This window comes from Brevibacillus fortis (genome assembly GCF_003013395.1).
Lineage (GTDB): Bacteria > Bacillota > Bacilli > Brevibacillales > Brevibacillaceae > Brevibacillus > Brevibacillus fortis.
The window spans coordinates 1-40,608 of sequence record NZ_PXZM01000042.1 but is presented as its reverse complement, the minus strand read 5'-3'; the positions used below and the strand labels follow the sequence as shown (position 1 = coordinate 40,608).

The following is a 40,608-nucleotide window of genomic DNA, read 5'->3' as shown; positions in this document are numbered from 1 at the left end:
AACAGGAGAAATAAGCGAAGATCTTAGGGACACCGACCGAGACGGAATGCAAAAAGCGAAACACGCTTTTAAGCGTCCACCTCTGAAACACATCCTGAAAGGACTACTTTGGACGCGGTTTCGCTTTTTGCATGGAGTCGTGCAGTCAATCCCCCAGCGGGTGGCCCTAGAAGCTGAGCGTTTTCTCCTGTTTCCTCCCCAGCACTACAGCCACTTGAGGCTCCTGTTATGTGGCTACGGTGAAGAGAAGAATATTTCCAGTCTAGGCTCCAGGCTCCGTCCTGCTGAGGGCTAAGACTGTCCGCTCCGAAGGAATTCGCGGGGGAACGCAAAAGTGGTAGCCGCTTCGTAGCACGGGCACGTTGCGTTTCTGTTGCCCGCGAATCCCTTCTCCGCTCGGTAGGACTCCACAAGTCGCTACGTCTGGAAATATTCTTCTCTGTCGTAACTGATTACGTTCTTCAATCTTTTAAGGCTTTTAAAAGTCGGGTAACACTGAAAGCTCGTAGAGGAAACAGGAGAAATAAGCGAAGATCTTTGGTACACCGACCGAGACGTAATGCAAAAAGCGAAACACGCCCTTAAGCGTCCACCTCTGAAAAACATCCTGAGTGGACCACTTTGGACGCGGTTTCGCTTTTTGCATGGAGTCGTGCAGTCAATCCCACAGCGGGTGGGACAAGAAGCTGAGCGTTTTCTCCTGTTTCCTCCCCGGCACTACAGCAACGTACAAAGAAGTTTTTTAAAATCTCTGAAACTAGCATGAAAAGAGAAGGACCACTCATAGATATAGAAGAGAAAGAAGAGAAAGAAGAGAAAGAAGAGGAAAGGGTGACTTCCTAAGATGAGATTGGTGCACAATATTCTTCTATTTCTTGCGGGAGTGGTCCTCTATTCACTGGGGGGTCTTGCTTTTCCCGACGGTGGGGCCTGGTATGATTCCCTTGCCAAGCCCGGTGGAACACCGCCAATCTACTTGTTTCGTATCATCTGGCTCATTTTATACGCACTCATAGCATGGTCGTTACTGATCTTGATTCAAACGAGGCAGATAGACCGCGAGCTTTTGCTCCTATATGGAATCAATTGGTTCTTTCATCAACTTTTTTTCGTGTTGTTTATCGGTTATCAACTGCTCGTGTTGGCTGCGTTGGATACCATCCTGGTGATGTATTCGACATGGGTGATCATTCGCGCTATTCGTCCCCACCACAAAATCGCATCCTCGCTGCTCATTCCCTATTTCATGTGGAGCGTATTTGCGATGTGTCTCGCGATTGGCTTCTGCGTACTCAACCTGTGAGCACAAAAGAAATTACAGGCCCTCGACAAGTCGGCTGGCTCGCGCTGTTGCTTCTCTCTTTATTTCCTCCCATCGGAGCGTATGGAATTGGCGCTGATACATCAAAATTTCTCCATTAACGATGGTTGTATCCACATCCGCTCCCGTCGCGCTGTAGGCAAGCAGGGCAGGGATGTCATGGGCAGGCTGCAGGTGCGGTTTATCTAGATCGATCAGGATGAGATCAGCTCTCTTCCCGACTTCAAGAGTGCCGACCTCGTGATCGATCGCAAGCAGCTTCGCACTTTCGATGGTAGCCATGCGCAATGCGGCTTCGGCAGGAAGTACCGTCGGATCGCCGTGCTTGAGCTTTTGCACCCAAGTCGCGGCTTTGATCTCGGCAAATAGATCGAGAGTCGTAGCGCTGCCGGCACCATCTGTTCCCATCCCGACAGTGACCCCGGTCTCAATCAGCTCTCTGACAGGGGCGATGCCGCAGCCGAGCTTCAAATTGCTGACAGGGTTATGTGCGACGCCGCCTCTCATCCCGCGAAGAAGCGCGACATCGGACTCATTCATATGAACGGCATGGGCGAGCAAGACATGCGTGTCGTGGAACATGCCCAGTTCATGCAAATACTCCGTGGGAGTCTGATTGTACTTGGCACGGATTTTCTCTACTTCCTCAATCGTTTCAGCCAGATGGATGTGGAGCGGGATATGACGCTTGCGGGCAAGCTCGATGACTCCTTGCAGAGGTTTCGGCGGGCACGTATAAGGAGCATGCGGACCGAGCATCGTCGTGATTCTGCCATCGCCAGCCCCCGTCCAGTTGTCGATGAGGTCTAAGGCTTCGGCCATTCGTCGTCCCCCGTCATCCTCAAGAAAGACCATGCCGCGAGTCAAGGAAGCGCGTATTCCGGAATCAAGTACCGCTTGGGCAACAGCATCCATATGCACGTACATGTCGGCAAAAGCGGTCGTGCCAGAAGCGATCATTTCCGCGATCCCCAGTGTCGTTCCCCAGTAGACATCGTCTCTTGTCATCCGGGCTTCAGCGGGCAGCATCTTTTTGTCCAACCAATCCATCAGCTTGAGGTCATCAGAAAAAGCACGCAGCAAGGACATGCTGGCATGGTTGTGCGCGTTGATGAGACCGGGCATCGTTACCATATTTTTAGCCAATATGACACGGTCTGCTTCTTCTTCAAGGGATGGTCCGATTTTTGAAATTCGACCATCCTCGATCCAAATATCTCCCTGAAATGGCTTCTCTCCCTCGACCATCGTCAAAATCATGCAGCCTTTAATCAGTAACGTTCTCATGAAAAATCCTCCTTTTTATTCCTGTTAGCGATGCAAGCGTAAAGCTTGACGCCACGAGAAAGTCAAGGAGGGAATTTTTAGAAAAACAGAGAACAAATTCAGAAGAGCTGTGCTGAGCTTCGTGGTTTTGAAATATTGTTTATTAGATAACAATTGACGAGAGAAATAATGCTACATAAAATGTAGATAAGATTTGGGGGAAGAGAGCGATGTCACATATGTTAAATGGAGGGCTTGTCAGCCTGCAAGCAATCTTGGATCAATTGAAGCCTTCGGAGCGAAAAGTCGCCGATTTTATTCTGGCTCACCCTGAAGATGTCGTGAAGCTTTCTGTCCAGAAATTGGCAGAATATAGTGGGGTTTCCGAGGCGACGATCATCCGTTTGGCTCGCTCTCTTAATATGAAGGGATATCAAGAGCTAAAGCTACGCATTGCGGGAGATTTGACGAAACAGACGGCGATGGGCAGTTATCAGGAGATTATGATGGAGGGTTCAGTTGAATCGATTATGCAAGCGGTTAGCTGGAACAATATTCAGTCCATCCAGGATACACTCTCCGTCTTGTCCAACGAAGAAGTAAAGAAAGCAGTCGACGTGCTGTCGGTGGCAAGGAAGATCGATGTCTACGGCGTCGGTGCATCGGCAGTCATTGCTGACGATATCCGGCAAAAATTTTCGCGGATTAACCTGTGGTGCGAGGCTTATTCGGATTTTCACGCTCAATTGACGTCCGCAGTCACATTAACGGAAAAAGACGTGGTCATCGGCATATCTTATTCAGGACAGACCGAAGACATTATTCAATCGTTGACGGAGGCCAAGCAGCAGGGAGCGACCATCATTACACTGACCAAATTTGGTCCCTCGCCAGTAGCAGAACTAGCCAACATCCGGCTGTTCACAAGCTCGGTAGAAAAAAGCATTCGCAGCGGAGCCATGGCATCGCGTATTGCCCAATTGAACGTCATCGATATCTTGTTTATTACCATGATCAGCAGGATGCAAGAGCAAGTCATTCCCCTGTTGGAAAAATCAAGGCTTGCTGTCAGTCGGACGAAACGCTCATCAACGTAGGAAAAGGGAGGGAAGACATGGACGATCTGGAGCTGCTCTTGCAAGGATGGGTGGACAACGGTTTGCTGCCGGGAGCTGCCTTGCGAATCGTGCGTGATCGCCGTATCTGGTATGCGTGTGATGCCGGAACGACGAGTATTGGTAAAGACCAGCGGGTGACGCCGGATACCATGTTTGACCTGGCGTCGCTCACCAAAGTGACAGCGACGCTGCCCGCTGTTCTCTTGCTCGTGCAGGAGGGGGTGGTAGCGCTAGATGATCAGATTGGCCGATTTTTCCCCGATTGTCCCGCTGATAAAAAGCGGATCACACTCGCGCAGCTGCTTGCGCATACCTCAGGAATGCCGGCAGATTTGGCAGAGAGAAGACGCGATAGTGAGATCTGTTTGCCAGAGCTGTTGTATGAGCAAGAATTGATTCACAAGCCAGGGGCTCAGGTAGTTTACAGTGATTTGGGAATGATTTGGTTGGGCCTCGTTATCGAGCAAGTAACAGGAGAGCGCTTGGACCAGTTTGTAACCCGGCGCATCTTCACCCCATTGGGCATGACACATACCATTTACCGTCCGAATCAGCAAATTTATCCGAATATTTCGTCTACTGAATATTGCAGCCTCACCAACGCCTACATTACAGGTGAGGTTCATGATGAGAAAGCATTTGCGATGGGAGGGGTTGCCGGACATGCTGGACTTTTTTCAACGGCTGACGATCTGTGCCGATACGCGATGAGTTGGTTGTACCAAGATCCTCGAATACTTGCAAGCGAATGGTACGAACTGGCAATCCGCAATCATACGGAGCAAGCAGATGGCAGTAGAGGGTATGGCTGGGAACTCAATCAAGCATCCACTACGCTGAGCTGTGGAAGCGGCTTGCATCGGAAGAGCTTCGGACATACGGGCTTTACTGGAACAAGCATGTGGATCGACCCGGAGCAACAGTTTGCTGTTATCTTTCTCACCAACGCCGTTCATCTAGGCCGCACTCATCAGCTTCGGCAATTACGTCCGATTTTGCATGATGCTGTTACGGCCCAGCTTTTGCAGACCTAAGGGAAGAAAAAGGGGAGGGTTTCGCATGAAGCAATTTCGTTTTCGCTATGTAGGTTCTATCGTGTTGGCTGCGGTTATGGTGGTTACAGGATGTAGCAGTGGAGGAACCGAAACAGAGTCTGGTGGAGGACAGCAGGTAACACTCTCCATGCATAGCTGGCGTGTAGAAGACACGGAGGGCTACAAAGCAATCATCAAAGCTTTTGAGGCAGACAATCCGAATATCAAGATCGACTTCAAACCATTCAAAGCAACGGAGTACAATACCATCCTCAACACGGCGCTCCAAAGTGATAGTGGTCCAGATATTTTGCAGCTTCGTCCCTACGCTCCGGGGATTACCCTGGCTGAAGCTGGACATCTAGAGCCTCTCGACAATGTGCCAGGCATATCTACCATGCCCAAAGACGTCCTCGCAGCGGCTACAGGCAAAGATGGTAAAGTTTACGGTGTCCCACTATCCCTGAACTCCACACAATTTTACTACAACAAGAAAATCTTCGAGCAAAATGGCCTTCAGGCACCGAAAAGCTGGGATGAGTTGATCGCGACAGCCAAAGCATTGAAAGAGAAAGGAATCGTCCCGATCTCTTTTGGAGCAAAGGAAGGCTGGCTCCTCTCTCTCAGTCATGGTGTGATTGCTCCAGCTAGCTACAGCGGAACGGACTATCTCGATAAGCTGCTGAAAGGAGAAAGTGACCTAAAAAGCGCCGAGTTCCTCGAAACTGTGCAGCGTATGCAAGAGCTTATCCCTTATTTCCCGGAAAATTATGTAGGTCTCGAATTGAACGATATGCGGACGTTGTTCGCCATGGAAAAAGCAGCGATGTTCATCAATGGCAGCTTTGAACTGGAAGGAATCAAAAAGCTCAACCCGGATTTGCCGCTTGATTTCTTCCCAATGCCAACAGATGACGGAAAACAAGTCCTGACAACTTGGGTCGATGGCTCCTATGCCGTCAATGCCAAGTCCAAGCACAAAGCAGAGGCACTGAAGTTCATGGAATTCATGGCGACGAAAAAGTTTGGGGAGCTATTCGCCAACCAGTTCAAACGAATCAGCGCAGTGCCGGGAGTATCGACCGATGATCCGTTAGTAAACAAGATGGCAGAGCTGTCCCAAACCAGCGCCACACCATATTTGATGGTCGTCAACTTCGCGGAAGGAAAACCGACCACGAAGCAAACATTAGAAAACGCACTCCAAGGAATGTATTTAGGCAAACTCACCCCGGAGCAGGTTGTAGAAGAAGTACAAAAGTCGGCGGCTACCTGGTTCCCTCCCTTTAAAAAGTAGAAAATAGCAGACGGATTCGGGAGTGGACCCTCGTTGGATTCACTCCTGGCTTCTGAACAGGCCGCGATGATTTTCGAAAAAAAGGGGTGGGTATCATCGAGACGGTAAACAGGAAAGGCATTCGAACAAAGGGGCAAGCTCGCTGGCTGATTCACTTGTTTCCGCTGCCCGCGCTTGTTATTTACACGTTGTTTGTCGTGTATCCGATCTTTTCGGCATTCTTATACAGCTTGTACGACTGGAACGGCATCAAGCGCGGGGTTTTTGTCGGACTGCAAAATTTCATTACGCTGTTTACGGTGGAGCCTTTCAACGAAATGTTCTGGAATGCTTTTCGGCATAATGCCCTCTACTTTGTGGTCGAGATGATTATGCAAAATGGGATCGCTTTCGGACTGGCTTTTCTCATCTATCGCAAAATACGCGGTTCCGGGTTCCTCAAGATTGCTTATTTCATGCCAAGGCTGTTGTCAGTGATTGTAATTGGGTTTTTATGGAAGTTGATTTTAAATCCGAATTACGGTGCACTCAATACCATTTTGGAAAAAATTGGCCTAGAGGAGTGGGCCAGACCATGGCTCGGTGACCCAGATACAGCACTTCTCGCGATTATTTTGATTAACTGCTGGTTTGGCATAGGTTTTGCCATGCTGATCTTTTTGGCGGGACTTCAGTCGATCCCGGAGGATTTGATCGAGGCTGCGAGATTGGATGGGGCAACAGGCTGGCGGATGCTGTGGAAGATTATTTTGCCGCTTTGTATGCCAGCGATTACGATTATGACGATTTTTACGTTCATTCAGGCGTTTGAAGCGTTCGAGCTCGTCTACGCCATGCAAGGCTCGATGGGTGAGCCCTTTTATTCGACGGATACGCTGGCTGTATACTTTTATCGCATGGCGTTTAGCAGTGGCGCTGGGGATGTCACACTTGGACTCGGTTCGGCGTTGGCTGTCGTGTTGTTTTTCATCGTCGGGTCTGTGTCGGCGCTGTCACTCTATTTGATGAGGAAGCGGGAAGTCCAACACTAATTGCGTGTTCCTAAGTGGAAAGGAGGATGCGATGTGAAGATGACTGTGGGTGGGAGAACTGTATCTTATGTACTGGCGTATTTATTCGCGTTAGTCGCACTATATCCAATCGTACTGATGATTGCTTCTTCATTGAAAACGAATATGGAGATTTTTGCGAGTCCGCTTTCCCTTCCGACAACGTTTAGCCTGGATACGTACAAAAAGCTGTGGGAAGTCGTGCCTTTTGCGGACTTTTTATGGAACAGTGTATTCGTTAGTACCATGTCAGTATTGCTGATTACGGTTTTTTCAGCGATGGCGGCCTTTTACTTGTCGCGGTTTTCCTTTAAATGGACAGGGGGGCTATATTTCTTTTTCATTATTGGCCTGATGATTCCGATCAAGCTGGGGATCGTTCCCTTGTTTTTGCTGATGAAGAATCTCGGCCTCTTGAATTCACTGTGGTCGCTGATTTTGATTTATACGGCGAGTGGCATTCCGATCTCTGTATTTATTTTGACGGGCTTCTTTCGGACACTGCCGATTGAGTTGGAGGAAGCGGCGCGGATCGATGGGTGCAGCCATTTTCAGGTGTTTTGGCGCGTGCTCTTGCCGCTGATTCGTCCGGCCTTGGCTACCGTGATCATTATTAATTTCATCCATGCGTGGAACGACTTTTTCTTCCCGTTGATTTTCATTCAGGAGGAAGCGCTCAAGACGATTCCGGTAGGCATGATGGTGCTGTTTGGGGAGTATGAAACGGATTGGAGCCTGCTGTTTGCTGGGCTCACGTTGTCTGCCTTACCGATGATCGTCGTGTTTTTGATGGCATCGAAGCAGTTTATGGAGGGGTTGACGGCAGGTGCAGTCAAGTAATGGGAAAAAGTGGTTTATCGGGATCGATGGAGGCGGAAGCAAAACTAAGGCAGCCATCTGCAATGAGGCGGGACAGGTACAGGCAATTGTGGCGGGGGAATCATCAAACCCGCTTTCTAGAAGCTGGGGAGATGTGGAAGCTACTCTACGCCAACTCATTGATGCTGTGAGGATAAAGGCAGGGGCCAAAGAAGAGGAAGTAGCTGGTCTGTTTATCGGACTTGGCGGTGCAGACCGTCCGCAGATCAAGGAGAGATTACAGCATGCCTTTGCCGATGAGTGGGGAGAACGGCTGTTGATTGATAATGATGTAATCGCAGCCCTTTACGCTGGGACGTGGGGGCAGCCAGGCATCGTTCTCCTAGCCGGTACGGGCTCGATTGCCTGTGCCTTTTCAAAAGAGGGGGCGCGACACCGTGTAGGCGGATGGGGGTATCTGATAGGAGATGAGGGCAGCGGGTTTGATTTGGGCAAAAAAGCGGCAATCGCCGTCATGCGCGAATACGATGGGCGCGGTGAATCGACAGTGCTGACGCGACTGTTTATGGACTATTATGGCGTGGAGCGGCCTGATGAGCTGATCAGCCTGATCTACGAGGGAAGCAATCCGCGAATGGAGCTGGCAAAAACGAGTCAGCTCGTGGAACAAGCTGCCGCACTAGGCGATCCGGTGGCGAATGCATTGATCATGCAAGCAGTGGAAGATTTGTTAGAATTAGCAGATGCTTGCTTAAAAAAGGTCCAGAAGCCCGTACCAGTCGTTTTGGCAGGAGGATTGTTAACGGCCAGTACAATACTTCGGGAACAACTAGTTGCGAGAGCTTCGTTTCAAACAGTCATTCCCACCGTCCCCCCTGTCGTCGGAGCGCTGGTTGCGGCTGTTACACAGCTGGGCTTAGTTGTAGACGGGAAAATAGCAGATCAACTGCGTGTCAGCGCAGCGTTACTGGAAAAATAGTACATTTTAATTTTTCCGAGGGATGGAAACAACAGAACGAATAGGGTAAAATTGGATGAGAATAGGATTTGAGAACGTTGCAGGCTATTTCCTTAATTTGGAGTAGCCGTTTTCTCGTCCCAGGAGGGAGGGGCACGATGAAAAACTTATTGGACAGTGGATGGAGAAGTGGTCATCTCTATCGTTCCTTTTTTGATCAAATGATTCAGGCCACTTTTCTGCTAGATCAATATGGTAAAGTTTTTAAAGGGAATCCTGCCTGCCAAGTGTTGAATGGCTACTCTGTAGAAGAATGGGAAGGGTACTCATTTTGGAAGCTGGCTGTTTCGGAAGAACAGGAAATGGTACGTCTTCAAACCCAATTTGCGATGAATGGCGATCCGAGACCATTTTTCACCGCTTTTCGTCATAAGGATGGGACAAGTATTCCCGTGCATATTACATATGGAACCTTTTGGGAGGAAGGCACGTCTATTGGGTATTATGCGATGGTGCAGAAGCTTCCGACCGTATTTGGGGACAGTCATGGTCCCAAACAGTGCAGAGTATTGGATATTTCCGGGGAAGGTGCGTTCATCTACCATGCTGGGGAGCTTCAATACGTCAACCAAGCAGGGATTCAACTAGTTGGGGCATCCGGCTTTGACGAGCTGTTATGGTATCCGTTTCAGTCGTTTTTCCATCCGCGTGATGTATCGAAGATCAAGGGGCTTCTTCGCATTTTAGAAGAGGGGGAAACGGCCGCGCCGATAGAGGTCGAGCTGATCCGCTTGGATGGCAGTCGGACGGAGGTAGAAGTGTGTGGAACATCTGTGACGATTCAGGACAAGTCCTCCATGTATATACTGATCCGCGATATTACGGAACGCAAACGGGCGCAAGAATTTTTGCAAAACTCGGAAAAACTCGCGCTGGTCGGGCAATTGGCGGCAGGGATCGCACATGAGATACGCAATCCGCTGACCTCGCTAAAAGGCTTTGTGCAATTAATGCAAAAGGATGGCATGAGAAAGCCGGAGTACTTTTCGATTATGAGCTCGGAATTGGCGCGCATCGAGATGATTGTCACGGAGCTGTTGGTCTTGGCGAAGCCGCATACTGCGGTGTTTGAAGCCCGCGATCTGTCCAACCTAATCACGCATGTGGTTACGCTCTTGGAGACGGAGGCGATTTTGAATAAAGTCATGATTCAGGTCGTTTTCGAATCGGAAGTCCCCTTGATCCATTGCGATGAAAATCAATTGAAGCAAGCCTTCATTAACTTTTTGAAAAATGGGATCGAAGCGACTTCAGGGAATGGAGAAATTGTGATCCGCCTGCGCTGTGAAGATGACCGAGTCGTCATTCGGTTTGAAGACAATGGGGTGGGGATTCCGGCTAATCAGCTGGCGAGATTGGGAGAGGCCTTTTTCACGACGAAGGAAACGGGGACGGGGCTGGGATTGATGGTGAGCCGCAAAATCATCGAGAACCATCGGGGGACCCTGCGGTTGATAAGCACCCCAGGTAACGGAACGGCAGTCGAGGTATGCTTGCCGATCAGTAGCTAGGAGGACGACTAGATGAACAACAATACGGTACTGACAGCAGGTTTCGCCCAAATCCCCAAGGGAACTACCTTGTACGAGGTTTCTACTATGGTAGGCTGTGTACTCATCATCGATGTAGACGCCGAAGTGATTTGCGACGCCAGCTTTACCTTTGTCATGGACAAGACGAGCGAGTTTTTGGTGAGCTTGCTTGTAGGCAAGACGGTTGCAGATGGAATGCAGGATATCACGAAGGCGATCCAAGAACGTTTTCTAGCACCTGGTCAAGGAGCTGTCTTGCAAGCTATCCGTGCAGCTATTGAGCGATATCATGAAAAAAAAGCGTAAAGCTACCCAATAGCCGGAGGGTTGAATATGCATGAGAAGCATGTCGTTAGAGAAGCGTATGCAAGACAGCTGTTGGAGCGTTATAGCCAATGGCTTGGCAACATAGAAGAAGTCGAGCTTGGCGAGGTCGAAGCGTTATCTCGAGAGGTAGACAGTATGCTGTCGGAACAGGACAGTGTTTTGCATGCAGAATTGCTGAAGCAGATTGTGGAGCTGCGCAATAAGGTAACCGAAATGATGTGGATCTCCGAGCATATGAAAATTTTACACGATCTCAGCCACATTTTTGCCAAAACGTTTGAGGAAAGCAAAATTTTGTGGAAAGCATTCGAACTGGTCTCGCGCGTCATGCGTGCAGATGCTTTCTTTATTGCCTTTTATGATGAAGGAGACAGTGAGATCAAAATCCCGATCAGCATCGATAGTGAAGTCAATTACGGTCCGCTCACGATACCCTATGGGCAGGCGATGGTGTCCAAAGTGATTGATACACGGGAAACTATCCACATCAAGACGATGAAGAACGAGCCAAGCGAGCCAGAAATGATTCGCTGGGGAAGCCCGGAAATTGATACGAATACATGCATTTTCGTTCCACTCATGCTGGGGAATCAGATCAAAGGCGTTATTTCTGCCCAGTCTTATCGAGAATTCGCCTATAAAAAAGAGCACGAGGAACTACTGAAAATCATTGGTTTTCAGGTAGCAAGTGCTATCGAGACCGCGCGTTTGTATGAGCGAATGTACCAGATGTCGTTTCAGGATGAGCTGACTGGGATTGCAAACTATCGTGCTTTCCACCGTGATTTGGAAAAGCTGCTGAGTGAAGAGGATACGTCTGTCTCTTTGATCATGCTGGATTCAGACAGCTTGAAAGCGGTGAACGACCATTATGGTCATCATGCAGGGGACGCACTGATCAAGCAAATTGCCGAAGCGATGAAAGAAGTGGCTGGACCAGAGGATACTGCGTATCGTTATGCGGGAGACGAGTTCATGCTGCTCTGCCCAGGATCGTCCATGGAGTTGGCTGAGGAAAAAGCGCATGCCATTCGAGAATATTTGCGCTTGCGCCCCTTAACACAGGACGATTGCTGCATTTTGATTGCGGTCAGTGTTGGCATTGCGCGCTACCCCCAAGACGCAAACACGGCAGATAGCTTGAAGCGGGCAGCAGATGAGGCACTGTACCGCTCCAAGCGCAAAGGAAAAAATTGTACGACCGTGTATGCAGCCGGCTAAGCTTTCTGCTGACGCATGGCGAATAGAAACGTCAGTATGGGAGAGACCCACAGGTAAATGACATAAGGCAAGTATTCCAGTGTGGATACATGCAGGGTAGCTGTAAAGAATGCACCACTTACGCCCCATGGAATGAGTGGGTTGACGAGTGTCCCGCAGTCTTCGAGAGTACGAGACAGTCGTCTGGCCGCCATTCCCCGAGCTGCAAATGCTTCACGAAACATTTGCCCAGGGAGCAGGATGGACAAGTATTGTTCTCCTGTCAGAAGATTCACGAGAATAGAAGAAGATCCGGCAAGTCCGACCATCTCAGCATCCCGTTTGATTCGATTGATGAATCCGGAAAAGAGAGCATGAAACACACCGCTGTATTGCAGGATACCACCTAAAGACAAGGCAATCAGAATCAAGGCGAGGGACCAGGTCATCGACAACAGTCCACCGCGGTCAACAATCGATGCAACGGCTTCATTGGCGATATTGCTGACGAAGCCTTTTTGCATGACCGTCATCCATTCGACGGGAGAGGTAACTCCTTCCGAAAGCGCAGCTGTGACAATCCCACTCAAAATCCCGAATACCAATGTAGGCAAAATCGGCTTTCGCAGCGCTGAACATAACAGGACGACGAATGCTGGTAGCAGCGATAAAAGGCCAAGCGAGAAGTTTTGTTCCAGAGCAAGCTGGATTTCTTGAATGGCGTCTAGATTAACACTGGCACTTTGTCCTTGAATTCCGAAGAAAATCGCGGTAATGATAAGGGCAGGAATGGCAGTGCGTGACATGAACTTGACGTGCTCCGACAAAGTAACGCCCGCAATTGCTGCTGCAAAGTTGGTCGTATCGGAGAGCGGCGACATTTTATCCCCAAAGCATGCCCCACAAATAATGGCTCCGGCTGTAATTAACGGATCAAGTCCGAGTGCAGTGGAGACCCCCATCATAGCGACCCCTACTGTACTAATCGTGGTAAAAGAGCTTCCTGTAACGGAAGAAACGATTACCGTCAGAAACAGAGCAGAGAGTGTGAAGTACTCCGGTGAGATGATCGAAATGCCGAGATGCAGAATCATCGGAACGGTACCACTCATCATCCATACCCCAATCAAAATGCCGATTAAGGAAAGAATCAGCATGGGGGCAATCGCGGTTTGAATTCCTTTGATCAAGCCCTCCTCCATTTGCTTCCACGAAACGCCGAACAGGAAGAGAAGCGTGGCAGCTCCAATGGTTGCGAGGAAGAGCGGCATATGCGGCTCAACTTTGCCCCAGAAAAGGGCGGGAAACAAGATTCCGAATACGGTGACAAGCACCCAAATGCTTTGAGAAAAAGATAATGGCTTATTCATAATGGCAACTCCTTGTTAAATCAGGCTGAAGCAGTGAGAAGGTACATTTATACTTTCGTACTTTTGTGCTTTCTTGCTTTTTTGCTTTTGTGCGTTCAAGTGTTAGTGGTACTTTATCCTGATTTACTTGTTTCGTCAACGAAATGGATTGAATTCGGAATCGTAAAATAATACAGATAAGTATGTATGTGTAAGGGACAATCCCGTAAGTCTAGTATAGACGAAAGGAATTGTCCCTCTATCTTTATAAGCAAAGTCAACTACTCTGGAAATCTACAACACCATCCACATGATCGCCCCCATGTTTCTTGCCAGTAACACAGGTGACAAAAATCTGGAAATGGATTAGGACCAGGTGGACATTGTACCAAACGACCATTTATTTTCTTGAACTTCTTGGATTTTTTCTTTTTCAAAAGATATCACCTCTTTTCAGAAGATGTAAGGTAGCGTATTCGGCTTATTTCTTATTTGATTGGACTTGTTGTCTCAGATGCTGAAAATGGATGGCCTTCAAAAGTAGGGGAGTAGTTCTGGAAAATCCTTATTTAAAATAATTATAAAAAGATATTGACTTTCAAATTATATCAAGTACAATGATAATTGTTCCTAGTTGATAATAATTATAATTTGATAATAAGGAAAGGGGGCGCCGCTCATGTATGATGTCATCATTATCGGTGGAGGACCGGCTGGTACATCCGCTGCCATTTATACAGCTCGTGGAAATCTAAAGACGCTCGTCATCGATAAGGCACCCGGAACAGGGGCACTTGCCCTGACACATAAAATCGCCAACTACCCAGGAGTGGAAGGCGAGATGACTGGCAAGGAACTATTGGATAAAATGCGCAGACAAGCGGAGGGCTTCGGTGCAGAATTCATTCAGACTACGATTTCTGCGGTAGATGTAGAGGATGAAGAAAAAAGTATCTTTACGGCGCATGGTACTTTCGAAGCGAAGGCTGTGATCGTAGCGACTGGTTCCAAAGGACGTAACCGAATGCTCCCAGGAGATGAGCAATTGCTCGGGCGAGGCGTAAGCACTTGCGCGACATGCGACGGAGCTTTTTATGAAGGCAAGCACGTGGCGGTCATCGGTGATACCGAGGAAGCATTGGAAGAAGCGCATGCGCTAACCAAATTTACGGACAAAATCACTTTCTTGGTGCCACGCGCTGATCTTCAAGGCGTAGAAGAACTACCTGAGTTGCCAAACACAGAAATGCGTTTCCGTACACGCCCTCTGGAAATCGTGGGGGAGAAGGCGGTCGAAGGGTTGCGCATTCGCACGGCAGAAGGAACAGAAGAAATGCTGTCCGTAGACGGAGTCTTCGTCTTCCTGTCTGGCAGCAAGCCCGGTACCGATTTCTTGGATGGACAAGTCCCCCTCGATGATGAAGGATTTATGATTCTAGATGAGTTCATGCAGTCTTCTGTTCCAGGCGTATTTGGAGCGGGTGAGGTACGCAAAACAGCTGTGAAGCAAGCAGTAGTCGCTGCGGCAGACGGTGCCATTGCGGCCATGGCTGTAGACAAATACATCAACAAGCGATCTAAAGTCGTCCCACAATACAAATAGAAGAAAGGGAGAGAATCAAACATGGCACAAGCAATCGTATACTCCAGCACCAATTGCAACTTCTGCAAGCAATTAAAGACGTATTTGATAGAACAAGACATTTCTTTCGAAGAGCGAAACATCGATGAAAAAGAAGAGTACGGCCAAGAGCTAAGCCGTTTAGGTGTAATGTCTGTTCCATTGACAGTCATTGGTGAGAAGCAAATTTTGGGATTCAACCCGACACGTATCAAAAAAGCATTGGCAGCATTGGAAGAGACTGCGAAGTAATTTTCACCCGAAACCATAAAAAGGAGAGATTTATCATGACAACACAACAAACGGTACAACTTCAAGTAGGAAAACCGGCACCTGATTTTAACATGCTGACAACGAAAAACATCGAGACACTGGAAGAACGTGTGTCGCTGGCTGATTACAAAGGAAAATGGCTGATTTTGTTCTTCTGGCCCTTCGACTTCACATTTGTTTGCCCGACAGAGGTAACTTCGTTTAGTGACAACATGGAAGAGTTCGAAGATTTGGATTGCGAAGTGCTGGGCGTATCCACGGATAGCGTACATACGCACCGGGCATGGATCAAAACACCGCGAGATGAAAACGGCATCGGTGAAGTAAACTTCCCGCTCGCGAGCGACTTCAAAAAAGAGACGGCACGAGCTTATGGTGTCCTCGATGAAGAGACTGGTGCGGCTCATCGTGGCTTGTTCATCATCGATCCAGACGGCATTCTGCGCTACCAAGTGGTAACAGACATGAACGTAGGTCGCAGCGTGGCTGAGACGACTCGTATTTTGCAAGCCCTGCAAGCAGGCGGTCTGTGCCCGGCGAACTGGAAGCCAGGACAAAAGACGTTGTAATTAAAAAGGAGCTATTGCTTCTATAATATAGAAGAGGGACAATCCCACCCGTCAATTGCAGACGGAAGGATTGTCCCTTTTTTATGGAAGGAACTCGTGGAGAAGGAGCTAACTCTGACGATTCCATGCCTCTAAAATCAATTCATTGTTGATACTCATACCAGCTACAGAGCCAAGAGCCGCAGCAGTTATCACCTGGTACTGTGTAGTTGCTGCATCGCCTGCACTGTAGACACCCGGTACGCTCGTTTTCCCGAAGTTGTTGACGATGACCGTTCCTGCTTCCGTTACCTGGCAGCCTAATGCTTGTGGCAAGTCAGATCCAGCCGCGAGCTTGGGAGCAAAAAAGATCCCCTTGCACGAAATGCTGTTGCCATCTGTAAGATCAACGCGCTGCACGATCCCATCGATAGAGTCAATGCGCTCAATCGGGGAGTCAAAGACTGGAACGCGATGCTGCAACAGCTCCGACCTTTGTTCTTCTGTGAATTCATCTGGTCCATTGGTGCAAATGGTGTATTGATTGGTCCAACCAGACAGCGTTTTTGCCAAGTGCGATGCCTTCTCTCCGTTGGCGATCAAGACGAGTGGCTGGTCGCGTAATTCCCATCCATCGCAATAAGGGCAGACAAAAGCACTTTTTCCATACACGTCTGCTAATCCGCTAACAGGCAAAGGGAGATCCTTCATTCCCACTGCGAACAGCAGCTTTTTGCTCTGATAAGTCGTTCCCTGCGCAGTCGTAATGAGAAAATTTCCATCGTGTCCCGTGATTGTTACAACTGTATCCTCCACGAAATGGACGGAGGGGTAGGCACTGATTTGCTCCCTGGCAATGAGACGAAAATCGCTCGGAGTGATGCCGTCTCTCGTAAGAAATCCATGCGACTCACGTGTAACGCGATTGCGTGGACGGCCTTCATCGATCACTACTACACTTTTTCTTGCCCTGCCAAGTGCGAGAGCAGCACTCATGCCTGCTGGTCCGCCGCCAATAATCCCTACATCGATAGGATGATTCATGATCATATACCACCTTTATAGATAATTAATATCTGTAATACAAAAGCAAAAAGCCCATTCCTTCTAGTCTCTTGCATAAATAATGAATCTATTAAAGATATTTAATATCTATTATAAACAAACCTTTCTGAGAATCAAGCCGCGATACACTTTATTTTCTTTTTGTAAATAATCCCTTATTTCGACAAACTCCAGCACTTTCCAAATAGTAGCAACCTACCATTTTTACAAGCGAAAAGGAAAAAAAAGGAAGAGTAAATGTACCTAATTGAGAAAAAGTGTGGGTCAGAAGACCGTCCCGGTTGCAGGACTTCTCTCCAAAAAACGTAGGACGATGGAGCCGAATCCGTCCCAACATTACAATTTCATGACAAATCTGAAAAAGATACAATAGTGAATTTTATCTATGGGAACGATTTGCTCCCTATGTTTACAATGACTGTGATGTGGCAACATAGCGGAGGTTGACGAGAAATGGAGCCAACAAAGAAGAGAAGATGGCGCTGGATGAGCCTGACCATGCTGATCGTGGTGGGAGCAAGTGCCTTCTGGTGGTTTTGGGCAGCAGATCGTGTCGAAAGCATGGAGACGACTACAGGTGCTCAATTAAAATTTCGCGCGAATGGTGAGCTGTTCGAAGTCTATCAGGATCAGAAATGGCAGCCCTTTTTTGCGAAAGGCGTCAATCTGGGGGCATCGTTACCGGGTCATTATCCGGGTGAACTTCCCATAACAAGAGAGGATTACATGCGCTGGTTCGCGATGATCGACGAGATGGGAGCGAACGTCATTCGTGTGTATACCATCCATTCCCCGGTCTTTTATGAAGCATTGGTCGACTACAATCGGCGAAAAGCAGGGGACCCTCTCTATTTGATGCAAGGCATTTGGAGTCCAGAAGAGCTGTTGATTGAAAAGAAAGACGCTTATCTGCCAGAGATTCGCGAGCAGTTTCGACAGGAAATCAAGGATGCAGTCGGAGCTGTCTACGGGGACATCACCTTGCCGGAAAAACCGGGAAAGGCAAGTGGTACATACCGTGCTAATGCGGGCAAATACTTGATCGGCTGGCACACAGGGACCGAGTGGGACCCCGTGATGGTGCAAAACACCAACCGCCAGCATCAAAAAGTTGCTTCCTATCAAGGGAAGTACTTCCACGCGACACCGAATGCAACCGCTTTTGAGACATGGCTTGCTGAAATGGTAGATACCGTCGCAATGGAGGAGAGCAAGTACGGTTGGCAGCATCCGATGACCTTCACCAATTGGGTGACCACAGACCCCTTATCGCATCCTGGAGAGCCGATCCAACATGAGGATTTGGTCAGTGTCGATCCTACCCATATAGAGCCAACGGAGTGGGAGGCAGGTTACTTCGCTTCCTATCACGTGTACCCGTATTATCCGGATTTCTTCCGCTACGACACTACCCTGCAGCAGCTGAAGAACGACGCAGGGCAAATCGATACGTACAAAGCGTATTTGCGAAAACTGAAGCAGTATCACAAAAACATGCCGATCATGGTGACGGAATTCGGGGTCCCGGCATCGGTGGGAGTCGCCCATCTGGGCAATTTGGGGCGCAATCAGGGTGGTCATTCAGAAAAGCAGCAGGGAGAGATTGATGTCGATCTTTTGCAAGAGATCCATCAGGAAGGTTATGCGGGAGCAATCGTATTCGTCTGGCAGGACGAGTGGTTCAAAAAAACGTGGAATACGATGCGCTTTGAGCTGCCCGAAGATCGGCGCTCCCTGTGGATCAACGTTTTGACCAACGAATCTCTGTTTGGAGTCCTTGGCATGTACCCGAACAAAGAAGGCGTGCTGACCATCGATGGGGATCGCACAGATTGGGATCAGCTCGTGCCGGAAGAGAAGCAACGCCTCGATGTTCAAGTCCCAGGCATCGATGAAATCTGGATGACACATGATGAAGGGTACGTCTATTTCCTTGCTCAATTGCAGGAAGAGTTTGATCCGGCTAAAAAACAGCTCTATGTGGGCGCTGATACGCTACCTGGCGGGAACAAGCATGCAGGACAGCTTCCCGGCCTGACACTGGATGAGGGGCTGGAGACGCTGATTACGCTGGGAAAAGCAGACGAGAGCCAGATTCAGATCGCTGCCAATTACGACTTTCACGCACGCTTATACGGAAAGCGCTACGGCATGCTTGCGGTCAAGGAAGAGGAGCAAAAAGACAATTCCGGGATCTTCAAGCCGTGGAAGCTGGCCGTTAGCCTGGAGATGGAGCCGCCAGACAGCAAGAAGTACTATCCGTTGGAGGAAGTCGAGGTCGGCAAGCTGATCCGGGGAACGACAGATGCAAAAGACCCGCAGTACGACTCACGAACCGCCTGGCAAGCGAAGGGCAAAGTGGTAGAGCTGAGAGTACCGTGGATGCTGCTTGGATTTACTGACCCGAGCTCCTTGTCCGTCATGAGCTATGAAGATGATGGCAAAAGCTTCACGACGAAGACGACGAAAGGTATTCGTATCCTGCCGATCCTGGTGGACACAGCGACGAAACAAATCGTCGGTCAAAAGGCTTATGCAGTGACGAAGCTCCCAATGTATACGTGGCAAGGCTGGGAGCAGGTCGGCTATCACGAACGCAAAAAACAGAGCTATTCCATACTAAAAAAAGCATTCCATGAGATTGAGGCTCCGGTGAAGATTGGGACTCAACCTTGATTGGATAGGAGAGTGGCAAACGTGCAAACACCATTGGCGACGGCAATCGTTTTTCTGTACGCGCTATGTGGATTGACAGTACTAGGCTTGCTTGTCTTGTTCGCACTGAAGCTGCGCAACATTTCGGTGGAGAAACAGACCATGCGTTGTCTAGAAAAATATCGTGACTACTTCGTTTACCTGCAAGCACACGGGGAAGAAGAGGAGCGTTTGCAAGTGCCTTATGGCGATGTGACGCAAAAAGAAAAGCAAATCATTCAGAAAAAGCTGTTTGAGTTGATGGAGCGGGTCACAGGCATTCATCGGGACAAGCTGATCTGGCTCTGCGAGGATATGGGACTCGTGGAGCTGGACATGCAAAGACTAAATGGCAGGTGGAAATGGACGAGAGTGGATGCCGCATACAATCTGGGGATCATGCGCTCCAAGCTGGCCGTGCCTGCCCTCTTAACCTTCCTGCAAAAAAATACGAATGACACCAGTGTTTTTATCATTGCGCGCTCCGTCGCCAAATGTGCACGAAACACAGAAGATTTGCGGGAAATGGTGACCCGTGTAGTCGGAGCGAAGAAAAATGTCCACCAGCTTATCGTGGACATTATCAGTGATTCGCAGGTGGATACGGCACCGCTTTTTGCACAGTTTTTACAAGAATCCGATGCTGAACTGGTCCAAATTGGATTGATTGGCTACACGGTTCATGTCCAGCCCGGCATTGAGCCTGCCCTATACCAGCTCATTCAATCACCGGACAAGGAAGTTCGAATTAAGGCAGTCAAGCTCATGTGTCGGGATATCCGCTATATGAATGAGCAGACAGTCACTGATTTTATGAATCACAAGGATTGGGAAATTCGGGCAATGGCAGCGAAGGCAATTGGCTCACTGAAATTGCTTTCGTACATTCCCTTGCTGAAAAAGGCGGTGGGCGATGCGAACTGGTGGGTTCGTCATCACAGTGCACGCAGTCTGGCACAGCTAGAGGTCGAAGGCTTTGCGGCACTGTGTGAAATTTTGCAGGAAGAGAGAAACGGTCATAAGAGCGAGATGGCTCATCAAGTGATCCAGGAGGAGCTGGAAAAAGAGAAGCTAGTTTTACAGGGTGCGACAGCGACAGAGAAGCTCGTGCAGTACAACGAAAAGCTGCATCTGTACCGCAAGTCGTATCGCAAAACGATCTCCACGGTTCAGGCACTGGAAAGATAGAGCGAAAGGAGGCTGCCATGAGAGATTTTCTACTTTACTACGGAGTATTTGCGGTCTATTACGTCATCGCGATCAACTCTTTGTACTTCATCATCATGCTGTTCTCGTTCAAGAGCATCATGGGAATCTTAAAAAGCTCCATCTATTCGAGATTCCAGACACTTTCAGGCTCTGAGCACGTTCCGCCGATTTCGATTCTCGTGCCGGCTTACAATGAGGAGCTGACGATTATTGAAAATGTAAGGTCGCTCTTATCCTTGAACTATCCACGCTACGAGGTGCTCGTGGTCAACGATGGATCAAAGGATGATACCTTGCAGGTAATGATTAACGAGTTTTCACTGGTTTACTCCGAGCACATGCCGGTACAGCCGCTTCTGCATACGTCGAAGATCAGGGGAGTCTACCACAATCCGGCTTTTCCGAATCTGTATTTAATCGACAAAGACAACGGAGGAAAAGCTGACTCGCTCAATGCGGGGATCAATCTCTCCCACTATCCGTTGATCGCTTCTATTGATGCAGATTCCTTGCTGGAAAAAGACGCGCTGATTCGCCTTGCGAAGGTGTATATGGAAAACCCGGATGAAACAGTTGCCATCGGTGGAGATATCCGCATTGCCAACGGCTGCAAGATCGAAGACGGTGTCGTGAAAGACATTCGCTTGCCTGACAAGTTTTTGCCGATGATGCAATCCGTCGAGTACCTCAAGGCGTTTCTCGGGGGACGGATCGGCTGGAGCGCGATCAACGGATTGATTATCGTCTCAGGCGCGTTTGGTGTTTTTCGCAAGGATTACATTATCAAGGTCGGCGGTTACCGCGAAGGATATCCGGGTGAAGACATGAACATCATCATCAAGCTGCACAAGTACATGCTGGAAAACAAGCTGCCGTACCGAGTGGCATTTTGCCCCGATGCGGTCTGCTGGACGCAAGCACCGGACACGCTCAAAATCTTGGGCAGTCAACGGCGCAGATGGGGACGCGGTAATCTGAAAAACATGATTGAGTACGGCAGACACATGGCGTTTCGCCCCAAGTACAAGCTGTTCGGGATGCTCACGCTACCGTTCAATATCTTGTTTGAAACCTTGAATCCGTATTTTCGCATCACGGGTCTATTGGCCCTCATCGGTTATACCATGCTGGATATGACCAACGGCTACGTCCTCTTAATCTACGGCTTGCTCAATGTGCTGTATGGCATGCTGCTCGGTATTGGCTCCTTATTGCTGGAGGAAATCGCGTTTCGACGGTATCCGCGTTTTCAAGACATCGTCAAAATGCTTTTCTATACGATTCTGATGTTCTTCGGCTATCGGCAAATCGGCGTCATCTGGAGATTCCTCGGTCATATTGAATTTTTGCGCAACAACAACTCTTGGGGAACGATGACGCGAACGAGCTGGCAGACGAAGGGCAGTGAAAACATTTCAAGTTTGGAGGCTAGATCATGAGTAATCTCGTACCTGTTTTTTACGAGCATCTGAGCAAGATGGAAGAGAAGCAATTGGCGTGTGGGGTTATTCTGGCGGCTTGCAAAACCCTCACGAAAGAGTCATTGGAGCTGATCAAGGAAGATCTGGGCACTCGTTCAGGAGATGGCTCCGAGATCACCTTGCATTACGCGCATGACAAAAACAAGCAGCTCTTCGGAATCCTGCTGGAGGGACAGAAGCTTTCGAGTACCCATTTTTATGCATTGCGTGTAAAAGATTATTTGCAAGAGCACAAGCTGCTTGCGGGCAGCCTCTTGCTTGCGAGTTTTCCCGAAAGCTCGCGCTCGACCGGTCAAATGCTGATGCGGATGATCCAAGAGATGAAAGAACCAGGCGCACACGGGGAGATCAAGCTTTACGAGCAGACTCCCACTCAAAAAGAAGAGCCGGCAAGTATTTTGCTGGTCAACCATGATGAGACTGTCAACGAGTTTTTGAGCATCTACTTTCAGCGCAAAGGGTATCTCGTTACGGTAGCCAATGACGGGATGGATGGCATGGAAAAATATCAGGCGGTTGCCCCTGATCTTGTGATTACCGACCTGAATCTCCCTATCCTCAATGGATACCAGCTCATGGAAAAGATCAAGCATATCAGTGCTTCTATGAGCAAGATTATGGTGCTCACAGACAAACGGCTGGAAGAAGATGTACAAAAATCATTTGCGATGGGAGCATCTGACTACATTACCAAACCATTCTCCCCGGTAGAACTGGAAGCCAGGGTGAAAAGGCTGATTTCATAATTTTAGAAAGAGAAAGGGAGAGAAACGAGGATGGCGAGATTCGAGGAGTTGCAACAGAAGATTCAAAGAAAGACAGCGAGAGTAGGTGTCATTGGGCTTGGGTATGTAGGACTGCCGCTGGCGGTAGAGACGGTCAAGAGCGGTTATACCGTAATCGGAATCGATCTGCATGGCGGAAAAATCGAGAGCCTGAAAAGAGGAGAGTCTTACGTCCAGGATATTTCAAATGAAACCTTGCAGGAATGCCTCGCGACTAATCGCTTTTTTCCGACGACCGATTATAGCGTAATCGAAGAGCTGGATGCGATCAGCATTTGCGTTCCGACACCACTCAGTCCCAATCAGGACCCGGACACTTCTTACATTATAAACGTTGTCGAGCAAATCAAGCGATTCATGAAAAGAGGAATGCTCATTACGCTGGAGAGCACAACTTATCCGGGAACGACGGAGGAGCTGATCCAGCGCGAATTTGAAAAGCTGGGCTATCGGGCTGGCATCGACTTTTTCCTCTGCTACTCGCCGGAGAGGGTCGATCCGGGCAATCGCAAATACAGTACGTACAATACGCCAAAGGTGATCGGTGGGACGACAGAACGATGCATGGAGTTAGGCACACTCTTGTACGGTAACCTGGTCAAAACTGTCGTGCCAGTCTCCTCTCCAAAGGTGGCGGAGATGTCCAAGCTTTTGGAAAACACCTTCCGCAGCGTCAATATTGCCTTCATGAATGAGATGGCGATGATGTGCGACAGAATGGGCATCAATGTTTGGGAAGTAATCAAGGCCGCATCGACCAAGCCTTTCGGGTTCATGCCGTTTTACCCGGGACCCGGAATCGGTGGGCATTGCATACCGCTCGACCCGATGTATTTGTCGTGGAAGGCCAAGGGCTTTCGTTTTCATAGCCAGTTCATTGAGATCGCCCAATCGATTAACGATAACATGCCAGATTATGTGCGCAACAAGACAGCACAGGTGCTCAACATTTACGCCAAAGCAATCAACAGCTCACGCATCTTGATTCTCGGCATGGCCTACAAGCCGGAAGTCGATGACCTGAGGGAATCACCTGGGCTGGAAATTTACGAGCTGTTCAAAAATAGCGGAGCAACTGTCGACTATTACGACCCGTATGCGCAGAGCTTTGTGAATAAAAAAGGCGAGGTCGTCCATTCCATCGCCAATGACTACGAGGCGTTCAAGACTTACGATTGCATGGTGCTCATTACGAATCACCAATGCTTTGCCTATCAGGAACTGGCGGATTTGGGAGTGGCCATTATCGATACACGCAATGCGTTTGAGGGCATCACGAATCCGAATGTATATCGCATCGGAACCTCCGTCGCTATCAGACAGGAGAAGGAAGTCGTTAGCTTGCTCGCATAATACAAAGTCCGAACATTTTACGCAACAAGGGAGGAACCGAAAACATGTGCGGAATTATGGGATATATCGGGAACAGGGAAGCGCAGCCGATTCTGATCAATGGGCTGCGAAAGCTGGAATACAGAGGCTACGATTCGGCTGGTATTGCGATTTGTGACGGAGCAACCATCAGCATTCGCAAGGCAAAAGGCAGAATTGACGTACTGGAGAGCCAAACCCAACAGTCCGGCTTGCAGGGTTCCATCGGTATCGGTCATACGCGCTGGGCGACACACGGACGACCGTCTGACGAAAACTCTCATCCTCATTTTGATCAATCTGGCAAGTTCTCGATCGTGCATAACGGCATTATCGAAAACTATCTGGATCTCAAGCAGGAGTTGATCGAAAAAGGCGTGACGTTTACTTCGGAGACAGACACGGAGGTCATCGTACACCTTTTAGCGCAGGAATACGACAACAATCTGGTTGAGGCAGTGCAGAAGGTCGCTGGCAAAATTCGCGGAGCATTTGCCCTCGGTGTCATGACGGAGCATGAGCCAGACAAACTGATTGCGGTTCGTATGGCGAGCCCGTTGATTATCGGGGTAGGGGAGAATGAGAATTTCATCGGTTCCGATATCCCAGCGATCCTGGAGCATACGCGTGATGTGTACGTCCTAGAAGACGGAGACCTGGCGATCCTGACCAAAGATTCTGTTCACGTCATGCGTCTGGATACGACTGAGCCGATCGATCGAGAGCTGATGCGGATTGAGTGGGACAAGGAGCAAGCGGAAAAAGACGGCTTTGCTCACTATATGCAAAAGGAAATTTACGAGCAGCCGCGTGCCCTGCGCAATACAATGACAGGTCGAATCGATAATAGCGGGCAAAAGGTTATTTTTCCTAATCTTCAGTTATCAGAAGCGAGTGCCAAGCGTGTGGAGAAAATCTACATTGTCGCATGCGGTACCGCTTATCATGCGGGCTTGATCGGCAAGCATGTGATTGAGCGACTGGCACAGATTCCGGTAGAAGTAGATGTAGCATCGGAGTTTCGATACCGCCGCCCGCTCTTTCACCCCAATACGCTCACGATTGCCGTCAGTCAATCAGGAGAGACAGCAGATACATTGGCAGCTATGCGTGAAGCCAAACGAAACGGCTCAGCAGTACTCGCGATTACGAATGTAGTCGGAAGCTCGATTGCCCGTGACGCCGATGACGTGATTACGACAAATGCAGGTCCGGAAATCGCGGTTGCTTCGACGAAGGCATATACCTCACAGCTGATTGCGTTTTACTTGCTCGGTATTTATTTGGCGCAAGCGAAGGGGACGCTGGATGATAGCACGCGTGCATCCATGATTCAGCAACTGACCGCACTCCCGGATCAAGTCGAGCATATTCTCGAGCATGCGGATGAGATTCGTCATTTCGCTGAATCGATCAAGGACGAGCAGCATCTGTTTTTTATCGGACGAGGACTCGATCATGCCGTTTCTATGGAAGGCTCACTCAAGCTGAAGGAAATCTCGTATATTCACTCGGAGGCGTATGCGGCAGGGGAGCTAAAGCACGGCACGCTCGCGCTGATCGAAGAGGGAACGAGAGTCATCGCCTTGGCTACACAGGATGAGCTGCATGAGAAAATGATTAGCAATATTACAGAAGTAAAAGCCCGTGGAGCAAACGTTCTCGGTATTACATTAGACGGACATGTAGAGCTGCATCGCTCGGTTGATGATGTATGCCTGATTCCGCAGACAGATGCCTTGTTTACACCAGTTCTAGGCGTTATCCCCCTCCAGCTCATTTCCTATTACACTTCTGTTGCACTCGGTAATGACGTAGATCGTCCACGAAATCTGGCCAAAAGTGTAACAGTTGAGTAAACATAAACGTCAGTCGTTATGAAGTAAGAGAGGAATGAAAAAGGGGGAAAGATGAATGAACACCTCGAAGCGGACGTTGAATCAGGAGGTTTTACTGGAGATCATGCTCCAGGCCTATCAGCTGGGCGTGCAGAGGAAAGACATTGATTTGAGCATGATGATTGACACACTGACCTATGAATTAAAACCATACTTCGATCAGCAAATCCAACAAGGTCAGCTTGCAAAAGGCGAACTGACCAAGAAGGAGGCGATAGGATGAACATACATGCCGTAGTACTCGCAGCAGGAAAAGGAACCAGAATGAAATCTTCACTCTACAAAGTCATGCATCCAATCTGCGGGAAGCCGATGATTGAACATGTCGTAGAGACATTGAAAGCATTGTCACTTCATAACTTGGTCGTCGTTGTCGGTCACGGAGCCGAAGTGGTCAAAGAACAGCTGAAAAACCGCGTTCAGTATGCTTCTCAACCGGAACAGCTGGGTACTGCTCATGCCGTTTGGATGAGCCACGAAATTCTCGGGGCGCAGGAGGGCGTGACGATTGTCATGAATGGTGATACACCGCTCGTACAAGAACAGACGCTGCGAAGCTTGCTCGAGTATCACCAGCTCAAACAGGCAGCAGCTACGGTTTTGACTTCCATTGTGGACGAGCCTACAGGCTATGGCAGGATCATTCGCGACGAGAACGGCGATGTCCGAAAAATTATCGAGGAAAAAGACGCGACTTTGGGACAAAAAAAGGTGAACGAGATCAGCACGGGAATCTTTTGCTTCGACAATCAAAAGCTGTTTTCGATGCTGCCGATGGTCTCTAACGAAAACGCGCAAGGGGAATTTTACTTGCCGGACGTTCTGGGGCTATTGCAAGAGCAAGGTCATTTGGTAGCGGCGTTTGCAACGGATGATCCCGAAGAGGGCAATGGCGTCAATGATCGTGTGCAGCTTGCTGATTTGGAACAACTGATGCGCAAGCGAATCAACGATTTCCATATGCGCAACGGAGTTACGATGATAGACCCGAGCTCGACGTACATCGATTCTGACGTAATAATCGGGCGTGATACGGTACTTTATCCAGGAACTTGCCTTTTCGGAGAAACACAGATCGGTGAAGGCTGCCAGATCGGGCCGCACGCTTTGGTCAAAAACAAGAGCATCGAGGATTACACGAGAATTCAGCCGTTTTCAGCGGTTGACGGCAGTTTGTTTGGTGAGCGGGCTTTGGCGGGAGTGGGAGCGACGACACAACGGTACGGTATCGACCAGCACTGATGCAGGCACTTCGTCGATATAGCTGGCTTTGGATAGCACTGCTCCTTGTGACAGTGGTTTCGATCATCATGCTGTCGTTGGCAAGCACCCGCTCCGCCCTGACAAAAGCAACCTGGATATGGGATGCCAAGCAAATTGAGAAGCAAACCGATGAAATGATCGAGTTTGCCGAGAAAAATGACATCAACCTGATCTATCTTCATGTTGAGCCAACAGCAGTTGCGCCAGAGACGTATCGTACCTTTAATGAGAGAGCCAACCAAGCAGGAATCAAGGTAGAGGCGCTTGGCGGTGACCCAAATTGGGCGTTAACAGCGAATCGCCAGAGCATCGACGATCTCATCTCCTGGGTGAAGGCGTTCAATCGCAGTGCCAAGTCAGATGAACGATTCTCGGGGATTCACGTCGATATCGAGCCGTATTTGTTGCCTGCATGGAAGGAAGACCAGGAAAAAATCGTGAAGCAATGGCTAAAAAACGTCAGCTATCTGGCAGCAGAGACGAAGAAGGATACGGATCTCGCTGTCGGTGCCGACTTGCCTTTTTGGATCGACTCCGTAAACGTTCCTGACAGTGATGAGAAAGTGAGCAACTGGATGGTGCAGCGACTCGACAGTATTACACTAATGGCCTACCGCAATCAAGCCCTTGGGCAAAATGGGATCGTCGAAATCGTAGAAAAGATTGTCGATGATGCCAATGTACGAAAAAAAGGGTCGGTTATCGTGGGCGTCAACATCATGGAAACGATGGAAGGCGCTCATGTGAGCTTTTATGAAGAAGGCACAGAAGAGATGAACAACCAGTTGGCCATTTTACAGGAAGAGCTGTCAAACAATCCGGCGTTTGCAGGAAGTGCGATCCATGATTACGAGAGCTGGAAGCACGCAAGTCAACGAGAGGGGCAACTTTGACGAATGAAAGCTGCGCGCATCTATTTGAGTGTTCTCTGCCTGACAGTCGGCTTTCTGTTCGGCTTTTCCCCCGCGGAGAAGAAGAGTAAAGCAACGTGGATCTGGCAATCCGAAATGATTGGGAGAGAGAAACAAGAGATTCTCGATTTCTGCAAAAGTAACGAAATTAATCTCGTCTACTTGCGAATCGAGATGAACAAGCCCTATGAATACTACCGCGATTTTATCCGCGAAGCGACAGAGATGGGCATCGAGGTTCATGCGGTAGCTGGCCATCCGGCGTGGGCGCTCAAAAGCAATGAAAAGCGGATGATGAATATCGTCCACTGGGTAAAAAGCTACAACAGTGAAGCGCAGAAGAATGAGCGGATTCGCGGGATTCAGTTAGACATCGAACCTTATCTCCTGCCATTTTGGGAGACTGATCAGAAGCGGATTATCCGTGAGTGGCAAGCTAATGTGCAGGCGTTCACAGCAGAGGTGTCAAAAGACCAGGATTTGGTTGCCAGTGCAGCCATTCCATTTTGGCTGGACGATATTCCCGTTCCGGGACAAGAAGAGATGTCCTTGTCCAAATGGATGATAAGCCAGTTTGATACGGTATGTATCATGGCGTATCGTGACACACTTTCCGGTCAAAACGGCATCCTGAATTTGATTGATCAGGAAATGAAGGAAGCGGATGAATTAGAGACGCGTGTCTTGGTCGCTGTGAATATGAAGCCGCTACCAGATGAAGACCACTCTTCGTTTGCAGAGGAAGGCCCGGCTTACATGAAACAGCAATTGGAGCAATTGCCTGCACATTTGGCACAGCATCCGTCCTTCTCCGGTGTCGCGATTCACGATTACCGCTACTGGAAAGAGGCGAGCCCCCTGCCCCCTGTAACGAATCGACGCTACAAAGGCACCTACATATGGCGTGCAGAATTGATTGGCACAGAAAAGGAGGAAATTCTCTCCTTTGTGAAACAAAACGGGGTGAATCTCCTCTACGTTCGTCTAGATTTGGAGCAGCCGATTTCCTATTATCGTGATTTCGTGAGAGAGGCGCGTGAAGCGGGTATCGAGGTTCATGCCATGGGCGGTCATCCGATTTGGGCGATGTCTGAAAATCGGAGCAAGATCATGAAGCTCGTGAATTGGGTGAAAGCCTACAATGAGTCTGTCTCGACAGAAGAGCAGTTTCACGGCATTCACTTAGACATCGAGCCGTATGTCCTTCCTGTCTGGCGCGAGGATAAAGAGGCAGTCTTGCGCCAGTGGATGGGCAACATTGAAGCGTTTGTCGAGGAGACCAAGAACGAGACTTCCTTGGAAGCAAGCGTCGATCTCGCTGCATGGCTGGACAAGACACCGACTCCGGGTCAGCCCGAATTGCCGTTTTCGCATTGGATGATCAAACAGCTTGATCATACGACCTTGATGGCATTTCGCGATCAGGCTCCTCGCATCATCGGCTTGGTTGAAAATCAGATGAAGTACGCAGAGAGCATCCAGAAAAAGTTGGTCGTCGCCGTGGAGACGAAAGAGAGCCACGAAGGGAACGGCATCACCTTTTACGAGGAAGGTATGGGCGAAATGGATCGGCAGCTGGATCTCGTGACAAAAGCGCTGGATCGATACTCCTCTTATTGGGGGATCGCCATTCATGCTTATGACTATTGGAAAAACGGGAAAGAGTAGGCTGCCTGCATCGTACGCCATTGTTGTACAATAGAAGCGGTTGTTCAAAAAGTCGTCTGGAGGAGAACGAGCCATGCGAGATGTGCAAAACCGACATCGGAGTCTTCCACCGCGTACTCCAGAGATGTTGTACAACGTTGTGCGCAAGTTTTACCGCGGAGCAGTCAGTCATTTTGACCTGATTCAGGAGAAAAAGCAGGAAGCGCGTGCAGCATTGGAAGCTGGTGACCACAACAAAATTTGTGCAGCCGTTCACACGTTATTTTTGGAGTTCCATTTTTATGTGACTTGCTGGCTCCAGATTGAGCTTGCCCTGTATCGGCTGGCGCGTCAGGATGAACGTCTTGCCCAAGTGATGGAAAGATATCGACCATCGTTGGAAAAGCATGTAGCGGTACGGCAGCTGCTGGATCAGACAGAGGCGTGTGTGGAGGCGCAGTTTCAACCAACTGGGGATGGATGGTCCTGCGTGCAGAATGATGCCTACGTGTTTGGTAGTATCATTTTTACAGTGGATGAACAGAGTCTGCAAGATTTGCATGCTATGTATCAAGCGATTTGGGAAAATGCAGACCGCTGAACTATCACCTATAACAAAAAGCGTGACCGTCGCAATGGAGGGTCACGCTTTTCTTATTTAGAAAGTACCAGGGAAAATGGAGCCTGTGTGAGGAGCCATCTGGCCTGGGGTGTTCAATTGGCGAACCTCTTGTGTGTTCGTGCCCGCAAAGCCAGGAGAGAAGACCGATTGTGCTCCTGCGCCAGCCTGATTGCTGTACGCCTGATTGGCATATGCCTGGGGTTGCAGCTGGGATTGTTGCTGCTGACCTTGTTGCGCTTGCATGCCATAGCCAGTGTTATTCAACTGGCGAACTTCCTGGACATTGGTATTGGCAAAGCCCGGTGAAAAAATACTGCCAGTCATTGCTTGCGGATACGCTGATTGATTCGTATAGCCGGCTTGTCCTCCGTAGCCGCTATAGCCAACTTGATTGCGAGCTTGAACCTCTTGCACATTTGTCCCAGCAAAGCCCGGAGAGAAAATGGAGTTTCCGCCTTGCCCATACGATTGCTGGTAAGAAGGCTGTGCCTGCATGTAACCAGCTTGCTGGCCTTGTGCATAGCCGGTGAATTGGTTTTGCATGGACTGAAGCGCCTGATTTTGTCCATAGCCATATTGCTGCTGTTGTTGTTGTTGAGGATAGCCAGCCTGATTGAGTTGTCTTACTTCCTGGACATTGGTATTCGCAAAGCCAGGGGAAAAAACCGATTGTGCCCCACCGTAGGACATGCCCGTTATAGGGGTCCCGATGGATTGGGCATGACCGCCGTGGTTCCAATGCTGTACTTCCTGTACGTTTGTTCCAGCGTATCCTTGTTGGAACATCGCGCCTGTAGGGCTCATTGCTCCAAAAAATTGCGGTTGTTGTTGGGGTTGCAACATATAGTTCATTGTATGGGTCATGGTTAAGACCACCTCCATGGAGTATTTTTTCCAAGGTCGATCAGGTCATGCATCTAAAAACGAAAAAAACATGCCGGAGTCTAAACGGCATGTTCCTTTAGATCAAAACGTGAGACTTGCCTCATTGTTTAGTGCTACCCGCACGTACTGCCAGCATGCCGATTCACCTATTGCGGTAGCGGTTATCTACAACCAGGAAGGATTGACCCCATTTCCATCAGGAAACGGCGAAGTTTTTCTCGTTTCTGGGCTTTATGAGCCAACATCCTGGGGGTCAATCGCGTCAGCCAGTCGTTCGTTGGGTGATGCGCCGTTCCCCTTCCTGACGGGCAAATCGCACCAAGGTCGTCAGTGAATCAGCTAGTGCTGCTCGACTCCCTTATCCTGCGACAATCCCTCGCTTGTTTTGCAAGCGGGAGACATGTTGTGCATAGTGGATCAAATTTGCTAACGATAATCGTCTAATCGAAGGTTCATCGAATTTCTCCGGCTTTGCATTCGCTTCAAAGAACCAGAGCTTTCCTTCTTCTGTCAAGCCAAGGTCCATCGACATCTCAGCCAAATCCGTCCATTCTGCATTCAAAGACCGTGCGATGGCGAGCGCCGTTTCGTGAATGTGTCTTTCCATTTGCTCGGGATTATTATTGAACAAGGCTTGTAGAACGGTAGATAACGAGTGGATCGAGCCGCCTCGTGGCACATGAGTGGTGATGCTTTGCGAGCCAGACCTTCTGATGCCTACTCCGGTCACGCTCCACTCGCCGTCGCCATCTTTCTGTATGAGGACACGCACATCAAAAGGTTTGCCGTTGTAACGGGCACGACGGATACCTTGCTGCATGATGTACTTCTGCTGTTTGACATGAATTCTAATGTGCTTCCATACATCATTCAAATTGGAAAAGCGGCGAGTAATGGCCTTGTGCTCCTTTAACCGTTGCAGGAACCACTTATCGTTTTTGAAATCAATGCGCATAATTCCCTGACCAGCTTTACCGCGCACAGGTTTCAAGTAGACAAAGCGATGTTCTGTGCAAAAGCTTCGAAAGCGAGCCAAGGTGTCCAGCTGTTTCGTCTCCGGTAAAAAAGCTTGCACCTCAAGGTGGGACTCAAGCATCGAAAACAGCTGTTGCTTGTCAAAAAAGCGGCGATTAAACAATGTGACATTTGGCATCTCATGAATGCGGCTCAATGCTCTTCGGACTTCAGGTCGCCGTTCTGCTTTTCTCGTCGGAATTCGGTTGTAAACCACGTGGGGGAAAGGTAGAATCACTTCTTGCCACGAGTTTAGACGATTGTTGTACAAATAGCCGCGCACCTTTTTCTTCTCCCAATTGATTCCTTGTGGAGTGAACACAAATACGAGTGCACCCCATTGCTTCCCAGATTGTGTAATATCCTTGAAGTTCTCGCGATTTCCTAAAAATGTCGCCCCTTCGCCAACGGTGAGTATGCCAAATAAAGGGCCAAGCTTCAGGGAGTTGCCCGCCACTTTCCAGTTAATGCGTGTACGAATACGGCTTGCTTGCACGCGGGGTAAACCAGCGTATATCCGTTTCGTTTGAGAAAAGGGACCGAGACTGGCGACCAGTGGCTTTGGCGAGCGTTTAAGAACTAGCCGAGGTAACTGTACGAACCATCTACCGCTAGGGAGGATCGTCAGCCACCCGGAGCGCTGCTGAAGCATGGTGTTCCTCCTTCCTGAAAAACGGTACAGATCGCGTGCGACTAGAAATTAGCCAAGTAACAGCTATAATCGACGAGCAGCTTGCGTGATTCTTGATCAGCCTGCCTGAGTCGGGCATGCTTGAAAATGGAACGGCCAGGCTTGGAATTCGCTTCGAACATCCAGACATGGCCTTGCGTATCAATCCCCATGTCCAGCCCCAATTCTCCTAAATCAATCCCCTTTGCTAGTTCAATCGCGGTAGCGAGTCGGATCGACGCTTCGGAAATCCGCTGGGTCATGAGGTCTCTTTGTCTGCCAAACAGGTGCTGCAACAGGTCATCGCCGGGAATGACAGTACCACCTGTGCGCACATGGGTAGTTACGCTGCCAGAACCGGCAACCTTGGCTGCCGTGCAGGAGACGACCCACTCGTTTTGTTGATTTTTATGCAGGTGAACACGGAAATCAAACGGACGTCCATGGAATGTCATGAGCGAAATGCCTTGTTGTGCCAGATACGCACTGACGCGACGACTGCGGAAGACATGCTGATATAGGCTGGACAGCTTGGAAAATTGTTTTTTTACATTGCCGCTGCCTGTATGGTAGGAGGCAGTAAAGCCACCGCCTGCCTGGCGTACAACTTTGACAATTCCATATCCGAGACTTCCATTTTTGGGCTTCAAATAAACAATGGGGTATTTTCGTAGCAAATTTCGAACAGTCGTAAGGGAAGGAGAGGTGTACGTCTCTGGGATGTGCTCATTCACCTCTGGATTTGGGTACAGCAGTTGGTGCACGCCCCATTTGTTAAAAAAGCCCTGATTGAACATTGGTAGATCGGGGTAACTGGCGAGTCGATATTTGAATTCCCGAACGGCTTCATGTTTTTCCGCCGAACGAGAGGGAATACGATCATAAACGACATCGGGCATGGCAGTAACGTGCTTTTTCCAAAAGTATCCGCCTGACTTGCTTCTGCGCAAAAACCACGCTTTGACCGTATTGGATTCCCAGTTTACATCGGTTGGGGAAAATATATAGTAGAAAACGCCTTTCCCTTCTTGAGCCTGTAACAGATTGTAAAAAAACGAGGTGCGGGGGCCAATTGGCTGCTTGGGATCTCGGCGTATGCCAGTCGTGACGATCCCGATTGAAGGACCGATTCGGAGTGCGGAGCCCTCTAGTTTGAGCTGGATCAAGCCAGGGTGAGGAATGCCCAACTCCGTTTGCAAGAGAGTCGTCACTTTCATGACGTTCGCATCCGGATTTCGTTTATCTTGTAAGACAGTTGCGACTACTTCCTTTTTACCCAGTAAGACTCTAATTTTTTGGCGTTGCCGTAGCTGCAGCTGTTGGAAGAGTGTAGCTGGCAGGATAATCCCACTGATACGGGGGTTGGAAAGGAAGCGAAGCCGCATTCTGAACGTTTCCATGCTTTAACCTCCTACACGCTCTTTCATGAGATAGTGGGCGTAGCGAACAGGCTGAGTAATCGAATGCAGTTGAGCAGTCGGGTCGTCAATCATGCGAAAAACAGTTCGCCCCGGTCTGCTGTTTACCTCGATGATCCAAACATTACCTGCGGTGTCGATGCCAATATCGATTCCCAGCTCAACGAGTCTGCCGTGTGACTCTTCTAAAAAACGGGGAAGTTCTTCCGCCACTCGGTTGATTGTTTGCTCGATGCGTGCCGCTTTTGCGGATGTGAAGTGAAGGGGCAGGAAAGAGGCCAGAGGTGTTGCTTTCCCTCCTCCGTGCAAATTGGAGGTAATACTACGTTTGTCTCCCAGGCGCACAGCTTTGCCAGTTGTCGCCCATTTGCCCTGCCCGTTTTTTTGAACCAGAACACGGACATCGAATGGGGTGCCATCCGGGGTATGCAACTCCAAATAGGGCTGTACCAGGAACTTGCGGCCGGCAGTAAAAACAGACACAAAACTTTTTAATCCGGCAGTGTCAAGGATTCGCCTGGTGAAAGGCTTATTGTCTCGGTTTCGTCCAGAAGCTTCATATCCACTGCGCATTTCTTTGATTCTCACGACGCCAATACCGTGAGTTCCCGCCATCGGTTTGATGATAGCTGCCCCGTATTTTTGCAAGGTTGCATGGAGCACAGGATAAGAGAATATGGCAGTAGGCGGTAGCAGCGGGGCGAGGAGAGAGGACTTAGCGAGCATCTGGTGCACCTGCCATTTTCCAGACAGACCATGCCCCAAAAACGTAATGTTGTGATCGTTTTGCAACTTTTCCACAAATGGTTTATAGTGGCGATAAGATGGGCCCACAAAGCAACGATCATAGATAAAGGCGGGGATTGGAAAGTCTTTCGCGTACCAGGACCCATTGCGATACTCGAAGCCTTTTACCATTCGGGTGGAAAAGTTAACCTGACGTGGTGAAAAAACGAAGACGTGAATGCCGTGCTTGCGTCCATAGAGCGTAAGCTTTTTGTAGTACCCTTTGTCTACAAAGTGGGAGCCTTGGCATCGGGCCATGATGCCAAGACTTCTCTCGGTTGCTGTCATGTAGGTCACCTTCGCCTGTTTTTGTTGCTCTTCGGTCTTCTTTTTATCGTCTTTTGTGGTTGAATTGTTCGGGGAAAACCACTGAGAAAAGCGGAATAATCCAGCATGCGAATGGCAGAAGGGCGTGCACGCCGAGGCAGCTCTTCGGCACCCTCAGGCAATGGAACTGTTTTGGCTGACTTGGATGGCTTACTGTTGACCTCCAATAGCCACACCCGTCCATGGACATCGACTCCCAGATCAATTCCGAATTCTGCGTACTGCCCAGGCAGTGATTCTTCTAAAAGGATCGCGAGCTTAAGTGCTACTGCGCGTAACGTTTGAGGGGATGGGCGAATCGTGCTCGCCCGTGGTCCACAAACTCGCAGGGCTTGAAGGGGAGTCATCATCTGCCCGCCTCTGGATATATTGGAAACAATGCGGTTTAATCCCAGACGAGCAACCATGGAAGTGACAGACCATTCACCTTTTCGGTCTTTTTGTACCAATACACGAAAATCTGTCGGTCGTCCTTGGATGCCGATTAACGGTAACCCTTGTTGCAGCAAGTAGGATGTGCCTTTTTTCCTTTTTTGCAAATACTGATGTAAGCCTTGTATGGTGGCAAATGTTTTGCGCAATCCTCCGGGGAACGCGAGCTGGTATCCCTCGGGCGAACTGCGAATACGAATGATCCCGCGCCCCATGCTGCCGTTAGCTGGTTTTGCATAAACGGTGCGATGCGTAGATAGCATTTGCCGCAGGTCTTCCAGCTTCAGATAACGAACCATGCTGGGAAGATGTTCGGAGGCTGTCGGTTGATTTTCGAGAGCGGCGTGTACATGCCACTTATTCAAAAAACGCTCGTTAAAAAAGGGAATGGAAGCGTCCTTGCAGCGTTGAACCCAGTTGGCCATCTGTTCACTTCGTTCGCGTTGGCGGGATACGAGCCGGTTGTAAATGCATTGAGGTAGCGGAAGAACGGTTTGTCTCCAGACGCCTCCTCTTCGTACGAGGCCGCGCACGATTCCTGCATCCCAGTTGACATCCTGAAGTCGAAATGCGCAAAGGATACCTCCGCGGTTACGGGTGATATCAGACATCTCCTGGAAGAAAGAGTTTAGGTGTCCAAATGGTGCTTGCGAAAACGCTGCATTGTAGCTCGAAACAAGAACACCTACATACGGTCCGAAAACGATTGTTTTCTGACTCGCATCATAACGGATTAAGAGTGGAACGCCCCTGGGCAGATGTAGCGATTGAGCTAAAGATGGTCGTATGAAGGTTTTACCCGAGGTTTTGCCTCCCCGTTCCCAACCGCCTACGCGGGCAGAAACGGTCTTGCTTCCAAATTGGACCGCAATGGTGGACGGTGTTGAAAGATTCCATTTGCGCAAGTGCGCCTGGGGCAGGTAAAGGTCTACTTCCGATATTATCTCGTTTTCGACAACGATTGTTGGAACGTAGGACATGAGTATCCCCTTCCCATCAGGCAAAGTTAGTCTATGGTATGAGCATCTAAAACGTTTGGTGCCATGCAGAGAAGAGAGGTTGTAAGGATTTATGAACACTTGGATACTATTAGTGAATATTGCAGTAGGCTCTGTCATCGGTGGAGTGACGAATGAGTTAGCTATCAGAATGCTGTTTAAACCAGTGAAACCGTGGTATATAGGCAGGTGGAAAGTGCCATTTACCCCGGGATTGATCCCGAGAAGACGGGATGATATCGCGATACAAATGGGCAGACTCGTCGAAGAACATTTGCTGACGACAGAGGGGGTCAAGCGTGCGCTGAACCAGAGTGGTTTGGAGAGCACACTGACCGGATGGATGAACACCATCGCACGTGACTGGATGACTGATGAGCGCAGTCTACGTCAAGCATTGCTCACGGTGATGCCACAGTTGTTTAAGGAAGACGGCACATGGAGTGAGGGTGTCCGCGCGCCTATCGAGGTGAAATGGGGTACCTTTGTCGAACAGGTTCTTGCTCAATATGAGGAGAAAAAACTGCGAGAGTTAGTGACGGACAATGGACGCCAGCGTCTGGATGCTGCGCTTGGCAGTGTGAGCGAACTGCTCTTGAAACGTTTCCGCGAATATTTGCATTCCCCAGAAGGCCAGCAAACCTTGCAGAACATGGTTCGCGGATTGCTCGGTGGAGGCGGAGGCATGTTTGGTGGCTTGGTCGGGATGTTTCTTGGGGATGACAAAATTTTGGGCAAGATTCTCCCGTATCTCGATGAGCTTTTGCAAAGCAGAGAGCTTTCGGAGCGCGTACACTACTTTTTGCATAAGGAAGCGGACAAGCTCTTGGACAAAAATGTGGGCGAAGTGGTTGCCTGGATTGGGCGAGATCAAGTGGACGATTGGGCGCGGAAGCTTTTTGTCAAGCTGGAGAAGCAAAGCCTGCGCATCGTGGACGAGCCTTTGTCTCGTTTGACTGCGCCTATTTCCGAGACGGTGACAACGGAACTCATTCCTCGTTTGGCAAAGTGGATGGTGGAGACGCTGCAACAAAACGTAGAGAGAATATTTTCGCGCCTGGCCATTCGGGATATTGTTACACGGCAGGTAGAGGGCTTCCCGATTGAAAGAATTGAAGAGATGGTAGTTGGGATCTCAGGCAAGGAATTCCGCATGATTACCGTTCTCGGTTTTATTCTTGGCGGTATGATTGGGCTTATCCAAGGATTATTGGCGAACTTCATTGGTTAAGAAAAAGGAAGTTCAAAAAGTCGTCTTTTGATCACGTAGTATTTATGGAAGTCTGATCGACGTCGAAAGAGGTGTTCACCTTCAAAGTCCGGTGCTCATGTAGGTTCCCTACACTCCGCTCCTCCTTCTTCAGGTTCTCACCACTTTCTCGGTGCTGAAAAGCCGACTTTTTGAACACGTACTAAAACTGAAAAGAAACTGTAACTGTGTTGTAATAATCCTGTAATATTCCTTGGGTAAGATAAAAGCACGATGAAAACCCCCTTAATGATATACTTTCTGGTCGGTAGCTTTCGAAAAAGCTACCCTTTTTTTTTGCCCCGCCTTCGGGTATATTGGTCGAAGGAGCGCACGTACATGGAACGGGTGGGAGAAAAGGAAGGGGGAAAAGCAATATGGCAACGAAGCATGAACAAATCTTGCAGCATATTGATCGCCTTCCGATCGGTTCGAAGATTTCCGTGCGGCAGATCGCGAAAGACCTGGATGTGAGTGAAGGGACTGCATACCGTGCGATCAAGGAAGCGGAAACGCAAGGATACGTCAGCACGATAGAGCGTGTCGGTACGGTGAGAATCGAGAAGAAGCAAAAGGAAAATATTGAACGTTTGACCTTCGCGGAGGTTGTGAACATCGTCGATGGTCATGTGCAGGCCGGACGTGAAGGCTTACACAAGACCTTGAATAAATTTGTAATAGGGGCCATGCAGCTCGAAGCCATGATGCGCTATATCGATGCCGGGAGTCTCTTAATTGTCGGTAACCGCTATCAAGCGCACAAAATCGCTTTGCAGCAAGGGGCTGCTGTATTAATTACCGGGGGATTCGATACAAGCGAGGAAATCAAACAGCTAGCTGACCGTTTAGCGCTGCCGATCATCTCCTCCAGCTACGACTCCTTTACGGTAGCATCGATGATTAACCGGGCTATTTACGATCGCCTGATCAAAAAAGAAATCGTCATGGTAGAGGATATTTTGAAGCCGCTTGCAGAAACGCCTGTATTATTGACATCAGATTCTGTAGCCAAGTGGCACCAGTATACGGAGCTGTATCAGGACACAAGATTCCCCGTCGTTGACGAGCAGATGCGCCTGATTGGGATTGTTACCTCCAAAGACATTATCGGGCATGAGGAAACCGCGACGATCGACAAGGTCATGACGAAGAATCCGATTACGACCTCGCCGCGGGTATCCGTAGCGTCATCTGCGCACACCATGGTGTGGGAAGGAATCGAGCTATTGCCTGTCGTAGATAACCATCGTAAGTTCGTAGGGGTCTTAAGCCGCAACGACGTGTTAAAAGCGCTGCAATTTACAGCCAAGCAACCACAGATGAGTGAAACTTTCCCGAATCTGATCATGTCGCATTTCCGTGAGGAGCGACAGGCAGATGAGATGGTCTATCTGGGTGATGTGAGTCCACAAATGACCAACCATCTCGGTACGATTGCCAGCGGAATCATGACGACGGTCATGGTCGAGGCTGCTTGCAACCTGTTGCGACATCATCGTCGAGGCGATATGGTACCGGAAAATATCACCGTCTATTTCTTAAAGCCAGTCCAGATGGAAAGTCATATCGAAGTTAAGCCGCGCCTATTGGATATCAGCCGCCGCTTCGGAAAAGTCGAAGTATCCGTATTCCACGGAGATCAGCTCGTGGGGCAGGCCATGATTACTGCGCAAATTATTGAGCGTTAGAGGAAAGGAACAGTCTCTCATGGACTGTTCTTTTTTTGTTGCAAAGTGGCTGTAGTGGGAGAAGAAGCGTATTTCCAGTCTACGCTTCGGCCTCCGCCCCGCAAGGGGTGAAGACTGTCCGTTCCGGAATGAATGACGGGAGCGCTTCAAACGTAGAAGCTTCGAGGAAGTATTCCAGAAGTGAAGCTGAAATTCCCCGTCATTCATTCCTACACTGAGAAGGGCTCCAGAGGCGCTTGGACTGGAAATGCGCTTCTTCTACGCAACTTTAGCAAAAGCATCTTGAAAGTTATTTCATGAAGTTAATATCATCTTGATTCACTAACAAATCATCCACAACGAAACAGACAGCCGCTACAAGGAAAAAGGAGAAAAAAGCGAGGCTCTTTGGGACACCAGCCGAGGCTCCGTGGAAAAAGGGAA

36 protein-coding genes are annotated in these 40,608 nt (G+C 49.2%); 28 read left to right on the top strand and 8 right to left on the bottom strand.

What is annotated here, in order from left to right; genetic code table 11:
• Together C7R93_RS30465 and C7R93_RS24450 are read left to right on the top strand one after the other, a co-directional pair.
• A partial coding sequence (locus C7R93_RS30465) for a hypothetical protein (protein ID WP_244191651.1) occupies window positions 1-295 on the top strand: 295 nt, incomplete at its 5' end.
• 549 nt (window positions 296-844) lie between these two features.
• The gene (locus C7R93_RS24450; protein WP_106841262.1) at window positions 845-1,303 is read left to right on the top strand and encodes a TspO/MBR family protein; all 459 of its coding nucleotides are present in this window, start codon (window positions 845-847) and stop codon (window positions 1,301-1,303) included.
• Between the two features lie 12 nt (window positions 1,304-1,315).
• Here C7R93_RS24450 and C7R93_RS24445 read toward each other — a convergent pair whose 3' ends face one another.
• Window positions 1,316-2,608 carry an amidohydrolase gene (locus C7R93_RS24445; RefSeq protein WP_106841261.1) on the bottom strand — a complete coding sequence of 431 codons (1,293 nt, stop codon included), beginning with the start codon at window positions 2,606-2,608 and terminating at the stop codon, window positions 1,316-1,318.
• Between the two features lie 218 nt (window positions 2,609-2,826).
• Between C7R93_RS24445 and C7R93_RS24440 the strand changes: the two genes are divergently transcribed.
• The 9 genes from C7R93_RS24440 to C7R93_RS24400 all read left to right on the top strand — a co-directional run bounded on the left by C7R93_RS24440 (window position 2,827) and on the right by C7R93_RS24400 (window position 12,002).
• Window positions 2,827-3,684, top strand: coding sequence for a MurR/RpiR family transcriptional regulator (locus tag C7R93_RS24440; protein ID WP_482758276.1), 858 nt, complete (start codon window positions 2,827-2,829; stop codon window positions 3,682-3,684).
• Between the two features lie 17 nt (window positions 3,685-3,701).
• Complete coding sequence (locus tag C7R93_RS24435; protein ID WP_106841259.1) at window positions 3,702-4,739, top strand: serine hydrolase domain-containing protein; 1,038 nt, start codon at window positions 3,702-3,704, stop codon at window positions 4,737-4,739.
• 25 nt (window positions 4,740-4,764) lie between these two features.
• Window positions 4,765-6,036: an ABC transporter substrate-binding protein gene (locus C7R93_RS24430; protein WP_106841258.1), complete on the top strand. Its 1,272-nt coding sequence runs from the start codon at window positions 4,765-4,767 to the stop codon at window positions 6,034-6,036.
• 86 nt (window positions 6,037-6,122) lie between these two features.
• Window positions 6,123-7,067: a carbohydrate ABC transporter permease gene (locus tag C7R93_RS24425; RefSeq protein ID WP_167402502.1), complete on the top strand. Its 945-nt coding sequence runs from the start codon at window positions 6,123-6,125 to the stop codon at window positions 7,065-7,067.
• Window positions 7,068-7,100: 33 nt separating this feature from the next.
• Window positions 7,101-7,925, top strand: a complete 825-nt coding sequence (locus C7R93_RS24420; RefSeq protein ID WP_106841257.1) for a carbohydrate ABC transporter permease — start codon at window positions 7,101-7,103, stop codon at window positions 7,923-7,925.
• On the top strand, window positions 7,912-8,883 hold the full coding sequence (locus tag C7R93_RS24415; RefSeq protein ID WP_106841256.1) for an N-acetylglucosamine kinase: 972 nt from the start codon (window positions 7,912-7,914) through the stop codon (window positions 8,881-8,883). Before C7R93_RS24420 ends, C7R93_RS24415 begins: the two co-directional genes overlap by 14 nt.
• A gap of 137 nt (window positions 8,884-9,020) precedes the next feature.
• Window positions 9,021-10,433, top strand: a complete 1,413-nt coding sequence (locus C7R93_RS24410; protein WP_106841255.1) for a PAS domain-containing sensor histidine kinase — start codon at window positions 9,021-9,023, stop codon at window positions 10,431-10,433.
• 12 nt (window positions 10,434-10,445) lie between these two features.
• Window positions 10,446-10,760 (top strand): DUF3870 domain-containing protein, encoded by a 315-nt coding sequence (locus tag C7R93_RS24405; protein WP_106841254.1) that lies wholly within the window; start codon window positions 10,446-10,448, stop codon window positions 10,758-10,760.
• 27 nt (window positions 10,761-10,787) lie between these two features.
• Window positions 10,788-12,002: a sensor domain-containing diguanylate cyclase gene (locus C7R93_RS24400; protein WP_106841253.1), complete on the top strand. Its 1,215-nt coding sequence runs from the start codon at window positions 10,788-10,790 to the stop codon at window positions 12,000-12,002.
• Here C7R93_RS24400 and nhaC read toward each other — a convergent pair.
• On the bottom strand, window positions 11,999-13,351 hold the full coding sequence (gene nhaC, locus C7R93_RS24395) for a Na+/H+ antiporter NhaC (RefSeq protein WP_106841252.1): 1,353 nt from the start codon (window positions 13,349-13,351) through the stop codon (window positions 11,999-12,001). The two genes, C7R93_RS24400 and nhaC, sit on opposite strands and share 4 nt — an antisense overlap.
• A 658-nt stretch (window positions 13,352-14,009) precedes the next feature.
• On the opposite strand from nhaC, the gene C7R93_RS24390 reads away from it, so the two are divergent.
• The 3 genes from C7R93_RS24390 to C7R93_RS24380 are packed head-to-tail and all read left to right on the top strand — an operon-like array spanning window position 14,010 to window position 15,793.
• A complete protein-coding gene (locus tag C7R93_RS24390) occupies window positions 14,010-14,933 on the top strand; it encodes an NAD(P)/FAD-dependent oxidoreductase (RefSeq protein WP_106841251.1) in 924 nt (307 codons plus the stop codon).
• A 21-nt stretch (window positions 14,934-14,954) separates the two neighbouring features.
• Entirely contained in the window at window positions 14,955-15,203 is a 249-nt protein-coding gene (locus tag C7R93_RS24385) for a glutaredoxin family protein (protein WP_106841250.1), read from the top strand.
• Between the two features lie 35 nt (window positions 15,204-15,238).
• The gene (locus tag C7R93_RS24380) at window positions 15,239-15,793 is read left to right on the top strand and encodes a peroxiredoxin (protein WP_106654079.1); all 555 of its coding nucleotides are present in this window, start codon (window positions 15,239-15,241) and stop codon (window positions 15,791-15,793) included.
• A 108-nt stretch (window positions 15,794-15,901) separates the two neighbouring features.
• On the opposite strand, the gene C7R93_RS24375 is transcribed toward C7R93_RS24380, so the two are convergent.
• Window positions 15,902-16,816, bottom strand: coding sequence for an NAD(P)/FAD-dependent oxidoreductase (locus C7R93_RS24375; protein ID WP_106841249.1), 915 nt, complete (start codon window positions 16,814-16,816; stop codon window positions 15,902-15,904).
• A gap of 474 nt (window positions 16,817-17,290) precedes the next feature.
• On the opposite strand from C7R93_RS24375, the gene C7R93_RS24370 reads away from it, so the two are divergent.
• From C7R93_RS24370 to C7R93_RS24320, 11 genes are all read left to right on the top strand, one after another.
• A complete protein-coding gene (locus C7R93_RS24370) occupies window positions 17,291-19,513 on the top strand; it encodes a hypothetical protein (protein ID WP_106841248.1) in 2,223 nt (740 codons plus the stop codon).
• Between the two features lie 21 nt (window positions 19,514-19,534).
• Window positions 19,535-20,719, top strand: coding sequence for a HEAT repeat domain-containing protein (locus tag C7R93_RS24365; protein WP_106841247.1), 1,185 nt, complete (start codon window positions 19,535-19,537; stop codon window positions 20,717-20,719).
• Window positions 20,720-20,736: 17 nt separating this feature from the next.
• Entirely contained in the window at window positions 20,737-22,179 is a 1,443-nt protein-coding gene (locus tag C7R93_RS24360) for a glycosyltransferase family 2 protein (protein ID WP_106841246.1), read from the top strand.
• The gene (locus tag C7R93_RS24355; RefSeq protein ID WP_106841245.1) at window positions 22,176-22,967 is read left to right on the top strand and encodes a response regulator transcription factor; all 792 of its coding nucleotides are present in this window, start codon (window positions 22,176-22,178) and stop codon (window positions 22,965-22,967) included. Before C7R93_RS24360 ends, C7R93_RS24355 begins: the two co-directional genes overlap by 4 nt.
• Window positions 22,968-22,997: 30 nt before the next feature.
• The gene (locus C7R93_RS24350; protein WP_106841244.1) at window positions 22,998-24,359 is read left to right on the top strand and encodes a nucleotide sugar dehydrogenase; all 1,362 of its coding nucleotides are present in this window, start codon (window positions 22,998-23,000) and stop codon (window positions 24,357-24,359) included.
• Window positions 24,360-24,403: 44 nt separating this feature from the next.
• Window positions 24,404-26,236 carry a glutamine--fructose-6-phosphate transaminase (isomerizing) gene (gene glmS / locus C7R93_RS24345; RefSeq protein ID WP_106841243.1) on the top strand — a complete coding sequence of 611 codons (1,833 nt, stop codon included), beginning with the start codon at window positions 24,404-24,406 and terminating at the stop codon, window positions 26,234-26,236.
• A gap of 55 nt (window positions 26,237-26,291) precedes the next feature.
• A complete protein-coding gene (locus C7R93_RS24340; protein ID WP_106841242.1) occupies window positions 26,292-26,498 on the top strand; it encodes a hypothetical protein in 207 nt (68 codons plus the stop codon).
• A complete protein-coding gene (gene glmU, locus C7R93_RS24335) occupies window positions 26,495-27,517 on the top strand; it encodes a bifunctional UDP-N-acetylglucosamine diphosphorylase/glucosamine-1-phosphate N-acetyltransferase GlmU (protein ID WP_106841241.1) in 1,023 nt (340 codons plus the stop codon). The genes C7R93_RS24340 and glmU overlap by 4 nt, the downstream gene beginning before the upstream one ends.
• A gap of 47 nt (window positions 27,518-27,564) precedes the next feature.
• The gene (locus tag C7R93_RS24330) at window positions 27,565-28,431 is read left to right on the top strand and encodes a hypothetical protein (protein ID WP_244191650.1); all 867 of its coding nucleotides are present in this window, start codon (window positions 27,565-27,567) and stop codon (window positions 28,429-28,431) included.
• A gap of 3 nt (window positions 28,432-28,434) precedes the next feature.
• Window positions 28,435-30,117 (top strand): hypothetical protein, encoded by a 1,683-nt coding sequence (locus tag C7R93_RS24325; RefSeq protein WP_106841239.1) that lies wholly within the window; start codon window positions 28,435-28,437, stop codon window positions 30,115-30,117.
• A gap of 73 nt (window positions 30,118-30,190) precedes the next feature.
• On the top strand, window positions 30,191-30,697 hold the full coding sequence (locus tag C7R93_RS24320; protein ID WP_106841238.1) for a hypothetical protein: 507 nt from the start codon (window positions 30,191-30,193) through the stop codon (window positions 30,695-30,697).
• 57 nt (window positions 30,698-30,754) lie between these two features.
• Here the strand turns inward: C7R93_RS24320 and C7R93_RS24315 are convergent, their stop codons facing one another.
• Window positions 30,755-31,582 carry a hypothetical protein gene (locus C7R93_RS24315; RefSeq protein WP_106841237.1) on the bottom strand — a complete coding sequence of 276 codons (828 nt, stop codon included), beginning with the start codon at window positions 31,580-31,582 and terminating at the stop codon, window positions 30,755-30,757.
• A gap of 124 nt (window positions 31,583-31,706) precedes the next feature.
• Between C7R93_RS24315 and C7R93_RS29960 the strand changes: the two genes are divergently transcribed.
• Window positions 31,707-31,937, top strand: coding sequence for a hypothetical protein (locus C7R93_RS29960; protein WP_146142439.1), 231 nt, complete (start codon window positions 31,707-31,709; stop codon window positions 31,935-31,937).
• A gap of 24 nt (window positions 31,938-31,961) precedes the next feature.
• Here the strand turns inward: C7R93_RS29960 and C7R93_RS24310 are convergent, their stop codons facing one another.
• The 4 genes from C7R93_RS24310 to C7R93_RS24295 are packed head-to-tail and all read right to left on the bottom strand — an operon-like array spanning window position 31,962 to window position 37,230.
• Complete coding sequence (locus C7R93_RS24310) at window positions 31,962-33,269, bottom strand: YheC/YheD family endospore coat-associated protein (RefSeq protein ID WP_106841236.1); 1,308 nt, start codon at window positions 33,267-33,269, stop codon at window positions 31,962-31,964.
• Between the two features lie 41 nt (window positions 33,270-33,310).
• Window positions 33,311-34,687, bottom strand: a complete 1,377-nt coding sequence (locus tag C7R93_RS24305; RefSeq protein WP_106841235.1) for a YheC/YheD family endospore coat-associated protein — start codon at window positions 34,685-34,687, stop codon at window positions 33,311-33,313.
• Between the two features lie 3 nt (window positions 34,688-34,690).
• Window positions 34,691-35,779 (bottom strand): YheC/YheD family endospore coat-associated protein, encoded by a 1,089-nt coding sequence (locus C7R93_RS24300; protein ID WP_106841234.1) that lies wholly within the window; start codon window positions 35,777-35,779, stop codon window positions 34,691-34,693.
• Between the two features lie 5 nt (window positions 35,780-35,784).
• Entirely contained in the window at window positions 35,785-37,230 is a 1,446-nt protein-coding gene (locus C7R93_RS24295) for a YheC/YheD family endospore coat-associated protein (protein ID WP_106841233.1), read from the bottom strand.
• A gap of 91 nt (window positions 37,231-37,321) precedes the next feature.
• Here C7R93_RS24295 and C7R93_RS24290 point away from each other — a divergent pair, with 91 nt between their 5' ends.
• Window positions 37,322-38,479 (top strand): DUF445 domain-containing protein, encoded by a 1,158-nt coding sequence (locus tag C7R93_RS24290; RefSeq protein ID WP_106841232.1) that lies wholly within the window; start codon window positions 37,322-37,324, stop codon window positions 38,477-38,479.
• 395 nt (window positions 38,480-38,874) lie between these two features.
• Window positions 38,875-40,185, top strand: coding sequence for a DRTGG domain-containing protein (locus C7R93_RS24280; RefSeq protein WP_106841231.1), 1,311 nt, complete (start codon window positions 38,875-38,877; stop codon window positions 40,183-40,185).
• Window positions 40,186-40,608: the final 423 nt, after the last annotated feature.

Coding starts and splice junctions, on each gene's coding strand:
- C7R93_RS24305 (WP_106841235.1), bottom strand. CDS start 34,687: ATGGAAACGTTCAGAATGCGGCTTCGCTTCCTTTCCAACCCCCGTATC.
- nhaC (WP_106841252.1), bottom strand. CDS start 13,351: ATGAATAAGCCATTATCTTTTTCTCAAAGCATTTGGGTGCTTGTCACC.
- C7R93_RS24310 (WP_106841236.1), bottom strand. CDS start 33,269: ATGCTTCAGCAGCGCTCCGGGTGGCTGACGATCCTCCCTAGCGGTAGA.
- C7R93_RS24315 (WP_106841237.1), bottom strand. CDS start 31,582: ATGACCCATACAATGAACTATATGTTGCAACCCCAACAACAACCGCAA.
- C7R93_RS24340 (WP_106841242.1), top strand. CDS start 26,292: ATGAACACCTCGAAGCGGACGTTGAATCAGGAGGTTTTACTGGAGATC.
- glmS (WP_106841243.1), top strand. CDS start 24,404: ATGTGCGGAATTATGGGATATATCGGGAACAGGGAAGCGCAGCCGATT.
- C7R93_RS24450 (WP_106841262.1), top strand. CDS start 845: ATGAGATTGGTGCACAATATTCTTCTATTTCTTGCGGGAGTGGTCCTC.
- C7R93_RS24410 (WP_106841255.1), top strand. CDS start 9,021: ATGAAAAACTTATTGGACAGTGGATGGAGAAGTGGTCATCTCTATCGT.
- C7R93_RS24280 (WP_106841231.1), top strand. CDS start 38,875: ATGGCAACGAAGCATGAACAAATCTTGCAGCATATTGATCGCCTTCCG.
- glmU (WP_106841241.1), top strand. CDS start 26,495: ATGAACATACATGCCGTAGTACTCGCAGCAGGAAAAGGAACCAGAATG.
- C7R93_RS24320 (WP_106841238.1), top strand. CDS start 30,191: ATGCGAGATGTGCAAAACCGACATCGGAGTCTTCCACCGCGTACTCCA.
- C7R93_RS24390 (WP_106841251.1), top strand. CDS start 14,010: ATGTATGATGTCATCATTATCGGTGGAGGACCGGCTGGTACATCCGCT.
- C7R93_RS24355 (WP_106841245.1), top strand. CDS start 22,176: ATGAGTAATCTCGTACCTGTTTTTTACGAGCATCTGAGCAAGATGGAA.
- C7R93_RS24440 (WP_482758276.1), top strand. CDS start 2,827: ATGTTAAATGGAGGGCTTGTCAGCCTGCAAGCAATCTTGGATCAATTG.
- C7R93_RS24435 (WP_106841259.1), top strand. CDS start 3,702: ATGGACGATCTGGAGCTGCTCTTGCAAGGATGGGTGGACAACGGTTTG.
- C7R93_RS24385 (WP_106841250.1), top strand. CDS start 14,955: ATGGCACAAGCAATCGTATACTCCAGCACCAATTGCAACTTCTGCAAG.
- C7R93_RS24295 (WP_106841233.1), bottom strand. CDS start 37,230: ATGTCCTACGTTCCAACAATCGTTGTCGAAAACGAGATAATATCGGAA.
- C7R93_RS24325 (WP_106841239.1), top strand. CDS start 28,435: ATGAAAGCTGCGCGCATCTATTTGAGTGTTCTCTGCCTGACAGTCGGC.
- C7R93_RS24300 (WP_106841234.1), bottom strand. CDS start 35,779: ATGACAGCAACCGAGAGAAGTCTTGGCATCATGGCCCGATGCCAAGGC.
- C7R93_RS24370 (WP_106841248.1), top strand. CDS start 17,291: ATGGAGCCAACAAAGAAGAGAAGATGGCGCTGGATGAGCCTGACCATG.
- C7R93_RS24400 (WP_106841253.1), top strand. CDS start 10,788: ATGCATGAGAAGCATGTCGTTAGAGAAGCGTATGCAAGACAGCTGTTG.
- C7R93_RS24360 (WP_106841246.1), top strand. CDS start 20,737: ATGAGAGATTTTCTACTTTACTACGGAGTATTTGCGGTCTATTACGTC.
- C7R93_RS24405 (WP_106841254.1), top strand. CDS start 10,446: ATGAACAACAATACGGTACTGACAGCAGGTTTCGCCCAAATCCCCAAG.
- C7R93_RS24445 (WP_106841261.1), bottom strand. CDS start 2,608: ATGAGAACGTTACTGATTAAAGGCTGCATGATTTTGACGATGGTCGAG.
- C7R93_RS24380 (WP_106654079.1), top strand. CDS start 15,239: ATGACAACACAACAAACGGTACAACTTCAAGTAGGAAAACCGGCACCT.
- C7R93_RS24290 (WP_106841232.1), top strand. CDS start 37,322: ATGAACACTTGGATACTATTAGTGAATATTGCAGTAGGCTCTGTCATC.
- C7R93_RS24430 (WP_106841258.1), top strand. CDS start 4,765: ATGAAGCAATTTCGTTTTCGCTATGTAGGTTCTATCGTGTTGGCTGCG.
- C7R93_RS24350 (WP_106841244.1), top strand. CDS start 22,998: ATGGCGAGATTCGAGGAGTTGCAACAGAAGATTCAAAGAAAGACAGCG.
- C7R93_RS24375 (WP_106841249.1), bottom strand. CDS start 16,816: ATGAATCATCCTATCGATGTAGGGATTATTGGCGGCGGACCAGCAGGC.